The sequence below is a fragment of the Photobacterium carnosum genome, assembly GCF_021236965.1.
In the GTDB taxonomy this organism is placed as follows: domain Bacteria; phylum Pseudomonadota; class Gammaproteobacteria; order Enterobacterales; family Vibrionaceae; genus Photobacterium; species Photobacterium carnosum.
Genome location: NZ_WMDN01000023.1, coordinates 1 through 57,671 on the forward strand (window position 1 = coordinate 1; position 57,671 = coordinate 57,671).

Genomic DNA, 57,671 nt, shown 5'->3' on the forward strand with positions numbered 1-57,671 from the left:
GGTGCGTGAAATACCTATTATGTTTAATAGAGGCCAAAAAGCAAAAATTTACTTAATTTATGGGTTTAGAACGAAATGACAAAAAAATGATAGGGGATAGGCGAGTTAATGTATAATCAGCGCGGGTGCTCTTGGATATTTGTCAGGAGCATAACAACTGTGACTGGCAGATAGATGAAAGCCCCGTTAATTTTTAAATCAACGAGGCCAACAGATGTATCTAGCAATTCATATGTTAGTGCCTCTTACTGTAGGAGGCAAGCAAAATGCCAAAAAGAAATTTTCCAATAGGGTTACTGATAGTGTGTATCACATTATTAGTGGCATTAACTCTGGTTAGAAGTAACCTTTGTGAAGTGCAGTACCAGGACGGTACAAAAATCTTTAAGGCAGTGCTTGCATACGAAGTAAGATAATCTAGCCTAAATGGTGGGGCAGTCATGCCTCACCATTTCAGGTCTTGTTTGGTTACATTGCCAATGAGCACCCAATCCTCATACTTTCAAATTAGTCTCATTTAACATCACAAATTTTATGCGTACTAACAACAATTATGCTGGTTCTAAATTAAATTCATTTAATTCTTCAGCAATAGTCTTTTCTGCTTCTCTTAGCCGAGTCTTGGCGTAACTCAAGTAAATGATAAAATCTTCGTTGGTAACAGATGCCAAAGGCTCCTCAATGAAAAGTAAACATTGCTCTAGAGCTCTTTTAACTTCCTTATACCCCAAGATATTTTCAGCTTCATAATAAGCATCATTAATATAATTAAAAACATCGTCCAATTGTTGTAATTTTTGTTTTGTTGCCATGGCAGACAAATCTTTTTCGTATTGGCCATAAACTATTTGACTAAACACCTGGTCAATAAATATAATTTCCATCTTTTCTCTTTTTGATTTCCTGTAATTAACGAAAATCAAAAATAATGATAAAATCATTATAAATCAATAGGAAGTGGCTCTTTTTTTACACTATTTCTATTGGTGTATTTAGACAATAAAACTATATTGTAACTATCAATGACTTCAAGTAAGTAGTGAGGAGAACTTAATTCATAATCGTCCTCATATCTGTTTAAAATTAAAATAATTTCAACTTCACTCAACATACAGCTCGATGCTAATAGCTTTCTTTCGCGGTTATCTATCATGAAAAGGTGTATTTTTGCGTACTTCCTTGGCATAACACGATCCTATCTCTTCTTAAAGAAAGTAAGGAGCAGTGGGATAACCACAAATACAGCAATAATAATCAGCGCGTTTATCTGGTCCATACTATCTCGTGGTGTATTTAACAATCATAAAAAATATATAGCAGGCTAAGAAGAATAAAACACCTGTATTTAACAGTATGGATCTTATGCGAACCAAAAAACGAGAATGAACGATTATTCATTATTCCATGACAATACGATAACTTTAAACTCGGTAACGTCCAGATACAAAAAAGGCCGCCAATGGCGACCTCTAGATAATTAATTATCTTATTTTAATAAATAGACATTTCTCTAAGAATATCAGCTAAATCATTTGAGTTTATTTCATTTTTAACAAATGATTCAACAACATAAGCCAGATTTTTTTCGGTCTTTAATGTTACATCATGTAATTCTAAAAATGTACTCGCCGCAGTTAAAGCTGTTCTTTTGTTAGCATCAACAAAACAATGGCCTTTAGATATCGCTTCAATATATAAGGCTGCAACTTCAAACAGATCATCCATGCCGCCATAGAGAACATTAGTTTCTATTCTACCTAATGCACCACCTAACCGGTCATTTCCATAATAGCCTTGTGACCCTCGCTCTGTGGTTAGTATTTCATCATGAATATTAATCACATCATCTAAACTTAAAGTAATCATAAATCAGCGAGTAATTCTAAAGCTTCTCGATTTCCACGCATAGCTCGACGAGCTGCTGCTCTTACAGTAACCGTTCGATCAGTAGAGGTCATCATCTCAACATAAGAAAATGGGGCAATACTTGGTTTTTTATCTTTATTCTGTCGTGCTTTATTTAGTAATTCTTGAGTTCGTGGATTCATAAAACTTACCTTCAAGTTTAACCTCGTAAAAACATGCGGCAAGCTAACAAGGTTATTCAGCCTTTCGGGAGCTACCCTAGCCGCTAATTTTAATTGTACGTATAACCTTCTAAATTTACAACGTAACACCAATATACAAAAATACCGCCTCAAATTGGGCGGTATTTAACATCAAAGCTATTTATGCGCACTAAACCTGTAAAACCACCAGATATAAACTATAAAGCTAAATCATAAAAAACCGTTTAGCTATAAGAAATATAATAATGTTTGCTCATTATATTTAGTGAATATTAAAGGGTTTTAGTTGCTAACTTGTACATTAAGTTCATCGTCAGTAAAGTAACGATGACCCTGCCCAAGACCTTTAATTTTTTTAAACATTAGATCATGATGCTTATCTACTAAAATATCAGCCTCATTCGAGCATACTCCCCCAATAAAAATATAGCGTCCTTCTGTATCTAAAGAGTGGCAAGGATTTGTATTTACTGTCGAAAGTGTTGCGGTTACGTCCTCGATGACACAGGTTACTTTTCCTTTAATTACCCCAATAATACGTTTGACACGATGAGCCTTTTCACCACATTTCCATGCTTGTCTCGTCCCTAATTCGTAACCATGCTTTTCTTTTCCTCGGTGGATGTGGACTACGATATTGAGATCTCTTTGAACGAATGAAATATCATTATCTTTTATTTCTAACGATGTATTTGCTGTTGTCATTACTGTAGTTTCATCAAAATTTAAATACTTAATCGGGTTTGCAGCCCCCTTTGGGAAGTGAGCTGAAATGGTTTTATATTTAAGTTGAACTCTGATATTTTCTGGGGCTAGTTCACCATGAAATCCCCAACGCTGTTTTCCTTCAATATCGACAGGATACCAAGAATGAATCTTATACACTTCTCGAGTTAAGCCACGATAGGTAGGGATTGCGTAAATAGCTTTGTCTCGCTTCTTTCCAACAACCCAAGCAGATCTTGTCGCTTCGTACAGCTCATCCTGAGTAATCTCTCGGTGATATCTTTTGTTTATATTGATTAAAATGATTGGCAGTGACGTTGTTAGTACCTCGGCACTGTACATAGCAATAATCTCATTCGTTGACTTTATACCAAAATCATTGGCGTAATACCCACGTTGCAAGTTAGACAAATTAGTCAGGCCGACCAAATCGATAACTGCTGATTCAATTTCGAATGCGGTAGCTTCTTCTAAACCATGTCTGAGGATGTAATACTCTATGTTCTCACCACCATCTAAAATATCTCGAATAATATCGAGCTTATCTGATGAATTCTCTTTTTCTAATGCACATGCGACATGATTAAAAATTCGGTTTCCACACCCTTTCCCGACATAGAAAATATTTCCTGTACGAGGGTCACGAAGAAAATAAACATAATAATTGATCTGTTCAATCACGGACTGAGAAAACATAAAAAGTGTTCCGATTAAGTCAGAAAGCTTAACTTTCCGATAAATGAATGGTGATGGTTATTACAATGACAACGAACAATAAATATTACATTAATAAAAGAGTCTGACACAGTGTGACATTACTAACAGACACGCTGTAACGTCCAGATACAAAAAAACCGCCAAAAGACGGTGGTATTACTAATAATTTGAAATGGCTTTCCACTTCCATGTAAATCCTTTTGGTTGTGAATGCACTCGAAATGAAAAAACAACCTGAAAAGCCGTTAACGATAATATCATATTGATATAATTATCAGTAAGTAAAGAATGATAATTAGGGATCATTCTTTATTCAATAGCAATAAGATAACTTTAAATACTCTCAAAGAACCCCAAAAATCGCCCCTAGAAACGATTTTAAGACCACAAATACAGATCACTCGACACCTAGTATGACTTTTCGTTAAAAACGGCTGTATTTAACAGTATGCATCTATCCCGCACTACGTGTGTAAACCCAATATAGTAATGTCACTTTTTACCAACTTAGAGATGTGAAGTGGCATAGTTAATTTGGCCACCTAGTTAGAGGTGATATCATCACCTCATAATTTAATAGGTGACACTATGACTAAAAGAATACGTCCTAATTTTACACCCGAATTTCGATTAGAATCAGCACAACTCGTTTTAGATCAAGGCTACTCCATAAAAGAAGCCGCTGAAGCAATGAATGTCGGTAAATCAACAATGGATAAGTGGGTTCGACAACTTAAAGATGAACGTGATGGGATTACACCAAAAGCAACACCAATGACACCTGACCAGCTTAAAATTCGTGAATTAGAAAAGAAGATTAAACGGATTGAAATGGAGAAAGAAATACTAAAAAAAGCAACCGCTCTTTTGGCCTCGGACTCATTCAAAACTTCATTTTAGTTGATGAATTAAAAGCTTATTATCCTGTATCTATCCTCTGCAATGTCTTTGACATTCATCGCAGTAGCTATAAATATTGGGCTAAACGGCCCAAAACGCAGTCAAAAGAGCAAGTGCTATTATCTAGTGAAGTGAAGGCTGCACATCGTGCTAGTGGTGGCTCTGTAGGAGCCAGAACGATTGCAGGTATCGTTACAACTAAAGGCGTGCCGTTAAGTCGATATAAAGCCACTAACGTCATGAAAAAATTAGGGTTAGTTAGTTGCCAGGTTAAGAAGCATCGTTATAAAAAAGCAGAAAATGCACATCTAAATATCCCTAATACATTAGATCGCCAGTTTGCAGTTACTGAGCCTAATCAAGTTTGGTGTGGCGATGTGACATATATTTGGTCAGGACAACGTTGGTTGTACCTTGCTATTGTGATTGATTTATTTTCTCGTAAGGTCATTGGCTGGGCAACGTCAGGCTCACCCAATACAGATCTAACAGGTAAAGCCCTTTCGATGGCTTATGAAGTTCGAGGGGCGCCTAAAGGTGTCATGTTTCATTCCGATCAAGGCTGTCATTATACAAGTAAACAATTTCGCCGATTACTTTGGCGGTATCAAATTACACAAAGTATGAGTCGACGTGGAAATTGTTGGGATAACGCCCCGATGGAACGATTTTTTAGAAGTTTTAAAACAGAATGGATGCCAACGGCGGGTTATCGTTCATCGAATGAAGCTAAAGTGGCGATCACTAAATACATTATCCGATATTACAACCAAGTCAGGCCCCATCAATATAACGGTGGCTTGACGCCTAATGAATCAGAACGCCGATTTAATAATGAATACAAATCAGTGGCCAATTTTACTTGACCACTTCACATTTCTAAGTTGGAGGAATGTCACATTTTAAAGTAGGGCTGACACGTAGTAAAAAAGCCTTGACTTCACTACTCTATAATCCATTTTCACCACAATGAACTACCTTAAAAGGAGACATTTTAAACAGGGAAAGACAAACAAACATGTTATGCTAACTCAAAAAATAACTCATTTTACCCTTCAACAATAATCTTTTCCGCTTCTCTTAGCCGAGTCTTTGCATAAATTAAGTAAATAATAAAATCACATGTAATTTCCCAATAATTAACCTAACTTAAAATGTGACATGATATTTTTTTTTGACTTATATATATCTTTATCGCTTTTGCAATTGGATGATTTCATAATAGCTATAACGAGAAGAATAAAATGTAATGATATTACAGAATACAAATACATTTTTAGCATAAAAAAAACACTAAATATAATCAGATATATTGATAATAATATAATATTAATGACTTTATTATTCATATGGCTATTCCATTATGTTAAATTATGTTTAGATATTTTTATCACTGCTTTTTGCAGTATCAATGTATTGGGGTATGTTATTAAGTTACCGTTATCATGTTTAATCAAAACGTGAAAAATTCTTATGTCAATAATCTCACCACTGATATCTTCATCTTTATCTACTATTTTTACCACATCTCCAACTCGGTAAGGAAATACAAAAAATATCAATAAACTAGCAGTAATGTTACTTAATATTGACCATTGCGCGATAAATGCAACACCAAGAACCGCAAAAATAGAAGATATAAAAACAGATACATCCCCATAGCCAATACCTGTTGTGATTAAAAATAGCGATATTAAAATAAATAGCAATGAGAAACTGAAGCTGCGCTGTATGAATTTTGCCCTATGAACCTTTACACCCTTGGCGTTTGCAAGAGATGATATTGCCTTGTAAATCAACACCTTACATATTATATATACGATAAATAGTGTCATGCCAATTAAAAATTTAAACATAATAGGATGTTGAAACAATGACATACAACCCTCTTAATTCACGTATACAGACAACACAAAAACACGTCTAATATAAAACAAATTGAATATAAATATTAGTAATATCGCTAACTTATTGATAATATATTACCAATTAATAACAGCAAGTCAAAATATATTATGTTTTTTACTCCACGTTCGTTATGAAGTGGTCAAATTCATTAAGTTACAACATTAATCGTTTTGTTTATCTTGGGTCACCTAAATAGTCCAGTTTTGCGGTGTGCCAATTTTCATAATGACCGCCCTTGATCTCCTAGTAAAGGACCTGATCGAGGTATTGAAGTGAAGTTCAAAAAAAACAGTTTTGACACTGGAGATTTGTGTATAAGAGAAAGGCCTAGGCGACATCTAAAATCAGGCCAAACTCCCACAAATAAATTTATTTCAAATCCATTTTTTCAAAAAAAATGTAGCTAAAAGACCAAAACATAAAGAGAAACAAATAAATACAACTATCCAAAATGCATTAATATTATCAACTCCAGGCATCCCACCAACATTTATCCCCATTAATCCAGTAAAGAATCCTAAAGGTAAAAAAATAGCAGCAATAATAGTTAATACATAAGATCGATGATTCATTTTTTCTGACATTAAGTTGTTAATTTCATCTTGAACCATTCCCGATCGTTCTCTTAAAGCATCAATATCTTCAATATGCTTAATTTGACGATCAGCTATAGTTATTAAATTCAAACGATACATTTCGTGTAACCAAGTTAATGGTTCATTAATTAATTTATTCATAGCTTCACGCTGAGGGGTAAGATATCGACGAATACCAATACTTTGTTTTCGTATTTTTAATAATTCCGCTCTAATTGAACCTAGATCTTCATCTTCTAAAAGATATTCTTGAGCTAACAAATTATCTTCAAGATTATCAATAGTATCAGCCATCCGTTTTACAATTTGATCAAGCCATGAAATAAATAATAATGGTATATTTATTGGGCCATTTCCTTCAGTTAAACATTCTATTATATCTCCTGTTGATAATAAACGACGTTTACGGGTACTTATTAATATTCTTCCATTAGTCCATATTCGTAATGAAACCATATCTTCAGGGCTTGATTTTGGATTTAAATTAATCCCTCGGAATACCGCCAATAAATTATCATGTTGTCTAATAATATGAGGACGGCTATCATCACTCAGTAATACTTCTTGAGCTATTTCATTTAAGCCACTGTGTTCTTTGAACCATTGATGAACTTCTTGTTCAGTATAATCAAAGTGTAACCATAAATTATCTTTAGTATGGGGAATTTCATTCCAATCTAATTGGCGCATCCCTCCTTCACAATCTAAAACTATTGAATGAATCAGCCCTGTTGGTTTTTTATTAGTAGTCATGGTGGGTACTTTATCTACATTGATGTATGAATAATAATCTATTTTATGAAATTTTCATGCTTTAAATTAGCGATTACAAATAATTTAGAATAGCTTATTACAGTTTAGGCAATCAGCCTAAAGCCCTAAATATAGATAAACATTTCTCACATGCGAATATGATTGCGATATTGAAGGGAAACAGCGTTGGGGATTTCATGGTGAACTAGCCCCAGAAAATATCAGAGTTCAACTTAAATATAAAACCATTTCAGCTCACTTCCCAAAGGGGGCTGCAAACCCGATTAAGTATTTAAATTTTGATGAAACTACAGTAATGACAACAGCAAATACATCGTTAGAAATAAAAGATAATGATATTTCATTCGTTCAAAGAGATCTCAATATCGTAGTCCACATCCACCGAGGCAAAGAAAAGCATGGTTACGAACTAGGGACGAGACAAGCATGGAAATGTGGTGAAAAGGCTCATCGTGTCAAACGTATTATTGGGGTAATTAAAGGAAAAGTAACCTGTGTCATCGAGGACGTAACCGCAACACTTTCGACAGTAAATACAAATCTTTGCCACTCTTTAGATACAGAAGGACGCTATATTTTTATTGGGGGAGTATGCTCGAATGAAGCTGATATTTTAGTAGATAAGCATCATGATTTAATATTTCAAAAAATTAAAGGTCTTGGGCAGGGTCATCGTTACTTTACTTACGATGAACTTAATGTACAAGTTAGAAACTAAAACCCTTTTAATATTCACTAAATATAATGAGCAAACATTATTCTATTTCTTATAGCTAAACGGTTTATTATGATTTAGCTTTATAGTTTATATCTGGTGGTTTTGTTGCAACCATTTAGAAATGTCACTTTTTACCAACTTAGAGATGTCACATATTGGTATACTTGGTGGTGTTTTTCGCCACGTATAGATCTCTGTGCCATGTTACTTTCCATGAGTCCAAAAGAATTAAATCGAGTTGATGTTATTCGTGATATTAGTGAACGAAGACTTCGACAAAAAGATGCTGCTGAGTTACTGAAATTATCTCGACGACATATCCAACGCCTCGTTAATCAATATCGCGGACAAGGTCCAGCGGGATTGGTCTCATTACGCCGTGGTAAGCCGAGTAATCGGCGCTATACACCTGAATTTAAGCAGCGTGTGATTGATATTGTTCGTCAGTTCTATATCGATTTTGGACCGACATTTGCTAATAAAAAATTGCGTGAAAAACACCAACTAAAACTCTCAACTGAAACGCTACGTCAATGGATGATGGCGGAAGGTTTTTGGATATCTAAACGTCAAGCAAAGCCAAAGGTTTATCAACCTCGTTATCGTCGTGAATGCCTAGGTGAACTAGTACAGATCGATGGTTCTCACCATGATTGGTTTGAAGGTCGAGCAGAGAAATGTTGTCTCACCGTGTATATCGATGATGCGACAGGTCGACTCATGACCTTACGATTTAGTGATGTTGAATCAACCTTTGATTACATGAATATCACCCGCCAATACATTGAAGAGCATGGAAAACCTATCGCTTTTTACAGCGACAAACATTCAGTATTTAGACTCAATCGCGGTGAAGTAAAAACAGGTAAGCAAATGACTGAGTTTGGTCGTGCTTTGTTTGAACTTAACATCGATTTAATTTGTGCTAATAGTTCTCAAGCAAAAGGACGTGTAGAGCGTGCTAATAAAACACTACAAGACCGTCTGATTAAAGAAATGCGTCTTGCTGGCATTGATTCGATTGAAGAAGCCAACACCTGGTTACCTGAATTTATTGCTGATTTTAATCAACGTTTTGCACGAACACCCTATTCACTCCACGACGCACATCGCCCATTACGAGAATCATCAAGTGAACTTGATGATATCTTCGCTCGTCAGCGAAGCCGTGTACTCACGCGCTCTCTCACTATCCAATACGATAAAGTTGTTTACTTAATCGAGCCAAACGATGCCAATAACCGTTTAATAGGTAAACCCATCATGGTTTACGACTATCCTGATGGCACCATTAGTATTAAGCATTGTGGCCAACCATTAACTTATTCTGTTTTCGATAAACTTCGAACGGTAAACCAAGCAGCCATCGTTGATAACAAACGACTAAGTGCAGTACTCGCCTTTGCTAAGCAAAGCCAAGACCAGAGAGAAAACACTCCGGAACGAACTCGAAGTAAAAGGAACATTAGCCGAGCCGCACAACAACGAGCCATGAATATTACCTTGATGAAAGAGTCTGACACAGTGTGACATTTCTATCTGGGAGAGTTATGTGACATTACTAACTTGCACTAACAACGTGATCGCTGTTCATTCAAAACGAACAGAATAGCCGGTGTTTTAATGGGTTTTTCTAAATTAAAACAGAGATAAACTCACATTGTTATTTTGTTAATGATGTTACTAGATTCTAAATTATCACTTTGGATTTAATTTGCAGATTAATTACAAAAAATACGATTATTCATTAACTTATAAATTTGGTAGTCATTACAGATGTTATGTGAAATGGGTGGGGAAGTTCGTCGATATGATATTGATAATGGTAAAGTTAGTGAAAACGAAAAATAACAGGGAATAAGCGGGCCAGGGCTATTCCCTTTTAAATTATCAGATAAAATCACTCATTCAAATACAGCTCCGCCATACCATCGAGCTTGTTTTTCACTTCTTGCCAGTTGGGCATTACGCTAGTGAGTAAACGCCAGAAGTTTTCACTGTGGTTATATTCCGCTATGTGGCAAAGCTCATGTAAGATCACGTAATCAATACACTCTTTGGGTGCTTTGATTAGATGAGGGTTGAGCATTAACGTCCCTTTGGCTGAGCAGCTTCCCCATTGTTTGCGCATTGGCATAATACGAAATGAAGGGATGCCTTTCACCCATGTCGTTTGTGGCAGAAGTTCAGCTAAACGTTGGTGAAAAATCCGTTCTGCTTTAACGCCATACCAACCTGAAACTAAGGCTTTTACTAGCTTGGGCTTATCCTCATTAAAACGATTAAGGGTAACCAACAGCTTGCCTCGATCCATCTTCACGTTGGAAATGGCTTCTCGGTCTTCAACTACCTTCAATACATAGCGACGACCCAAATAGAATTGCATCTCACCACTAACGTAATGTTTGGTTTGAACATATTCCAAATGAGATCGAAATTCTTTCAGTGCATCCCAAATCCAACGTGCTTGGTGCATAACCGCTTCGTGAATAGCCGATTTCTCGGCATCTTCAGGGGCGGTGACGGCAATACGGCAATCAGGGTGAACGCGAATAGTGATCTTCTTTTTCTTACCTTCAGCAAAGGTTTTACGAATAACCTCGTAGGTAACCGCTTCATCACCATAGATGAAGCTGTATTCCTCAATGCTATTTTCTTTGCTGTCTTTCTTGTTACTAATGGATGCCATTAATGGTGACCTGCTAATCCCAGTCGAGTGATTTGAATAACATCCGTGATCAGTGTTTGTGCTTTATCAATCCCTAAATCATTAAACAGTAATGGTAATAGACCTAATCGAATTTGGTTTTCAATCTCAGCAGGGTTAATGGAATATTCACTCACCGCCTTGCGTACAATCGTATCAATATCCAGTGCGTATTGAATACATTGCTCTTCAGGTAAAGGCAGTGGCTCACCTAATACTTTTAGGAACAAACCATAGAATGCTTGAACATGACGTTTGATTTTTGGGTCGAGTTCAGCAAAGCGATCTTTGGGCATTCCTGCTACATCGCGATCTTTTACCTGTTGCTCGAAATCAGCGAACAAAAGGTATTGTTTTACTGGGCTATCAAACATCTCTTTGGTTTGTTGAATGGCTTTTTTTAGCAGGTTAGAGAAATACTCTTGGGCATAAGGATCATCCGCTAAGTCTTGCTCAATCATCTTGGTGACACGACCTGTGATAACGTCTTTTTTGTTATTCGCTTCATCATCGGTCATTTGCTCGGGCTTGGCATCTTTACCCATGTTACCCACTAAATACGCACCTTCAGGCTCTTTAATCTCAACGCCACCAATGTGTTTGTCTAACATTGCACGAATGCTGTCGGCATACTCATCGTAATCAACAGTTTCTTCTGCATCTTCACGAACTTGTTTGCGTAGCTGAGACATACTTTTTAAGGTTTGTTTATACAACTCACGCTTACTATCAAAGCTCTTATCATTGAAGTAATTTGCTGATTGTAAAGCTACCTTTAAGCAGTTGGCAAAGGCTGTTAGCACATCATAGAAATCATTACGTAGCTTTAGGTTGGTATCGGTTAGTTGCCCCTCAATGGTGTCAATTTTAGGGGCTAATACCTGACGAAGTGCCTGACCGTCTTGCTTGTTCTTAACGCTCGCAAAAATAGACCATAATGCATCGTATAAACCCGGTAGTTTTTTATACTCGGTGTCCATACGGTTATATAATCCTTTAAGATCATCAATATCAAAGCCACCTTGAGTACGCTCAGCCAAGTTTTGATACTTTTCAATGGTGGCATCAAGTTCACGTAAAATACCACGATAATCAATCAGGTAACCAAACTGCTTTTTCGCATGTAAGCGGTTAACACGGGCAATGGCTTGAATGAGGTTATGCTGTTTTAATGGTTTATCAATGTATAACACCGTATTTTTGGGTTCATCAAAACCCGTTAACAGCTTATCGACCACGATCATAATGTCGGGGCCTTCATCCTCTGCAAATTCTGCAATGATGTGTTTTGTATAGGCTTTCTCGTCTGACCAACCTTTATCGATGACATTGGCTTTCCACCAATTTTGCACAATATCGGTGCTTTCACTGTCAACGTTATCGTGTCCCTCACGAGTATCAGGAGGAGACATGGCAACCACAGATGTGACTTTACCTATTTTATCTAATAGCATCTTGTAGCGAATTGCAGAGGCTTTAGAATCACACGCCAATTGACCTTTTAAGCCTTGGTTTTTGAAATTCTGAAAGTGATCTGAGATATCATAAGCAATTAACTCTAAACGGCCTTCAGTTTGATAAACTTGACCTTTTTGAGCAAATTTACGTTTTAAGTCGGTGCGTTGTTTCTCTGATAAATCTTTAGTGATCCGTTCAAACCATGCATCAATGGCTTTATCGTTAGTGCTGAGATCAGGAATACGCTCTTCATAGAGTAAGGGGGTAACGGTGCCATCGTCTACCGCTTGTTGCATAGTGTAAGAGTGGATGATTTTACCGAATTTATTCTCTGTCTTATCGTCTTGCAGTAGCGGTGTACCCGTAAAACCAATATAAGCCGCTTTGGGTAGGGCTTGTAGCATACGGATATTGTTTTCACCGTTTTGGCTACGGTGACCTTCATCGACTAAAACAATAATATCTGGGCTGTCGTTATAACATTCAGATAGGTTAATCGCTGTACCAAACTTGTTGATAATCGAAAAGATAATACGCTCGTTGCCTTTACCAATTTGTTCCGCAAGACGTTTGCCTGTCGTTGCCATTGCCGCCGTTTTATCTTTATCAGATAGGGCACCACTTGACGCAAAGGTACGAGCTAGTTGATCTTCTAAGTCCACACGGTCGGTCACGACAATCACGCGACATTTGGCGAGTTCTTTTAACCAAATAAGGGCTTTGGATAAAAACACCATGGTAAATGATTTGCCAGAGCCTGTGGTATGCCAAATAACACCGCCATTACGTGCGCCTTTGTCATCAAAAGAGGTGATACGCTCCACTAAGGCTTTAATGCCAAACACTTGCTGATAACGCGCAACGATCTTGCCTGCTTTTTTATCAAACAGGGTAAATAGGCGCGTCATTTCTAACAGACGATCATGGCGAAGTAGAGAAACCAACAAGCGATCTTGATCGGTTACTACCAAATCACCGCCAGCGATTAACGATAAATATTCATCTTTTAATGCGGATGGACGATGGCTAAAAATCGCATTCAGTTGTGGTGCTGTTAAGGCGGTATTTTTTAGGCGTTCAACAGTGCTTTCTGTGATTTGCTCTTCTTTCCATTTCGCCCAAAACTTTTCAGGGGTGCCGCAGGTGCCATATAAACCTTCATGACCATTAATCGATAACAACAATTGGCTGTAAGCGAATAGATGCGGAATTTCATCGACTTTTTGGTTACGGATATTTTGTGAAATGCCTTCGGTGATCGTCGGTTTGCCATTGGATGATGAATCAGGGCGTTTAGCTTCAATTACCACCCACGGTAAGCCATTCACAAAACACACCACATCAGGAATGCGTTTACCTGTGCCACGGGCATTCTCGACTTCCATCTCTTCTGTGAAATGAAATTGATTGTTTTCAGGTGTTTCCCAATCAATGATCTCAATGGTTGGGTTGGCTTTTTTGCCATCCACAAACTCAGTCACACCAATGCCATAAGTTAGCGCGTTATAAAGCTTCTCATTGGCGGCTTTTAGCCCTTCATTCATTGCAGGGTTAGCCAACTCTTGCACGATTTTATCAATCGCAGATTCTGATAAATGGCGTTCTTTACCCATGAATGAATAGGTTTTAAAGCTCAGAACCTTGCGCAATATTGATGGCAGAATAACGGTGGTTGTGTTGCCACGCATTGCCATACATCCACTAGGTGGAATGAATTGATAACCAAGGTTGGTAAGCAAAGTTAGTGCTGGTATTTTTGCGCTTTGTTCTTCTTTGAAATTGGGTAAATGAGGGTTAGTCATTGTTAGTCTGTCCTTGTTGCGCCAATAATTGTTGACGTTCTTTTTCTAATTGGTGACGCAGTTCTTCTTCGCTCGGCAGTTCTAACATGTATTTCGAGGCAAACAGATGCTCACTGTCATTCAGCACCGAATATTTGGCAACGGTGCGGTTGTTGTCAGTACACAGAATTAAGCCAATGGTCGGGTTATCGTCACTACGGCGTTTTTTCTCTTCATACATGCGAACATACATATCCATTTGCCCCACATCTTGATGGCTGAGTTTATGCATTTTAAGATCAATAAGCAGGAAGCATTTCAAATGGAAGTTGTAGAACACCAAGTCAATAAAAAAGTCACCATCCTCAGTGACAATACGCTGTTGGCGTTCAACAAACGCAAACCCTTTACCCAGTTCAAGCAAGAATTTTTGTAAGTTATCAATTAGAGCTTGTTCAAGTTCACTTTCTTGTAATGAAACGCTCGGTAACCCTAAAAAGTCAAAGATGTAAGGATCACGCAGATAGTCTTTTACTGTTAATGCCAGCGCGGTCGTTTTGTGGTTGGCTTCATCTATAACGGGTTGCAGATCTTGTTGTTTGGCTTGCGTTGACAGTAATCGCTCATAATATAACGCACCGATTTGGCGTTCTAATGCACGAGCCGACCATGCTTGGCTAATGGCTTCGTTCATATACCATTGACGTGCGAGTGGATTATCGATTCGCAATAAACTGCGATAATGGGTCCAACTCAATTCGTGACGCACTGCGTCACAATTTGGATAAGCCAAATAAAACAAACGCATATTACGCAAGTTAGAGCTATCAAACCCTTTGCCAAATTCTTTAGAGAGTGAGGCTGATAATGCTTTCAGCGTCCCTTTACCATATTCAGCGCGAGTTTGCCCTTGTTGCTCGTCTTCAACAATCAAGCGACCAATTTGCCAATAGGTTTGCACCATTGCGCTATTTACCGCGTGAACAACCTGTTTTCGGCCTGCGGTCAGTAATGTGCGAATATTATCGAGCAATGGGGTTGAAGATGGCAAAGAGGGTGTCGTCATGTGTCACGTCCTTTGTTTCAATGGATACAGTAAACCTATCTGAACGATAGGGCTTGCACACACAAGCCCTGTGATTATTAGCACTAAGATGACAGGGAGACGCGACGTTTTCCTGTTAACAACTGTTGCATCAATGCCTTTTTCTCTTGCTTGAAATGCGCCAGCTTGGCTTCTAACAACTCGATGTCTTTATCGGCAGCGGTAAGCACTGAAGCGATTTTTTGTTGTTCATCCATCCTAGGTCTTGGGGCTGTTAATGTGGCTAGCTTAATTATTGTCAGTGCTTTTTGACTTGATCCACCTGTAATTGAGTCGATTTTATTTTGAAATATTTCACTCTTCATATAGTGAATAAGGAATGATCCTTCTAACTCATTTATCTTTCTCAACCAAAGCAAGTTTCCATCTTTAAAATAAAATGTTTCTTTTTCTTTAACTAAATATGGAACTCCCAAAGAGCCAACGGCAGTTATAAGAATATCCCCTTTTTCAGGTCGCCCATGCTTCTTTGATAATGAATTAAACTGTTCATCAGATATATAAAGTATCTCTTTGAGCTTAATATTTTTACTTTTTAGAATTATTTCTTTTGAACGATAAAAAGGTACTCCAGTAACAACATAATCTGATTTTAAAACTCGTTTACTAGATGTTACTTGAGAGCAATCACCCAACCTAACCTCTTCCCACTCCCCCTCAAACGCTTTACCCGTTTCAGGATCAACCAAACGCTTTTTACCCGTCAACAACTGCTGCATTAAGGCTTTTTTCTGTTGCTTGCTGGCATCAATCAGCTTTTCTGTGGTTGCAATACCGCGATCCCATGTCGAAAGAATTTGGGCGATTTTGCGTTGTTCTGGGAGTGGGGGGACAGGGATTTGGAACCCTTTTATTCGAGTTAATGCTAACTTTGGTTGAGCATTTGTTGTCTTCTCTGCTTCAATATGATTTTGCACCAGTGGAGAACGAAGCATTTCTAAAAGGAAACCTTGTTCAACTTTTAAGTTAGTTAGCTTATCTGCATTTTCAGTTAGGTTAGCGCCATCCAATTCACGAGGAATTATTCCTACAATTCCTAATGTCCCTGCAACAGTTATAAAAATATCTTTCGTTGAAATCTTGTAACGAGAAATTGCAGATACCGCGTCTTTCGGAACGTATTGAATTGAAGATGTACAAACTCCACCATCGTACATATCAGTAACTCTGATATATGGATGACCATTATTCTCAGGTTGAAGCAAATAACCTTTGGGTAAACGCTTGCCACCTTTTACATCGGCAATATCTTCTATCGACTTTATATCCCAACCATTAGGCACCATAACCCAACTCCTTCAGGTAGCCCGCCATCTCAAACTCAAGATCCGCTAGCTCAGTTTGCAACGCCAAACGCTCACTACGCACAGCCATCAAATCAATTTCTACTTCTTCTTCAAAGGTATCGACGTAACGAGGAATGTTGAGGTTGTAATCGTTTTCCGCAATCTCTTCTAATGTTGCAAGGTATGAGTATTTATCAGTTGTTTCACGAGCCTGATAGGTATCAACAATCTTCTGAATGTTATCGCTCGTTAATACGTTCTGGTTTTTGCCCGATTTAAACTCACGCGAGGCATCAATAAACAGCACCTTGTTGTCTGTTTTATGCTTTTTGAACAACAGAATTGCGGCTGGAATGCCTGTACCAAAGAACAGTTTTTCAGGTAAGCCAATCACGGTATCTAATAGGTTTTCATCAATCAGTTGTTTACGGATTTTACCCTCACTCGATGCACGGAATAACACACCATGAGGTACAACCACACCCATACGACCAGTTTCAGGTTTTAAAGTCTCGATCATGTGCGAGATGAAAGCGTAGTCACCTTTGGTTTTTGGTGGCACACCACGGCGGAAACGACCAAAGTGATCGCTTTCTGCATCTTCATGTCCCCATTTATCTAATGAGAACGGCGGGTTTGCGGTTACCACATCAAAGTGCAGTAAGCCACCGTTGGCATCTTGCAGCTTAGGGTTACGAATGGTGTCGCCCCATTCAATGCGGTGGTTGTCTTCGCCATGCAGGAACATGTTCATTTTAGCCAGTGACCATGTAGAGCCAATCGCTTCTTGACCAAACAAAGCGTATTGCTTAGAGCCGCCAAAGTTCTTTTGAATTTGCTTACCACACTTCATCAATAGCGAGCCTGAACCACAAGCTGGATCACAGATCTCATCGCCTTGTTGTGGCTCAAGAATGATAGACAGTAGATCCGATACTTCTGGCGGGGTATAGAATTCACCTGCCGATTTACCACTGCTCGCCGCAAAGTGTTTGATTAAAAACTCATACGCATTACCGATAACATCCAATGAACCGACACGGCTAGGGCGTAGGTTAAGGGTTGGCTTACCAAAGTCTTCTAGTAGGTGACGCAGAATGTCGTTCTTTTGCTTTTCATCACCCAGTTTATCGGTGTTAAAGCTAATGTCTTGGAACACACCTTTTAGTTTGGTGCCGTTTTCTTCTTCAATCGCATGTAAGGCTTGGTCGATACGAGAGCCGTTACCTGCTTCAAAACGGTGCTCATACAGATCCCAAAATGTTGATCCTGTTGGAATTTTGAATGATTGACTCGCCAGCATCGCTTCAATCATGGCTTGATTGTCACCAAACTGCGCTGTTAGCTCTTCGACTTTGTCTTGGCGCACATCCGAGATGTACTTTAAGAACAGCATAGTTAGCACGAAGTCTTTGTAGATCGATGGATCGACCGTACCACGGAAGGTGTCACAGGCACTCCATACCGTTTTATTGATGTCGGCTTGGTTGATTTTAGAGTTTGGCATTTTCTATCTCTTATTTTTTATTTGTCGTTTAATACATGATTGGCGATGGCTTGCATCTCCATCTGTCGTAACTCAATTAGTTCTTGATATATTTGTTCTTCTCGATGCGCTCGTTGGCTTAAAGCTACCACCTTACGTTGTATTTCTATTGGTGGAATGGTGATTGGCGTTTCCTCTAAGACCGAACGTCGGATGCTCACTTGCATGGTTCCCTCGGCCGATTGTTGAAAATAACGTTGTGCTACCGATTGATTGAGTTGCCATGCAAGAAACTCTGATAATAGCGCTGTAGCTGAGTCCAAACGAATTTGAAAATAGTGCGGCGAGCAGATCACTGGCAATGCTAAGCCACTCAAATCGTTCTCTGATATCCAAGACGCTAGGTTTCTTATTCCACGCGCAGCAAATATTACATCGCCCGCTTGAAGCCACTCAGGCTCTTTCCGCCCAGCAACATCAGTACGAATAAGATTTGACCAATCCATTCGTCCGTCTGCACTTTGATCTCTGGTCTGAATTACAAAACCATTCCCATCTAAGGTTTCTTTTATCGAACCTCGAAAAGAGTGACCAGAACGAACCTCTGCGATTTCTTTTAGTCTTACAAGCAAAAAATAAACCTGCATCATGTCATGTGATGCACAAATAATGCTTGACTATGAACAAAATGTCAACGTAATCTAGGGAAAATAAAGCATCATATCGAATGATGCACTAAAAATGGAGAGATAATATGCCAATAACCGTTAATGCCTCATTTACTCAATTTATGGCCAATACCGTTAATCTCGATAGTACAAAGACAACCACAGCCCGTGCGAGCCGTGATTTTTTGAAAGGAAAAATTGCTGGCTTAAGTGATTTTTTCCCTCTTTTCAGCGACAAAGATATCAGTTTTGGTTCTTTTGCTCGTCGAACGAAAATTCGTCCATTGGACGACATTGATATGATTTTCACTCTTTCAGCTCATGGCTGCACTTGGGAAGAAAGTTTCGACGGCACGGTTTATCTTAATACACCGACGGACTCACCTGAGTACAAAAATTACCGTCACGATAATTCGTACCGCCTTAACTCGCGCAAGATCATCAACCGCTTTGTCAGCGAACTATCATCAATAAGCCACTATGAAAGTGCAGATTTACACCGAAATCAGAATGCCGCGACACTCAAGCTAACAAGCTATGACTGGAATTTCGACATTGTGCCAGCATTTTTTACTACTGAAGATGCCGATGGAAAGACCTATTACCTAATTCCTGATGGAAACGGTAATTGGATGAAGACAGATCCAAGACTAGATCGCCAGCGCGTCACTGACATCAATCAGCAATGTGGTGGTCATGTGCTTAATGCGATCCGAGCAATTAAATACTGGCAACGTAGAACGACGATGCCTTCAATGCCATCTTATCTCTTAGAGAATTTGGTTCTTAATTACTTTGCGGAAAAAGGCGAGGCAAGCCTGCTCGTCGACATCAACATCATCAATGTTCTTCAATACATAAAGGACAACATTTGGTGGAATGTCAATGATCCAAAAGGAATTCAAGGAAATTTGAACACTTTATCTTGGGACGAAAAGACTAAAATTTCACGAAAGGCGGAAACAGATTTTAATACAGCCCTAGCAGCTCGCGAGTTTGAGAAAGAAGAAGACCACAAAAAAGCAATTGGAGAGTGGCGCAAGGTGTTTGGTAATGACTTCCCACAATATGGATAATCCTATGAGTTGTGTTGTAACAAATCAAAAAACGAGCCCTGCTGTTGAGGCAGGATTGGCATTCCGATACGCCTACGATCGTGCAAAGTTCTGGAAGGCTTGTATTTGGGCTTTAGCACTGCTTCTAGCAGTTGTTCAGACTAGCGTTTCTATCTATGTTTTTTCTGGCCACAAAACACCATTTGACCCCTCATATTTAACGGTTGTGCCTCTACTGGCATTCGTTCTCATAAGCACCTTTGGCAAGTACATTGTCTCAAAATGGCAATCTCTTGGATGCACTATCCAACGTTTGCATGATCATCTAACCATGGAGGTAGGTACAAAGCCATCACACTTAGAGCTTCCGAAAAGTCGAGTTGCTGAATTGAGTGCGAATCGAGAGAGACAAGCCCCTCAGGATCGAGGGCAACTGGAGACCTGGTGGTCATCAAACTTGAGCAGTGTGCCATATCCGGTGGCTAAGTTAGTAGCGACCTACTCAACCTTTGCTTGGGAAAGTGAGCTACGGAAGCGTTATCAACATTTGCTAACGTTTCTTTTGGTTGCCTGTATCGTCATTCCGATTTGCATATCATTACTTTTCGATCAAACATTATTGGGATTTATTGTGTTTGTTTTGGGCCCATTCACTCCCATTGTGGCGGTTGTTATCGATGAATGGTTAACGAATAAAGAGAACGCGAAAATAGCTGAGCAGTTAACATATGACTGCCATGTCACATGGAGAAACCTTCTCACAGACAAGCTAGATTTGAAAGAGGTGGAGCTATTCACCGAGCAGCACATGATGTACTGGCAAAATTTCAGACAATCAGCAACGCCAATCTTTGAATGGCTTTATAAGGCATCCAGAGAGCGCATGGAAGGAAACATGCTGGTCGATACGGATGCGCTTATAGCCGAATTCAAAAAGCAGTAGTCTATACCAACCTGCTGGGCCCACAAGGCTTGGTAGGTCTGGGTAGCGAATTCTCTAACCATTCCCTGTCATTTGCATAAAGCCAGAAAAACGCTGCATTACAGTCAGTCTTAATATCACGACGTAGAGCATCAGGACATCTTTGCCTGTATCGCTGAACCTGAACTCGATAACAACGCCTTTTCGACTCCCAGTGACATTGTTTGCGCCACTCCACTAACCCAGAAACACTAGCGATCGCTTGTTCAATCGAACCAATCCCGATGCAGCAAACTTGCGAGATTCTAAGTCGGTGCACACCTAATCGAGCGAGCCTGATGATTCTATGTTTGAGGGCCTCATTTAACTGTTTTGGTTTCAGGTTTAATTTGATTCCATGCATTATTGCCAAGCGCTTTAAGTAGCACCCAGTTAGATGACCTTTCTTGCTCTACACTATGACCTCTTTATGCCTTGTTGTTCTGTGATTACTGCGGTCGTTTAGGTATACCCCAACAAAACCAGTTCACATTGCCTCTCAACCCGCATTACTGCATTTAAGAAACCACCTATAACAGACCATTCAAAGAAACCAACTCATACGAAACCACTCTGATAAACAATCCTCTACGATGGATAAAATCAAAATGGTATAATATGCGCTCTATTAAGTTTGGTTAGAAAGGCTATCTCTTTGTCTAAAGCTCAATACTATCAACAACTATCGTCAGTCATTGATAACGCACTACTTCATTTATATTGCCAGATAGCAACCACAGAACGATTTGTACCGATTGCACAACGAAACACTATTCTCAATCGCTTTTTAAAACCTAAAATTAAAGACTTACGCTATAAAACAATCAAAGGTGATATAAAAAGAATGGCCTTGATAGGTCAACGACCAGGAGGCAATATTGAGGCTAAATTAAATGAACTTAGAAAAATGGCGATGGAGTACAAAGATAAAATGAATGGGGCACAACACCTTTATGATTTATTGAATCATTTATTTGATGATCATGGCTTTGATTCACGATTATTTGATAATGATAAACCAACCGAAAAAGAGGTCATCTATATCATCAAAGATCATATAGAGAATTGTTTTGAACTTGACGGCCAACAAATTGCGCCAATCTCGCTGTGTATTCAATTTGAGAAAAACACGCCTGACATGTTATTAGCGTTGATTAATAACACATCGTTATTCATTGCAGAAATAAAAGAATACAACGCTGATAATCAACAAGCACATATTTTATTACACCCAATAGACAAAAATAACACGCATAGGCTGTAACTACGTATTACAGCCTTAAAATGATGTTACTCATAATCTCTAGTGTTTTTTAGACAGTAAATCTACATACTTTTCATTTAATAAATGATAGTTCTCGTTAACCTGAACTAGATCTGTCTGAGCTTTATTTCTTTGCTCTTTATGATCAAGAAGTTCTACCTCAAGTTTTGATACATTCAACGATGCTGACTGTACACTTTGTTGAGCCGCATGAAGTTTAATTTCAAGCTCTCTATTTTCAATAGTAAGAACATCCAATGTTGATTTCAGAGACGCTTTATTTTCAAGTTCAGCACGTAGCTGACCAATCGTTTCAGATTGAGAGGAAGATTGCGCTGTCATGGTACTTAAGTTATTGGATAATTTGTCAATATCAGCACGTAATTGTTCTTGAATGTCAGAATGTGACTGTTTTAATTCTTCAATACTATGATGATGATCCTGATTTAACTCAGTCATGCGTTGAGTCTGTTCCGTTTTTAACTCAGTTATCGCTTGTTTATAGTGGTTGGTTTGTTCTATCAACTTCATCTCAAGCTCAGTATAGATACGCTCAGCCGCTTTCTTTTCTTCTTCTTTTTCAGAGATAACCTGTGACAATGTCACGTTTAGATCAATCACCTCTTGTGTTTTTATCGAAAACGCTTGTTCTAACTGACTATATTTAGCTGTTATATCTTTTAATTTCTGCTCCAGTACGTCATGGCCTTGAAGAAGTTCTTCCGCAATCTGCTGGGTATCTTCAAGCTCTATACGGTTAACGGCCATTTCATCATCACGAAGTGTATTCAGAGAAAGCATTCGAGTAGTGATTTCTTCATGTAACGCTTTAACCAAAACCTCACTCATTGATGTTTGTTTTAATGCTTCAGATTCCTTTCTATATTGTTCTTCTCGCCATTCATTAACATAAGGCATAACTGCTGTATGTGAGAAATCTGTCTCTTTAGCCACAAGTCGGCCCGTAATTTTTTTTAACTCCATATCATCACGCAAGTGTAACGTTTCGCATACCTGTACGACTTGCGTTTTTATATCTGAAGGTGTTTTCATCATTAATCCCAGTTATTTTACACTTTACACCATTGTAAAATGAATTACGCAAACTGTAAAGCTGCATGTGTAATAAAACGGAATAACCAACATTATAAACACCTCAAAAATCAATTTTAATCCACCTAAAACAGCCGTAGCGGGCATGAAATAAAAAAACCATACTTAAGTAAGACAAATCAAAAAAATCCAACAGAGAGCAATACAGAAAATAAAATGAAAAATATTGTTAAACGCGGAGCGGAAAGGTGACGTGATATTGAGGGGGGTATTTGGCGATTGTGGTCAATGTGTTGATAACACGCTTTTTCGTTATCAATGCTTGTCCACATGAAGCCGGAACAAATGACTTATTCAACAAAAGAGAGGGAATAAATTACCTATGAAGTTACAGATCATGAATATCACCTAGTTAATGGCATTAATTAAGTGATAACGGTAATACCAGACAATAGAAAAATCGTCAAAGGATCAGTTTTTCAAGTGATTATCAGTCATGCTTATGTGACAACGTAACTATTAAAATTTTAGATATAATGCTACTCATTCTTTATTGCTTCTGTACGCTCTTATATTGAGCGTAGCGAAATATATTAAGCCTACTACCACAAAACCTAAAATAACCGTTGTACGTTCGTTTTATCGACGTATTTGAGGGGAAAATAAAAACTTACCTTCCTGCTAGGCATGCTCTTTGCGAAAGGTAGATATAAATACCGGCTTTTCCTGTCGAATGACAAAAGGAAGATATCACAGGTTCTATTATTTTCAGATTAAGTAAGGGTAATGGGGTTAATGTTTTTTTATGTGCCTCGATGGGGCCCGTTCAATGTCCTGTGATGTTGGGTGATAGAAAGAGGTGGGTCATTGAATGGGAGGTATTTTTGGACGAAGTCCTTTTCTAAACAATAGATATATTTATATATCTACTAACCTATCTCTATGAAATAGAGACTAAAGAACCTCTAGCATTTCATAATGTTTTTTCATACTTTCGTTTTTTTATTATATAAACATACTTATCCACAACAACGATCTTAATGATCAGATTTGACCTTAAAATGAATCATCGAGTCCTAATATTGATACTAAAAATATAGTTATTGGCTGTTTTTTAAACGCCAATTTATTATAGGTACGACAAAATCCGCAGTTAAGCGGCATGTTATATTAAAGAGGGGATTAGTGTTCGGTGGTGTAGTTACCACCAAAGATAGACGGTTTAATCACTCGGCCTTGTGGATAACGGTCACATGGTTGCTGTGTTGTCTTATCTGTACGCGTGACAGTTGGACACTGGCGCTTTTTCCATACATACGCATCACTAAATGCTTCATAACGTACCCACAAGGTTTTTAAGCCCTTTTTCATACGGTTAGCAATAGAGCGTAACTTAGATTTTTTTACATCTTCGTCATTATCAAGGCCAAAAATATTAATGAATTTTTGTGTCACGGTTTTATAAGCAGGTTTTGAATACACCCGTGGTAGGTCTTCATCTTTTAGATCTAAATTTGCTAAAAGATCACGATCTTGTAGATACACGGCATCAATAACCAAGAAATCAGCCATTTTAAACAGCTTAATAGCATGGTAATAACGCTTTTCACAAATAGTTTCGCCCCAACACTTTTCATAATTTTTAATGATTGTGTTGTGGGTGATTGTATCCATGTACTCTAGTTTAGGTTTACCTATTTGATAAGTTTCAACTTCGAGATCACAACACATGGCCACCATTACCTTAACACACGTTTCACGCTGGCGTGTTTGTAATCCGTAAACAGTGGATTGGCAATAGTACAAATCATGAAGCTGACCGCTGTAACAATGGGGGTTATCAATAAAGCGAGCGAACGCAAGTAATAACCGCTTTGTGCAATACGGAAATTTTGCTTTACCTGATTCGTTCTTTTTTTGAGAGCCAAGCTGTGTAATACGTTGTTCGACAACTAACTGACGAGCAGATACATCACGCTTAGATTTAGATTTATTTTTAGGATGCTTATGCTTAGATGTTGACATGAGACACGCCCTCATCATAAACATATTGATCAATTAATGATCTATCGTCATGTGAATGGGTACTATGTCTGAGTAGCTGCTCCGTGCAGCAGAGGATTTTGGTATTCATAATTATTCCAGAGTATAAGTTTTATTAGGGTTCCACGCCTAACGTTAGAATTAATATACATCTAAATGATTTTAAAAACAACATGTCTGTAAGACAGATACAAAAAAGCCTGAATCCTCTGGAAATTCAGGCTCTGCTGCGAATGCTATTTAGTCAAGTTGGAAGCTCAACACACTCTAATTCGAAAAATACACTACATAAAAAACTATGTAGTAGCGTGCTATGTAATGCACTTCGCTATCGAATATTCTAAAATTATAACTGATAAGATAAAAAAGTAAAGCTTCAAAAACATACTAATTTAGATCTTTTTGATCTTTTTCTATTTCACTTTTCAATATGGATACAATCCAATCAGTCTGTGTTAATTTTGCACTCTTATTATGATTTAACTCATTAATTTTCTTATCTATTTCTATCTTTAGCTCTTTGGGGCATCTGAATGTAATAGATATGCTTTTTGATGTTGTTGATGGATTATATTTTTTCACTGCCACCCTTCTCTGTCTTACAGTTATGCTATATAATCTGTCTTACAGTGCTACTGTAAGTGTATCATTCATTGTCGTGGTTAATAGAAAATCCCCTTTCTATCAACCACTAATCATATGAGAGGGTAATCTCGATGACTGAATATCATAATAACATGCACCAAAAAATTTTTCCTGATTTAACAACGAAACAATTTATCGTTTTAGTACATTACTCATTAGGTAAAAGTGCAAAAATTATTGAAGATGAATTAAATTGTTCAAGAACAACAATAGAAAAACATTTATCAGAAATTCGTATCAAATTTAATTGTAGTAAATCAAGTGAAATTAGAGCCATATACTTCATGAGGATAATAACAAATCTTATAGATTAATATATTCATCAAGAGGCTAGGATTTTCCTAGCTTCTTTTTTTAATATCTTAAAGGCATAATTATATAGAACAAATAAGAAAGGAATTTTTAAATGACTAAAATAGAGGATTCATTCCCTAATGAAAATAATATTACTGTAACCATTACTCTTAAAGGTAAACATGCTGAAAATTTATTGAATGCTTGTTTCCGTTCTAAAAGAAGTAGAAGAAGTGAGGTTACGACAAGAATTGAAGATCATCTAATTAACAATAAAAATTTCATAGCCTCATAAAAAATATTAAAGAAACTATTCACCTGAGCGCCCGTAGAGCGCGGGCAGGGTAGCCCAAGAAAAACTACACTACCGCCATCACGGGCGGTGACCATTGCTGCTAGGCGTGGGAATACGTGATCTCAAATCAATTTCGACATGTTGATAACATCTCAAAGTTGATTGAATGGAGAACAATCCTTATGTTAAAAATAATGTACGCGTTAATTTCATATGAGGATTTTGCGCAGTGCCGCGGATTAAAACAATTATGCGACAAATCGTTTAATGATTGTAAAATCCTAAAGATACATTTTATTGCGGAAGTTAAAGACGGAATTATTTTTTCTGCGTTACTTTCTGACGAGAACCAAAATATTGAACCGCTAAAAGTAAGCTTATTAAATCCAAAAATAAAATACACTATAAAAAAGAAATACCCTGTAAATCCAGACCCACGTTCAATTAAATCGTTAAACCGTTTTCTACGAAAAGTAAATAATATGACTATGACCAATAGAAATTGGAAACAATTCATAGACTCGAAAAAAAGTATAATTTCTCTGTATCAAGTTTGAACTAGCCAACTGAATAGCATCACTTGATGCCGCACTATTTATTTAGTGCGTTTTTTATTTCTTGTTTTGTCTTAACAAAACAATTTACAAATTACTCTTACAAAATGAGTAGTCAAAAAAGGTAATAATCTCACTGCCTTTAAAAGTGGGGCATGTAACGCAACGTTCTCGCATGTAGCTATTATTAGCAGAGATTAGTTCAGCGTGGAAAGCTGTTAATGATTCAATTACCCATACTCACTACTGTCGCTACACGACATTGTGGCTGTCGCTAACTGTCACTTTTTTATTAGTAACAATAGGATATTAAAATATGCAATACGCACTCCTTGATTATAGCAATGAACACGCAGAGCCTTATCAATTTCTTGTTGATGCTAATGAATTACACGCACTGTATGGTGGTCCTGATAAACTCCAAGAAAGTGAGCCACCGCAAGAAGATGAAAGTATTCCTTTTAAACTCGTTTACGGGGTCTATAAACCACAACCATTTTTAAAATTCCCTAAGAATGAAATTAAACGCCATATATTAGAATCCCTTAATAAATGGCTTATTCATCTTGATGGTAATAAAACCATTTATTTAGGCATTGAAGATATTGAATGTTTAGATATAACCGTCATGACTTCATGCGGTCATTGTCCTAAACCGCACGTGAGTAGTGATGTAGCGTTTGCGGCTTTAATTCGCGTTCCTGATTCAATCACATTAGGTAACGGAAAGACACAAGCAAAGACCGCCTATTTAAAATGGTTTAATCAAGATCCATTAACCAACTTAATTAATCGTAAAGGGCTATTTTCTTTTGTGGCCGCAGAAAAGCGTATCAAAAAAGAATTAACACTCGATAATTGGACGTCTTTTATTGATTACAAACGCGCTGTTCGTTACGCACAAAAATTCAGATAATGAAAAGGGAAGTATCATGTTATTTTTTGCGGCCACATTAAATATTGCTATAACTAAAACAATAAAACCACAATTTAAGGCCATTCAATTCGGTTGGTTTCATGTAATGTGGATGCCAAACGAAAAAGCAAAAATAATGCTACGCCATGAACTGAATAAAGACAAACCTAAAGTTATTAATAAGATAGTGTCACATCATATCTCTAATTAGTATTTCACCATTAGTAAGCTCGATTTTTAATGTCATTGCTGAGCGTAGCGAACCCATGATATTAAAAATGAGCAATCACATCAGTTTACAGAACTGCATCAAAATAATACTTAGTCGAAGTTATACTCAAACTATTTTAATTAAGCGTTATTATTAGGTGCAGTTCTGCATTCCTCTTTCTATTTACTAACAGGCGCACATATGAATAAAGAAGTCGAACGTATTCAATCAAAAATAGATTTAAAAAGAAGAGTTATAAAGCGATTAAAAGTTGATGTGTTTTTTTGCTATTGCCGAATATTCGTAATTATTGCACTCGCGACAATTTCCCCATTATTGTTCCAGCACCTCATTATCATTGAAAATTTTGTTTTAGTCTTATTCAGTATTGTTATTCCGCTAGGTTGTGGCGCATTTGCTATGGGTTATACAATAAATACATGGCGAAAAATTCAAGGCTACATGGCAAAAATAGAATCAATCGAAAATGAAACTTTTGAACTTGTCATTACGTATTTTAATAGTAATGTTGATCTAAATACGCTTGCTTTTAACGTTATTCGTATTCGTAGCCTTATTGCTGAGGCGTTACTTTTTGATATAGAAAAGACACAACAACACGTTGACATTATTAAAGTGGCTTGTCGCACTAATGATGTTATTGAACATATAGCACAAGACGCAATTAATGAGGAAGTAACAGCGATAACACTTATTCAATCATTAGAAACTGCTCTTTATCTTTTAAATGAATATCAACAGCCTCTAAATAACTCTAGATTAAATATTCCTACAGTCGATGAAATACAAACATTAATAGAAACGATTAAACAAAAAAAATAGGATGTTTTGAATTGGTTAATTTTCACAATGAAATTATTATTTCAATTGGTATCATTACAATAAACCTCGGGCTTATTTTATTTCTAAAAAACATTATGAATTTCGATGAACTCATTACACCCATCGTAATGTTTGAACTTTTAATATTTATACTCATTTATTTTATTTAACGAACACACATTAATCTCATACTTATCGCAATAAAAACGATAACATCATTTTTCGTTTTTATTTCGATGTGCATGGTGCATATCACTTCACTTTTATTTCTCATTAAATAAAGAACTTCGTTATGAACAATACATTTAAAAACAATACCCCTACTACTTTTATTGCACCTAAAAACATGAACCTGTTTTTATTTATCATTATCGCTACTTGCATGATGTTATTCCCTGACATGGCTCATGCTGCTGGCGGCCTTGATAAGGTTAATAGTTTTATGGAAAATCTTAAAAGTATTTTAAGTGGTGCCGCTATTGTTACCGTGACAGTCGCCGTTATGGTCGTAGGCTATAAGGTTATTTTCACACAATGGGATGCACGTGAATGTGGAAAAATCCTAATGGGTGGATTATTTATCGGTGGCGGTGCTGAAATCGCAGGTTATTTAGTAGGGTAATTTGTCTAATGGTATTCAAACAGCAAGGCTGTTTGAATACCAGCCTATTAGGAACATGTTATGTCTGAGCCTATTTATAAAGCGTGTACTCGCCCTGCTATGATTTTTTCTGTCCCTATGATCCCATTAATGGCTGTCAGTATCGTCATTATCTTCATATCAATGTGGATTAATTATTTTGGCGGTGGTTTGTGGGGTTTGTTTTTATTATTACCTAATTACATTGCAATGCGTATTATTACTAAATTCGACGATGGTATGTTTAATTTATTATGGTTGAAGTTTAAATGTCGTCGCAATAATCGTAATCGTCAATTCTATGGTGTCACTGTATACAATCCAATAGATTATAAAAAAAGAGGTAAATAATGGTTGCTCAACCTAAATATTTTGATGCTATTAATAAAGAATGCCCTCTTGCTCAATTTATCCCGTACTCAAGTCACTTAAATGAAAATACATTAATCACTAAAGATGGTGCATTAGTGCGTATTTTTAAACTTGACGGTACATCGTTTGAAACGAAAGATAATGATGATTTAACGTTAGCGCATAATCGTTTAAACAGTTTGTATAAAGGATTAAGCGAAAACAACATCAGTTTATGGTCACACATTATTCGTCGAAAAATAAATGCGTCAATGAACAGTCAATTTAACGATGCGTTCAGCCAACACTTTGATCATTGTTATAATGCCTCGTTTGGTGAATCCATCATGGTAAATGAATTATACCTTACGGTAGTACAGCGTGATGAAACCCATGCCATAAAGAAAAAAGTACAAACCAATATTGATGCGATTAAGAAAAAAATACGCTTACGATTAAGTGATTTTGACCAATATTGTCACCGTCTTGAAGCTAACCTTGAAGATTATAAAATTTCGGCCCTCTCTATAAAGGGTCACATTTCAGAACCGCTGACCTTTATCAATTACTTGTTAACAGGACTGTGGCAACCCATTAGAAAACCCTGTGGTGAAATCAGTACCGCTATTGGTAATGCCCGTGTTGCCATTGATACTGATACCATTGAATTACACTGTAACGGTCAACGTAAATATCTACAGGGTGTAGATATAAAGGAGTATTGCAATGACAGCGTAACGGGTATGTTCGATCAATTACTCTATGTGGATTATGAATTTATCCTCACGCAAAGTTTCAGTTTTTTTACAAAAAAAATTGCTACTAATTATCTTGAAACACGTAAACGTCGATTATCCAGCTCTGGTGATGGGGCCTATACACAAATTGCAGCGTTAACACTCGCTAAAAATGATTTAACTGATGGGCAATTTGCAATGGGTGAGTATCACTTCTCACTCATGGTGATGGGTGATGATCGTGATGCAGTTAAACGTCACCGCAGCAATGCACAAAAGATATTAAGTGATATTGATATGTTAAGTGCGCCTATCTCTATTGCTACCGATGCCGCGTTCTTTGCACAATTACCCGCTAATTGGCAATATCGACCACGCGTTGCTGGATTGACTAGCCGTAACTTTGCCAGTTTTGCCCCGTTTCATAATTTCTTGATAGGTAAAAAAGACGGCAACCCGTGGGGGCAAGCCGTCACACGCCTTAAAACCTTATCAGGCCACCCGTTCTTTTTTAATTTTCACTTCACTTTACCAGGGGAAGATAACTACGGGGATGAAGTCGCAGCTAACACCCGCATGATTGGCATGACGGGTTCAGGTAAGACCGTTACGCTTGGTTTACTGTACTGTCAGGCGCAAAAGTACGCACAAAACACCCCCTTTAGTACCGTCTTCTTTGATAAAGACCGTGGCGCAGAAGTGATGATACGCGCCCTTGGGGGGCATTATCTGCGTATTAAAGATGGTCAACCTACGGGATTTAACCCGTTTCAAATGCAATCAACAAAAAGTAACGTTGCGTTCTTAAAGAAATTTGTTCGACTGCTAATAGAAAGTCCGCAATATCCCATCACACCGATGGATGAAGATGTGATAAGCAAAGCTGTTGATACCGTGATGAATAATGATAATGCTTCGCTAAAACGCTTATCAGGTGTTTATCAAAATATGACATCAGGGACAAGTAAGGATGAAATACAAAGTAGCATCAAACTACGTCTTAAAAAATGGTGTCAAGGCGGTGAGTTCGGATGGGTTTTTGATAACCCTATCGACGAACTTGATTTTAATATCACTACAAATATCGGTATTGATGGTACTGATTTTCTTGACAATAATGATGTGCGCACACCAATTTCTCTCTACTTACTGCACCGCATGGATGAAATCATTGATGGTCGTCGCTTTATGTACGTCATGGATGAAGCGTGGAAATGGGTAAATGATGCGGCATTTTCTGAATTTGTGGGTAATAAACAACTCACCATTCGTAAACAGAATGGCCTAGGCGTTTTTGCTACGCAATTACCCTCGTCACTGCTCGATTCTCCTCAAGGGGCGGCATTGGTGCAATCATGCTCAACGGAAATCTATTTACCGAATCCTAAAGCGGTACGAAGTGAATACATCAATGGTTTCGGACTGTCAGAAAAAGAGTTTGATGTGGTTAAGTCACTCGGTGAAAAAAGCCGATTATGTTTAATCAAACAAGGTAAGAACTCTGCCATTTGTTCTCTTGCTATGCCTAACATGAAAGACGAACTGACGCTGCTCTCTGCTGGCACAAAAGAACTCCCTCTCTTTGACGAAGCGATTGAAGAAGTGGGTAACAATCCGAGCGATTGGATACCCGTATTTCTTGCCAAAGTAAAAGCCCACAAAGCTAAATCAAAAGCCGTTATCACGGAGTAACAATGAAAGTCATTATTTTATTCTTCGCACTGTTATTAACAGCGTGTGCGACCTCGCACACCCCCAATAAACCGCCCTATCAACACGCCACATTAGAGAAGATTAATCATGCCTCTTAATGAGAAAGACCAAGCCGCTATTTTTGACAATGCGCTAGATTTTGAAGCCTCTAAGTCACTCATGGCAGCAAAATCAGAACACCGCGCATGGACGATAACCAAAGTGGCCTGTGGTTTAACTGGGTTATCATGGATAGCCTTAGTTTTATTAATGCCGTTAAAAACCGTTGAACCCTATATTGCAATGGTCGATAAAAACACAGGCCAATCACAACTCTTAACCGTTATTGATAGCAATACGCTATCAGAACAAACGGCATTGAATGAGTATTGGATAGCTAACTATCTACGTTGGCGTGAAGTCTACGACTGGTACACCTTGCAAAATGACTACGATATGACACTGCTCTTTTCTATGCCTAATGTCGCTCAAGAATACGCAAAAATATTTGATGGTGATGATGCGCTCAATGATAAATGGGGCAAACGCATTAAGGCCAATATCAAAATTATCAGTATTGTTAATAATGATGAAGCTCAAATCGCTACGGTACGTTTTGAAAAAACCATCAAAAATGTTGACGATAAAAATCACGGTAAAACAACGGTATGGGTGGCAACACTGGGTTATCAATATCAACCGCAAGACGAACTAACAGAAGCTGAACGATTAAAAAACCCATTGGGGTTTAAAGTCACTAGCTACCGCGTCGATCCTGAGTTAATTCAATGAAAAAATCATTTATAAGTCTTTGCTTAATCGCCATGACTGCGCCCGTTATGGCGTTAGATATACCCCGTCACTCCCCCCTCGATACCAACATTCAATACACCCATTATCAAAACAATAATGTAGTCGCGATTACCGCGTTTATCGGTATGGCCACACACATTGTTTTTGATGCTGGCGAAACCATTGAACAAGTGAGAACGGGATTCAGTGATGGTTGGGAAACCGATCCAATTGGTAATCATCTTTTTTTAAAACCTAAATCAGCAACAGGTAAAGAAACCTATTTTGATGTTGAGGGTAAAGAAGTCATTCAAGAAACAGTGATAACACCGACCCCATGGCAATGGAAAACTAACTTATTGGTTGTCACCAATAAGCGAAATTACACGTTTTTATTGTCACTAGGTTCAGGCAAGAAAGGCCAGCGACAAAATACGTATCGCTTAACGTTTGATTACCCTGAAGAAGTCGCTAAACAAAAAGCGTTACAAGCAGAAAAAACCAAACTTGCACAAAAATTGATACCCGAAGTATTACCTAAAAATTGGGATTACATGATGCAAGTGGGTAAACAGTCTCGCAATATCGCGCCAACTTCTGCTTTTGATGATGGTCGATTTACCTATTTGAGCTTTGCTCAAAATAGTGAAATCCCTGCCATTTTCATTGTTACTGAAAATGGTCAAGAAACCTTAATCAACAGCCATATCAACCCTGACAACCCTAATACCTTGGTTATTCAACGTATCGCTAAACAATTAGTGTTACGTCTGGATAAATCCGTGGTGGGAGTGACTAACCAAGCCTTTGATACATTAGCCGTTGATAACCAATCAGGCGCAACCGTTAATGGGGTTAAACGTACTGTTAAAGGAACGCATGAATGACGGACGCAACTGACGAACATAATGATGATCAATCACCACAATCATCGCCAGATAAAAAGAAAGTGGCCTTGTTCATTCTTTTCTGTGTGGCGTTTTTAGGGGCTGGCGGTTGGTTTTACTGGTCAAAAGGGACGGATGAAGTCAAAACCACCAGTAATAGCAATACCCATACTTCAACATCGCAACAAACAACGAGTAACAAGAGCAGTAACCATTCTGCCAATCGTACGTTTGAATTTGATGATGAACAAACCGATAACGATAAAGGGAGTGATAAACCCACACCGCCAAAAGGAGGCGATAAACCACCATCAGATACACCACCGCCACCGCCACCGCCACCATCAGGCAAGAAAACGACGGACACCCCACCGCCTATTGTGAAGAAGCAAATGCTTGATAAAAGCAGTTCTGCTATGTCAACAGCAAAAAGTAGCCCACCACAAAACACGGCAAATACAGGATTAGGTATTGTTCCTCAAACAACAAATACCTTTGATTTGTACGCTCAAAATAGTGGAACGTCACAATCAGGTATCGGCAGTTTATTAAACACAACCAATACCCCGACTGCGGTAGCTGGCGTTCTCTATAACCGCGATTATCTACTGGCAAAAGGGGCATACATTGATTGTGTATTAAACACCAGTATGAACTCAACCGTTGCTGGTATGACGAAATGCACCTTAACACGCAACATTTACAGCGATAACGGTAATACCTTATTGCTTGAGCGTGGTTCAGAAGTCACGGGAGAATACCGCGCCAACTTATCGCAAGGGCAAAGTCGATTATTCGTTTTATGGGACAGGGTTAAAACCCCCTATGGCGTAGTGGTTAACCTCGCCTCTCCAGCAACAGATAGTTTAGGTGCTGGCGGTGTCAGTGGTTATATAGAAACGCACTTCTGGCAACGATTCGGTGGCGCAATGATGCTATCTCTTGTTGATGATTTTGCGGCTTACGTGGCGACGAATGGCGGTCAAAACGCGAATAACTTTGAAAGCTCGTCAGACACCGCGCAAAACATGGCGGCTGAGGCGTTAAAAAGCACCATCAATATCCCACCTACTTTTTACAAGAATCAAGGTGAGCGTGTGGGTATCTTCATTGCCCGTGATATTGATTTTTCAATGGTTTACCAATTAAAAGCGAGTCTCTAATGCTAGAACATGATGCGTTTGTTATTGAATTATTTAAACCCTTACAACAATGGTTAAGCGATCCTGATATTACTGAAATAACGATTAATCGGCCTAATGAACTGTGGATAGAAAAAAACAGTGTATGGCAACAATTTGAACACCCTGATTTAACGTTCGATACCCTTAAATCAATGGCAACAGCAGTAGCGGCTTTTACTGAGAATACCATCTCAATATTAACCCCTGTTTTATCCGCTGTACTGCCTGACGGTGAGCGTATTCAGTTTGTTATTCCTCCTGCGTGTAGTGCGGGAACAGTCAGTGTCACTATTCGTAAACCCTCAAAGGTCAGTCGTTATTTAAGCGATTATCAACGTGACGGCTTTTTTAATAATATTCACCCGATAAATGATGATTTATCACAAACCGATATTACGTTACTCGGATTAAAAGAAAGTGGGGATATTCAAGGCTTTCTTGAACTGGCGGTGACGCTTGAAAAAAATATTGTTATTGCTGGCGGTACGGGGTCAGGAAAGACTACGTTCATGAAAGCATTAATGGAAGTGATACCAACACAACAACGCTTGATAACGATAGAGGACGTGGAAGAATTATTTTTACCGCATCACCCTAACAGTGTGCATTTGTTTTATCCCAGTGAGGCATTAGCTACTGATCCTGTTACCCCTGCAAAGCTACTAAAAAGCTGTCTCCGAATGAAACCTGATCGCATTTTATTAGCTGAGTTACGCGGTGGTGAAACGTTTGATTACATCAACGTTAACGCATCAGGCCACGGGGGAAGTATTACCAGTTGTCACGCTAAATCAGCCACTCTGACGTTTGAGCGACTCGCAATGATGGCAATGGAAAACCCACGAGGTCAAGCCCTGCCTTACGATGTAATAAAAAAGCTGCTCTATCAAACTATCGACATTGTTATTCATGTGACGAACGATGTGCATTCCAGTGAATGCTTAGGTCGTCATATAACAGAAATCTGGTTTGATCCTGCTAAGAAAAAATAATCACTGAATGATGTACCGTTACAGACGGAACGACTGTGCCGGTACATCATGATATTGGGTATATTCTCATGAACACCAAACAGACGATTGGCATTATCATTGCCATTCCGCTATTAGCCCTTATTGGATTGTACCTATCAGGGTGTCTCTATTTTTTAATGAATGACGGTAATATCGCTGAGGTTCAGTTATTGACGTTTATTGAACAATGGCGTTATTACCATTCAGATATGACGTATCAAAAACCGTTAAATATTGCTGCAATGGGCGGTTTTGGTATGGCCCTTATTGTGCCGCTTATGATTGCTCTGTTTGCCACACAAACCAAAGAGGAACTTTACGGCTCTGCGCGTTGGGCGAATAACAACGAAATAATGCACAAGTACACACTGACAAAACAAAATAATAAAGATGATGGAACAGGAATTTTAATTGGTCGTCTTGGTAACCGATTTTTATATTACATGGGGGCAGCTTTTGTGTTTTTAGCCGCAGCATCACGAACAGGTAAAGGTATTGGGGTCATCATTCCTAATCTACTGCGCTGGCGTGGAAGTTGCGTTGTAACGGATTTTAAAAAAGAAAACTTTTCAATCACGTCAAAATTTCGTCAAGTGGTACTCAAGCAAGAAGTCTATTTATTTAACCCCTTTGACGAAACAGGCGAAACCCACTGTTATAACCCGTTAAGTGTTGTGCGTGAGGGGCATTTAACCATTCCCGATTTATTAACGGTGGCTGAAATGCTATTTCCAACGGATGCAGGGGATGCAACCTCGAAATACTTTGCGTCAAGTGCGCAAAACCTCTTTTTAGGATTGGCCTTATATGTCAAACAAACACCGACATTGCCCTTTACCATCGGTGAAATATTTCGACAATCAAAAGGAAAAGGCAAGCCTCTTAAAGAGCACTTAGAAACAATATTGGCTAATCGTACTGATCTGACTGAACACTGCCGAGAATCATTGAGTGACTTCTTGGCTCTGGATGAAGAAAAAGGCCAATCTGGTGTCATGAACACCATGAAAGCCGCACTTATCGACTGGAATAACCCGATATTTGACGCAGCAACCAGTACCAGTGATTTTAGTTTTCTCGATCTACGTAAAAAGCGCATGACTATCTATTTAGGTATCACACCTGATTACATTCCTGTTGCTGGACGTATTATTAATTTATTCTTTAGCCAATTGATTAACGTCAACATGAAACAACTGCCAGAGCAAAATAAGACGTTAAAATATAAAGTGTTATTGCTAATGGATGAATTTACGGCAATGGGTCGTTCAGGGATCATTGCAAAATCAAACAACTACTTTGCGGGTTATGGTTTTCAGCTATTAACGATTGTTCAGAACCCTGCTCAAATTGAAGCCAGAGAGCCAGACGGATACGGCAAAGATACGGCAAAAACTTTTATTGGCAACCATGAAGCACAATTACTCTATACCCCTGAAAAAGACGACGCTGACGGCATCTCTAAATTTTTAGGCGATAAAACAATAAAGGTTAAAAGCGAGCAACGCAGCAAAGGCGGTAGAAGCATAACAACCAGTGAAACTAAACGAGCCTTAATGCTTCCGCAAGAATTACGTGAAATGCCATTTGAAAAGATGATCATCATGATGCGCGGTAAAAAGCCGATTTATTGTGACAAAATTCATTACTTCAAAGAGCACCCTTTTATTGATCACTTAAAATCAATATCGCCCACGTTAGGAAAAATTAAAGGCATACCGACAAAATCACAATTAGAGAGCGTCATTGCAGATAAAGAACTGCAAATATACATACCGATTTTAGATTTTGATAATCCACAAGCCATAATGATAGTGGAATCACCATTAGATAATATCCCAGAACCAGAGCCTGAGATTATCGCTGACGTATCAGCCCTTGAAACAACGTATGAAAAAGGTGACGCTGATATATTTGATGATTTTGACTAAACACTTTACTCAATAAGAAAAGCCAATGAATAACAAAATGAAATATTTAACTGCATATCAATTAATCGTTGGTATGAAAATTCGTTGCCCTTTTAATGGTGACGAAATCACTATCTCTGATTTAATTGCTCACTCTGAAACATCATTTAGCCTGTTCTGTAAAAAAGGTGGTGCCAGTTTTAATGTTAATGACACCTTTGAATTGATTGAGCCATTTGATTTAACAAAAAGTAATCTTAATTGGATAAATGAAGAAATGGCAGAAATCAAAGCTCAACATGATTTATACCGTATATTAGATTTAATGTGGGGAACAGAGGATCACTTTGATAAAGCTGAAATTGAGATAATACCTTATGTATTAAATGGGATTAGTTACGAGCTTATAGAAAATACAGAAACGATAATTTTAACTAAGGATTCTTTTCAGTCATTTTTTAAATCATTAAAAAATAATCGTGATGCTGTAGATATGATAGTAATAACGGGTGATTTGCAAAGTCATTCACAACGGTTAGATGGTACACCCATACTTTCATCGTTAATTACTCTGCAAGATTTTTCAAAAACAATACAACCATTATTAAATTCTAATCAAACAAAAATCATTGATCATTGGCGAGACTGTGGTAGTCAATTTATCAATATTGACTTTCTACAAAAATTTTTTAAAAAATAGGCTTAATTTTAAATATGAATACAAATAGAAAAATGAGCACATTAGAAATTAAAGCTCTTTTGAAGTCAAAAAGATTAACTTTAAAAGAAGTCGCTATAATGTGGTCTAGAAGTGAGGGGTGGATGAGTAAGCTTATTAATAACCCTAATAGACCCGCATATTGGGATTGTGCTTTTCTTGGTTTAAAAAATAAAAAAGAAATTAATGATTTAAAAATGGTAAGTTTTCTTGATTTAGGTCGAGGCTTAGAAAAACAACTTGATGAATATAGACAGTTATTAGAAGCCATTGAAAAAGAAACAGGATATTTCAGTTCAGAACAAGGCTTATTTTCTATTGGTCACGCTAATGAGTTAGATAATTATTTATCTTATCTTTATGAAATACGTTTTGAAAAAAAACCAAATCCAGACAATGCAATAACCAATTTACGCCAAAAACCAATTTTTATACATAAGAGTCATTAATCATGACATTAAAACCAAGAAAGCAACATAAACATTATCCGTATTTATTCCTATTAAATAAAAAACTTTTTTGCGATATTTACGATCACCACCTTTAGAATATGCCTATCACTACCCACTATTACGCCTACGGTTATATGGATACCGTAGGCGTGAATTAGAGCAGTCAATGATTAATCTAGCTCAAGAAATTAAGACCGCCAGTAAAATACTCAAAAGCTAAGTAGGATAAATGATAAAATGAAATATCTATACATATTAACAGTTATCGTAGCTATTCTAAGTACAAATTCTCATGCAACCATTCCAATGACCACACCCCCTTACGTTATTTTAGAAAACTTTATAAATACACAAAAGCAAGCCTATAGCCAATGTATTAATAAAGCTCATAATGAAAAAAACAAGAACGAATGTCACACTATAATTGAAGATATCAAAGCAATAGAAAAGAGAAACCAACAGCACAAACAATAGCGAAAGAATGCAAAAGTATAGGCAATAGCAAACCATTCGAAATAGCCCTAGCCACACTAACAATTATTGCAAACAAAAACAGAAGAATATACGTCCACACATATTCATACTGTGTGTGAAGAGTAATAAATAACAAGCTTGGTATAATACAAGCCACTACCATCCTCACTTTCTCATTGGTTAGAAGTGAAATTTTCAATATTGCTCCCATCATGATCCCCCTAAAGAAAACCTCTTCAAAGATAGGAATCATGATGAGATACGTACATATGAGCAAAGCTTTATCTTTCAACGTACCCGTATTAAAGCTATTCGCCACGTTCAAAGTAAACGTTTCAAATTCAAAGAAAACAAAAGAAATAAAGTAAAGACTGAATACCGAAAAAAATAAGGAAAATATTAATTTTCTTTTAGGCATGTTCCCAATGAAATTATCTTGATAAAAAAAACGATAAACCACATAAGCAACAAAAGCGAATACAATAAACCGTGCGTAAGTTGCAAACATAATTAACGACTCATTAATAGAGCTTTCCCCAATAACTTTTACTATCCATAAATAATACCCCACCCCAGGATTCCATATACCACTGAGAAATACACTGTAAATAATAGCCACTAAAACAACAGACAATCCATTTTGGACGCCTTTATTTAATTCAATACCCATTAACTCTAACTCAATACAAAAAGGAACTATATTATGCGCTTATTTATTGCTGAAAAACCATCATTAGGTAATGCTCTTGCTGAAACCATTGGCATTAAAAAGAAACACAAAGGTTATATCGAATGTGCAAACGGTGACACCGTAACGTGGTGTATCGGTCATTTACTCGAACAAGCCGACCCTGAACACTACGACAAACAATACAAAGCATGGACGCTTGATAATTTACCCATCATTCCTGAAAAGTGGATTTCATTACCAAAAGACGATACGAAAGATCAACTTGATATAGTGGTGGGCTTAATTAAGAAAGCCGATATTCTGGTCAACATGGGTGACCCTGATCGGGAGGGCGTTTATCTCGTCAATGAAGTGATTGAATACGCTCAAGTACCACAAAGTAAATGGGATTCAGCCCTACGAATATTAGTGAATGATTTAAACCCGAAAGCTATCCAAAAAGCCTTAGATAACCTTGAGCCTAATAGTCAACATGTTACTCGCGGTCATGCTGCCTTGTGTCGCTCACGCGCTGATTGGTTACTTGGTATGAACATGACTCGCGCTTGTTCTGTGCTTGCTAAACGTCAAGGCCACCCTCACCTCTTTTCTGTTGGTCGAGTACAAACCCCAACATTACAAATGGTGGTTAAACGTGATCTTGAAATTGCTAATTTCAAGCCCGTTGCTTTTTATGACGTTGAGGGTTTCTTTTCTCATGACGGCATGGAGTTTAAAGCAAAATGGCAAGTTCCCACCGCAATCAGTGAAGATAAACGATGTCTTGATAAAAGCATGGCTGAAAAGGTAATGAATGCTATCAATGGTGATCATGCTTCTGTGACAACATGCGAAACAAAACGAGGAAAATCACAACCACCCTTACCGTTTTCGTTACGTACTTTGCAAGAATACATGTCAAGTAAGTATGGGTATGGTGCAAAAGAAACGCTAGATTATTGTCAGGCTCTTTATGAGCAACATAAAATCGTTTCTTATCCACGAACAGATCAACCGTACTTACCGACTGATAAGCGTGATGAAATTGAAACAATCATGAGCAATCTTGAGGGATTAAATGATTCACCATTAGCTGAGTGGGCTACAAATGCCGATACAAGTCTTTCAAGTCCCTGCTGGAACGATAAAAAACTAGAGGGTGCAGCCCATACCGCGATTATCCCCACCACTCGCGCCCCTGACTTAGACGCTTTAAGTTCTGGTGAGCTAACGGTCTATAACACAATTGCAAGTCGTTATATTGCTCAATTCTACCCTGTTGCAGAAGACGACAATACTGTGATTGAAATTGAGTCAGGCGAACATCAATTTAAAACCACCGGCAAAATGGAAATTGTTAAAGGTTGGCGTACCGTTCTTGGTAAAGAAAAGGCCAATGATGATAACGAACAATCATTACCGTCATTATCTCAAGGCCAACAAATTCAATGTAGTCAATCAGCCTTAGTTGATAAGAAGACCACGCCCCCTAAACCGTTTACTGAGGGCACTCTTTTAACGGGTATGAGTAATATTGCTAAAGAAGTAACTGACCCAAACCTAAAGGCCAAACTCAAAGAAACCGCAGGAATAGGAACAGGAGCTACACAGGCTGGCATTATTGAAACGTTAAAAGAACGTGGGTATTTAGAGCCAAAAGGCAAAGCGATTGTTAGTACAAATCTTGGGCGAATGCTGATTTTAGCCTTACCCGCTAAAGTACGTGATCCTGCATTAACGGCTATCTGGGAACAGCAACTTGATGTGGTTGAAAATGGGGGTTGTAGCGTTGAAAAGTTTATGGCCGTCATGGAGAAAACGATCACTAGCCACATGAACGATTTTAAAGCAGGTAAAGAAACATTCACTCTCCCTGAATCAAAAGAAGCTAGATGTCCTAAGTCTGGTTGTGATGGGTTTGCGTTACCTTACGAGGGCAAGAAAGGTCGAGCTTATAAATGTTCGGTTTGTGAAACGCGATTTAAAGACGATAAAGGCAAGCTAGGTAAAGAGATTAAAAAAATCGCAAAGATTGAAACAACAAAATAAACAACGCCCTTCCTTCTATAATTAAAGAGACTTCTTAATGAATTACCGCAAACTTAGCTTTGTTGGGCTATCTGCTATCTTATTAACAGCTTGCTCTGCTCCACAACCGCCAGCGATTAATGGTCCATTAGTCAGTGTTAATCAAACAAAACCATTAACTGACATCGAACAACAAACACAATTGCTCTTTATGATGAATCAGCAATTAGAATCCTTAATTACATTAACGGCAAAACCACCATTAAAAGAGCCAACATCAACACGATTTAATGTGTACTACCCCTATAACGTCTTCTCGTTCAAAACTACGCCTGAACTACGTTATATTATCGATAATGCAAAAAAGGCTAAACGCATTAATATATTAGGTCGTACTGATGGTAATAAACCAACAGCAAGAGATAAATACGTTGCTATGTCTCGCGCGACTAACGTCAGAAACTACTTAGTGAATAATGGCATTAACCCTACGCTTATTTTCGTTAACTATGCCGCTGCTACTAATTATGTTGATAGTAATTGGACAACTAAAGGGCGTGCGAACAATCGTCGTGTAGAGATTGAAATTATCGGGGAATAACGATGCGTATAGTACCCTCACTCATTTTAAGCTCACTTCTACTTTCATCTTTACCCGTAAAAGCAAGTGATGCTGATTGTTCTATCTGGCTATGCTTACCGATGGGCTTTCCGTCTGGTTGCAGTGAAGCAAAATCCGCCTTTAAACACCGTATAAAGAAATTAAAGCCCCCTTTACCTAATTTCTTATCCTGCCTTGCAACTGATGTTCAAGTCCCTGCTGGAACGCCTGTAAGCACAATGGAAGCTAAATATGGGGTTGCTGCGATCATGAGTTATTCAAAACAATGTACTAAGTATGAATACGATAACCAGGGACAACAACATTGTGTTGAATACGGTTTATTACCTGACAGAATCATTAAAAACACGCCATGTATTATTCGTCGTGTGCATGGGGAAATAGTGCAATGGACACCTAAACACTGCATAAGTACAACTAACTGGGTTGATACTTATATGGACGGTAATAAGTACGGTGAAACTTTTTACTATAGTAAATAACTGAGAACGGATAGTTTACTATCCGTTATATTTTTATGGCTCAAGAATTAAAGAACAAACGGATTATATTCCGAGTAACAGAAAATGAGAGGCAAGATTTTGACCTCAAAGTAAATAAAGCTAATACGACCGCATCAAATTTGCTTCGTGAACGAGTATTAAACGATAATCTTATTATTGTCGCAAAACCAGCTAAACAATCCAAAGATAAAAAACAGCTTATCTACCTTTACAACAAAACATCCAATAACTTAAACCAGCTTGCCTACTTAGCAAACAGTCATAATAAAGCAGGAACACTGACAGAAAAACAACATCAATCTATATTAGCTAATTTGATTACTATCAGAAATTTATTAAAGTCAGGAATAGATAATGTTGATTAGAGTTGACGGTGGTAATGCTGGCATAAAAGAGTATTTAGAAGAGGGTATTAAAAATGGTCGAGATTATACCCGTGATGAACTAGACCACCGCGTAATCCTTGATGGTGAATTAGATTTAACGAATAAAATTATCTTAGGGATGGAATCAAAGGGGCAACGTTATCTTCATATCACCTTAGCTTTTAAAGAAGATCATATTGATAATGATACTTTGAAAGCAATAACCCAAGATTTTAAAGCGTTCGCTTTTAAGGCTTATGACGATGATGAATATAATTTTTATGCAGAAGCGCACCTCCCAAAGATAAAGTCATATATTGATAAATCAACAGGTGAGAGCATTGAACGTAAACCTCATATTCATGTAGTTATTCCTCAAGTTAATTTAAAAACGAATAATAGATTAAAACCATTTGATTACGATAAACAAAATGAAAGATTTATAGACTCATTTCAAGAAATAATTAATGAAAAATATGGACTTGCCAGCCCTAAAATTCACGTTAGAGATTCATTCACTGACGAAAGCACATTAATCAGTCGCTATAAAGGTGACTTGTTCAAATCAACACATCGTGAAATAAAAACAAAATTATTAAATAACTTGATTGATAAAAACATTACAACAAAAGAACAATTTATTACTCACTTAGAACAGTCAGGTTACAGTGTTTCATTAAGAAACAAAGATAAAGTTAATGAATATATCAACATTAAAAAAGGTAGCGACAAAGGCATTAACTTAAAAGAAGCCGTGTTTAAGCCCACCTTTATAATGCAAAGTAAACAAGATAAATCTATCGCATTAAAAAAGACCATTAATACGTATATAGATAAAGGGAGTGGTTACAAAGCAAATACAGGTCATTCTGAAAACCTCATGTACTGGAATGAGACTAAAGCCTATGAACTACGTTATGTTAACCGTAGAAATAGGAAAGAATACAAATCACTACCAAAAGATAAACAACAACAATTTTTAAAAGAGAAGATGAATAATGGAAACGAACGAATTTCAGAACCAAGTATTGCTGATATTAAAAGAACAATCAGATCAAATAGCGAAAATATCAGAACAGCAGGAAGGTATTTGTCTAATGCTGAACGAAATAGCTCAAGCATTGAATCAGGAATCAGAAATATCACTCATCGACGAGTTATCCGAGCTGTTACAGCCAATATCAATAAACACAATGGAAATAAAAGCACTTTTAGAGAATCAGAGCCAACCCGACCCATCAGTAATTATTTAGATTATAGTAAATCGTTACACCCTACTCTATTGCCAGATATAAATTCAATAAAAAAACAGACCACCGCTGTTTCATTATTAACAGCCCTATCTATCAGTCACGGTTTAAATCCTAAAAAATATATAATAACAACATCACCTGACGGTACGGATAAGATTCAATGCGGTAAACGTCAATTAAACACGGCTGATTTCCTCACAAAAGAAATGACCTTTTCATGGAAAGAAGCAAAGCATTATTTAGAAGATAATTATCTAAAGCAACGTGGCATTAATTTAGCGATAGAAGTTACCACTCAACACAACATTGAGCCTAACGTTATTCAAGCGGCTTGGCGCAATCAATTACAATCAGAAAAAGCCACAAGAAAAGAACACTTAAAAAATTATCAGATAGAAAAGAAAGCGATTTATTCAGATAAAACATTAAGCAAAGAAGAACGACAAGTCGTTTTATCTATTACAAGAATGAATAAAGTTATCTTTGATATGAATTTCAAAGAAGAAACAAAAAACACGCGATCACATTTAAACACCTTATCATCAATTAAACAGGATATAGATATGAGCACATCAGGAACAGTGATTAATCATGGGGCTGATAATTATTTACACGATAAAGATAAGTCAATGAGTTATTTTATGACCGTTGAAAAAGATGGCATTCAAAAAACAACATGGGGGAAAGGTTTAGAATTAGCGATAAAAGAAAATAACATTAAAACCGGTGATTATGTTTCATTGGAAAAATCAGGCCAAAAAGATGTTTCAGTAAAAGATGAAGTAATCGACGAAAAAGGAAATAAAAAAACAGAAACAATTGAGGCCGTTCGCAATGAATGGGTAATTTCCAAAACTGCCAAACCCACCCAAGCATTGACTAATAACGAACTTGCTCAATCGTCTGTCAATGAACTTAGTGCTATCAAAATATTACGCGCTAACCCTGAATACAATCAAAATAATGAACTTAAAAACAACGCTCAAGGTTCTTATAATAAAATCATAAACAACATTACTGAATTAGTAAAAAGAAATGAGAACAACCCATTTAATGAAAGTCAAAAAACATTACACAATAAATTTAATGAATTAAAAAGCGTAAGCCTTGATAAAGAAAAAACGGAGGATATAAAAACCACTAATAAATATAACATGGCTAGTCATGTGGTTAATAACACAAACAAAGAAAAACCAATCACACTAAAACTGTTAGACAAAGAACTAGAAGCAAGTAGATTACTCATTCATTATCCAAAGCTAAAAGAATTAGGTGTTAATGCGAAATCAATAACAAAAACAGATAATGGTGATAAAATAGAATATGGTAATAAAAAACTATCTGTTACTAAATTGATAAAGGAAACTCACAACTTAGATACAAAAGAAGTTATTGCCAAATTATCACCTATCTATAAAAGACAACTAAAAGATAAAGAACGGGTTGATAATTACAAAAAGACAAACGTAAAAAACAAAGCTCCAATAGTCAATAGTCATAACACTCAAGAAAATATCATTACATCATCAAATAACAATATCGAACTAATAAAGTTCAACGAACCAATAAAGGTCAACGAACCAATAAAGGTCAACGAACCAATAAAGGCTAACGAACCATTAAAGGCCAACGAACCAATAAAGGCCAACGAACCAATAAAGGCCAACGAACCAATAAAGGCTAACGAACCATTAAAGGCCAACGAACCAATAAAGGCTAACGAACCTTATAACTTCGGTAAAGATATAACCCATAAAACAAATGAAAAAGGTCATGTGTCTTATTTCATGAATAATGAAAAAATGATTACAGATCGTGGAAAAGATGTGCTTATTAATAATGACACATCAAAAGCAGTTGAAATGGGTCTTCGCTTATCTATTGAAAAATTCGGTAATCATATAGATGTTAAAGGCACACCTGAATATAAAGAACAAATTATAGATATTGCCGCAAAGAATAATATTAAAATTCAATTTGTTGATAAACAAATGAATGAGCAACTATTAACTAGAAAAGAACAATATCAGAAAGGTGAAAATATTATATCTAGTGCCGAAATAGCCTATAAATCAAATAACCAACAACCCGAAAAACCACAAGTACAAGCGCAAGCTATAGACCAGAATAAAGGTAAAGGATGGTCTAGATAACCAAAGAATTTGCAACGCAAACCCTTTAGGGCGGGGCTGATATTTTACCGTTCACGGTAAAATATCAGGGCAAGTTCAGCGGAGGGAATGGCTAAGGGTTTCAAAGGGGTTTCCCCTTTGGCGCGGGATGTTGACTAGCTACGTAGTAGCGTTTGTCATACGTCCGTATCGTGCCTATCTTTTGAATCAGTAACCACAGAGTAACCATAAAGAAACCAAGAAAGAATCACAAAGAGTTCAGAAGTAACCATATAAAGGCCATGTAGTATTCATTAGTAACCACAAAAAAGTCAGATAGAGTCCTTAAAGAAACCAAAAAAGCAAGAAAAGGAGCATATTTTGCTACATGACATTAAAGAACTTGAAAATGAACTAGCATCGTTCATTAAAAGTAACGGTAAAACTTCAAAAATAAAAACGATAGAAGCGTTACTTCCTCTAATTGAACAAGCGATAAAAGATAGTATAACAATTGATATGCTTGTGGATTTCTTTCATCAAAAAGAACTAAACATTACAAAGAATTACTTAAAAACAGCAATACAAAGAGTTAGGAAAAAGAATAAAAAATTATCACTAAACATTGCGCATAAAAATACAAACGCTATAAGGCAAGAACCTTTAATCAAAAACACTCCCAATAAAAATGAACTCAAAATATCAACAACACAAAAAGAATCAACTACAGATAACCCATACGACCAAATGATGGAGAAATATAAATTAGGTAAAAGCAACATTGAAAGATATATCGCACTAGGCGGTAAACTTGGAGATATTGAAGAACAATCAATATCAACACAAAGACAAATGGTCTTTGATTTAAAATATGATTTAAAAGCAAAATATAAAGGAATTTATTAATGAAAATCTGTGTAATTAACTTTTCAGGAAATGTAGGTAAATCTTTAATTTCTCAACATCTATTAAAAACTCGTTTAAAAGATAGTGAAATAATAGCAGTAGAATCTATAAACTCCGATGGTAATAATGACGAAAAGATCAAAGGTAAAGAATTTACCGATATTATGGATAAAGTCATGGCGACAGATAATGTTATCGTTGATGTTGGTGCATCTAATGTGGAAGATTTTATGCAGCAAATGAATAAAGCAACAGGAAGCCAAGAGGATTTTGATTATTTTGTTGTACCAACGATTGATAAAGAAAAACAAATAATTGATACTGTATCAACGATTCAAGCATTAGGTGATATGGGTATTGAACAAGAACGTATCCGCGTTATTTTCAATGCTATTGACTATGATACAAATATAAATAGAAAATTCAGTAACATTCTTGAACTAGACCATATAGCAACTATTAATACTAAAACAACAATACATGAAAATGAATTATTTAATCGTCTAAAAGAGGTAAGAGATTTAAAAACCATTCATGATATAGCAAATGATGATACTGATTATAAATCTCTTATTGCAGCCACTGACGACAAATTAGAAAGACTAACTTATTCAAGACGATTAGGTTTAAAACGTTTGGCTGTAGGTGTCGAACGAATGCTTGATAATACATTCGAAGAACTTTTTAAATAGTAGGTAAAAATGTCAGATAAAAATATCCCTGTTGATTTAAAAGAAGCTTATCTACAAGAAATGCAATGTGAAGTAATTCTTTTTAGAGAAGAACTTAAAGAAATTCATACAGAATCAGTAGTCAGGATTGGTATTACTCAAGAAATAATTGAAACACAATTAAACAATGCAAACGAAGCATTAAATAAATATACACAAGCTGCAAATGTACACTTTTCAACCACAAAAAAAGAATTAAAAGATATTGCTGAAAATGAGTTAAAAGAAACAATCACCAAGTCTTTTTTAGAAGCTAACAAACAACTGCTTGTACTTCATAAACCAAAACGAAATATCAGTGATATTGTCATTTCAGCTTTTGTTTTTTCTGCGATTGGTTTAACTATAGGACTCTTATTAGCCAATAATATTAGCTTCAAATAAACATTAACACTTCACAATAGATAATCGTTATTTCGCCTTTTGGCGAAATACTTGATTATCTATTGCTCACCGTCTTAATTTAAAAGAAATATTATGAAGAAAAAATTAATAACACTATTCATTAGTGCGGTTTTTTATTGTCAAAATTCTGTAGCTGGTATTCCTGTTACTGTAGTAGCTGACGTTCCCACACAATTAAACCAGATTCAAAACTATGCACAAATGCTAAAAGAATATGCAATGCTTGCAGATCAATTAACCCAAATGAAAGCACAATTCATTCAAATGGAAAAAGAATATAGCTCACTAACAGGCTCTAGAAATCTTGGTGATATTTTAAATAGCCCGGAGTTTAAACAATATCTACCTGACGACTGGCAAGATATTTACTCAAACATTCGAAATAATGGTTACGATGGATTATCTAATGCAGCAAAATCATTACGTGATGCAAGTAAAGTCTTTGATACTTGTTCATATATAAATAATCCAACTGAAAAAAGAATCTGTGAGGCTCAATCTATTCAAGCCGCACAAGATCAAACTTTTGCAAATGATGCCTATAAAAAATCCACGGGGCGAGTTCAACAAATAGAAAGTCTTATGACTGAAATAAACAGGACAAGTGATCCAAAAGCTATTGCAGAATTAAGTGCTCGTATTCAAGCAGAGCAAGCTCTTATTCAAAATGAACAGACAAAATTAGCTATGTATCAAGAATCATCAAAAGCAGAAAAACAATTATTAGAACAACAAAAACGTGAAGCTGCTATTAAAAGTTTTACGTCTAGTAATTACATTCAAGTACCACCAATGGAGTTTAATTAATGGATATTGCAGTTTTCCAATTTATTAGTGGAACAATAGAAAACGCAACAAATAAATTTTTGGTGAGTGGCTTAACGGGGATAATATCGGCTATTACTCCATTACTTATAACAGGAATTAGTCTTTATATTACAATGCAAGCCTATTTATCTATTATGGGGAAAAGCGATGATTTAGCATTTGACGTATTTAAACATTGTCTTGTCGTAATTTGTATTACAGGTCTTGCGTTAAATATTGAAAATTACACTACTTATGTAATTGGTAGTGTAGAAGCCATTGCATCTGGATTAGCTAGTGCCGTATCAGGACAATCTCAAAATGGTGATATTTTTCAAAGACTAGACACTTTATTGCAACAAGGTATAGAACAAGCAGGATATAGCTTTAGCCAAGTAGGTATATCACCTACAACTTGGACATGGTTTTTACTTGGTATCATTATATTAGCCGCAATTTCTTCATTAACATTAATATCAGCAACAATTATTATTGGCACAAAGTTTCTATTAACATTCCTTTTGATTCTTGGCCCTCTATTTATGATATTTGCTTGTTTCCCCATAACAAGACGCTATTTAGATAGTTGGATAGCCAAAATCTTTGAAAATATATTAGTGCAGGTCTTGGGGATTATGGTTATAGCGTTAGCCATAAAAATGATACAAGCATTTATTTTTTCTAATAATATCAATAATGCAACAGAAACGGATGCTAATACTATTGGTATAGCTATTCAAATAGTTATTGTCGTGGGTATTTTACTCTATGTTATTCGTCAAATACCAAATCTTGCAGGATCACTTGCTGGCGGTTTTGCATCAGGTTCTATGAGTATTAAAGATCTAAAAGGTGGTGTCGCCGCTGGTATTGCAGGATTAACTGGCGCAGGAAAAATGATGAGTAACTTAAAAGGAAAAGAACCATCAGAGCGAAGCGGGCGTGATACGTGGGAGCAACAACAAACTAATAAGATTACATCTAGTAATAGCAATCAAAGCAAAGATCCAGTGTCTCAAGTTGTAAGAGATCAAATAGAAAAACATAACAGAAATAATAAATAAAAATAACGCCTAGTAAATAAATTATTTACTAGGCGCTTAAATAATTTATTAATAACTAAGACTGTATCCTTTGGCATCGCATACATCAGATACTTCACTAAAACGATCAAATGCTTTCATATCTAATAAATCAACTTTTTTATGTTTACCTGCTGATTTAGCAAATTCATTAAAGTTTTCACATGAAGATTTCAATTCTATTGAGTTATCCGCATTTTTCATTACTTCTGCATGTAATTCTTTATGTTTAATTGTCGCTTCTGCTTTTGTCATATCTTGTACGTCTTTTGCAAATGAATTAAAAGAAAGGCACAATAGCGATAATAATAATACTTTTTTCATTTTAATAATTTCCATATTTATAATGCTTATATTTTAAACTATCTAATAGGTAGTAACAATTAAATACTAATAGCATCTAACGATAATATTCACTAAAGGAATCCATATGCCTAACACAATCAAACTACTTTTAAATTTACGTTCTTTACGTGTTTTAAGCCGTGAAATGACACTTGAACAACTACAAGAATCACTTGATAAATTAACACAAGTAGTCAATGAACGAACTCAAGAAGAAGAACAACAACTTGCAGAAAATAAAGAACGTAATGACAAACTAGAAGCATACCGTGAAATGCTTATCGCTGACGGAATTGATCCAGAAGAACTACTTCAAGCAATGTCTGCAAAACCTAAAAAATCAAATCGCGCACCTCGTCCAGCTAAATACAAATATGTTGATGAAAATGGTCAAGAGAAAACATGGACAGGCCAAGGCCGCACACCTAAATTTTTAGTTGATAAAAACCTAGAAGACTTTTTGATTTAATTGATCACTAATTTTTAACTAATAACAAAGCTAGTTTAAGGTACGAAAACTAGCTTTGAATAATCAAAATAACTTAGTCGTAATACTTAGCCCACGGTTTATCACCATCAGGCATAGTTAAGCGATTAGTTTGAACAACTCGACCATCAAGAACAAGTAACATCCGCCAAGCTGTGTAAGGAATTTTAGCCCCATTCATCCAATTCTTAATAGTTTTATTTGGGTCATTTTTTCTATAAATACCTAGCATTTTTGACACAACCCCTAATGAATGTACCTGAGCTAAATGCTCTACAACTTCATTAAATTCATTTTGTGTTGGATGTTGATATTTAGGGTCATCAATAGAACGGTATGAATCTGGTAATATTGCTTTTTGAGGACAAAAATTAACTACTGCACAATGAGCAATAGATAAATTTTTTTCAAAGTTAAATTTTTGATTGATTTTTGCTTGAGCGTCAAAATCTAACTCTAATAAATTAAGATTCATATCATGTGTATTCATTATAACACCTCATTAAAAGTAGCCCCTTACGGGGCTACTGGTTGTTACCAAAAATAACGAACTTTCAACTTTAATTTATCAGAATTAAGGTATTCAGCCGTTATTGGGATATTTTTAAAATCCGCATGAAGTAACATATTCATAAAAAAACTAACATTATTGCGCTTATCTAAAGATATACATGCAATAGCATTATCCATCTTTTTTTGAGATATCGTGGCATTTTCATTAATCCAAAAAACCACTTCACAAACAGAAATATCTGATTTCTCAAAATCAGAAGCCTCTATGAACAAATAACCTTTCATACAAAATACCCTTAAACAGGGGAAAGCCACTCTCTCCCCGACCACATAAGTATACCACAAAAAGAACTGATAAAAAGTAAAAATCCTACTTTTTATCTGGTTTTAACCTATATTGAGTTTACTCAATATACAAAGCCAACTACCACCCAATTATAAATAGCCTTTACAATTAAGTTTTTCGCACAGGCTTAAATTAGCAGTAACACATCACCACCCTGCTAGGCTCGCTTTTTGCTGAGGTTGGAAATAAACACCGGCTTTTCCTGTCGAATGACAAAAGAATGAATCAAAGTGCGTCTACTTATTTGATTTTAGGAGCTTGCCGAGTAAAATCGAAAGCGGAAAAATCGAGGTAATTAAATCACCTCGAATTATTCTTATTTTTTCAGTAAAAATTGATGTGCTTTACTAGCAAGGCTTGCCGCTTTAAATATGTATTTTTTATCGTTATTAAGTGCTTTAAGCCATGACGCTATATAACTCTCATGTTGAATATTACCGAACACGTTTAAATCAGCACAACAAAACGCAGCCCCTAACTCTGCTACCAGCTCCTCAAAGGCGTAATCTTTAGTGCCAAAGCTACCCGTTAGCTTACGATCTAAACGGCTCTTATGAGCTGTCCAGTGAGTTAATTCATGTAGCAAAGTAGCGTAATAATCACTTGATGAAGTAAAGCGATCTTGTGTTGGCATTGTGATTGTATCTTGACTTGGTGCGTAGAACGCTCGAATACCTAAATGATTAATCACTGCACCTGTATTTAAAATTGCATTATCAACATAAGGAAGAATTTCAAACTCGTCATTTTTGATGCGTTCTTCACTGACTGTTACTACGGGTTTTTCGATATTTTCAATTTGATCTAGGTTAAAAACGACAAAAGATCTTAACATTGGAATTTTTTCTTCTTCGTCTTGCTCGTTCTTCTTTTCCCACATTTTATAGAAAATAATCTCCGTTCCTTTTTGCCCTTTAATCACATTACCGCCAAGCTCTGTCGCTTGTTTATAAGTTAACCAATACGGGCTAGAGTAACCTTTTATGACGGTTTCAGACCAAAGTAACAATATATTTACGCCAGAATATTGCGCCTTACTTTTAAAATTCATCGGTAACATGTCACATTGCTGTGTTCTATCCCACGGACACGCCCAAGGCTTTACCCCACTTTCTAAGGCTTTAATAATACGATCAGTGACTATTTGATACATATCTCTAGACACTTTAGCGACACGTTTTTTACCCTTGCTTTGGTTCTTAGAAGATTCATTTTTGTTGGAGTCCTTCGACTCCAAGGGCGAAACCTTGGTCGCTTTTAGCTGATTAGTGATTGTTGAGTGGTTAGCTGTTGAGTTTGTCATGGTCGTGAGTCCTTTGGGTTTAAGTTTTCATCTTCGTCATCGCCTGACTGTTCGCACACATATCATCGTTCTCACCGTCAAGGGCGCGAAGCGGCGTAGCCTCCCTTGCCGGTGATAATGTGATAGGTGAAGATTAAAGGAAGAAAGCGATTGAAGATGGAAACGTCCAAAAGGATGAACAATGACTAACGAGGCAGATAAACGCGATTACAAGCACTTATCAGGTAGAAGTGAAAGCTCTAGCTTTGTGAGTTCGACGGCAGGAGAACAAATGCTGTTAATGAAAATAGACCAAGAATAATTTGTCCTCGCTTGCGAGGAAAAACAAATTAATCCTGGTCCATTTGAATGCTGTTGCTGTTTAGCCCTGACCTTACCTTTGGTGAAGACAGCTTGCTGGCTGAGTTTCACTAGCAATACGAGCATGGAACATGTGATGGGGTGCGTGTGAAATAGGGCAAGCGTAGCGTGGTTGCCCCGTAGGGGTGCTGCAAAGGCCTTAATCTGTAAAAACAGTATCAATAGCAGCTAAAAATCGAGTGGCACTTTCATCTTTCAAATGAATAGACTCAAATACAACGCCTTTTACATAGCATTTTCTTGAGCTATCGTAGCGCATATTCGTTGGCCTCCCCTCTCTATAGACAGTGAAAATACGGCTTGATTTAATACGTCCAATACTAAACTTTCGCATAATCACATGCGTATTAATCTCACCAAAAACCAACAAATACGCATCAATATATTTAAGTAAAACCTTATCTAACATGCAGTTACAATCAAAATCATTCAGAATAACACATGTATACAATTGATACAGTGTGTGTTTTATATACACATATCTATTATATACGATGTCTCTTTTAGACACATATCAACCAAACTCAAACTTACGTTCTTTGTTAGGTACATAACCATACTTAACAGCTATGAAAATAGCTGTATTACGCTTACTATGATTCTTAAAGGTTTTATCCACTTTAAACGTAAATAACTTAATATAATCCTCATAAGACGTACCACTATTTTCACTCGCCCAATCTGCAATATCTTCTATTCTTGTGATTAAGTAATGATTCATGTGTCACACTCCCCTATTATGCAAACGCATAACCTTTGCGGTAATTTTTCAGAAAGCCTGTTTCATGCAAATCAGTAAGCACATTGGCAATAAGACCACGGCTAACACCTCTAAATTGCTGTGTCACACCACGGAAAGATGGCTTCACATCTTTAGCTAATATTGCATCACGAATATCAAAATATAACTGTGAATCACACTTCGCTTTTAATGGTTCATTACTGCACTCAAAAACACACTGGTCACACTCATTGTCAAAGCAACCATCATTGACTGCGTTCAACTGTGTATCGAGTGTGAACGACTGTGTTTGTATTTGACTGTGTTCGGTTGTTAAATCAGTCGGTTGCACACTCATATTTTGCTGACTGTGTACGACTGTACCTGACTGTGAACGACTGTGTTTCACTTTATTTAGTGCAAATGACACACATACAAACAGCCACGATAGCAACTCAAGGGCTAAGGCCGTCACGTAAGAAATCATCATGCCATATTTAGAGACAACGGATTCACTACCCGTAAAGTTAGCTTGTTGGTTAGATAGCTCGTCAATACGAGAAAGTAGGGTAGGTATTTGAGATAAGGTATTTTGAGATTTAGTGATCTGTTTAGCGGCTTGTTGGCGTTTAGCCAACTGGCGCAACTCAATCACTTGGTCGCGATAATCAGTAATTTGAGATTCGATACGCTGATAGCTTACTGAGTTCTGAGCATTAGCCACGACACCAGACTCTAAGGCCGCGACTGACGCTGAAAATGAAACTGCACTTAATGTCATGCTAAGAACGAGAGCAAATATTGAGGTAAGGCGCATTTTTTGCGACCAAAGGAACAGTACAAAAAGGGGAGTAGCGCATTTAGCAAGGTCGAGTAAAAGTCCCAAAGCCGCCATTAAAAGCGGAGAACCCATATCAGTACCAATACTAAACATGAATTTAGTTGTTAATGTAGCCGATAGGCAAGCGGTAGCGACTGATAGCACTATGCAAATCAGCTTAATAATATTATTATTCATTTGTGAATTATTCCTATAAACAGTGGTTCACACTAAGCCTCAAGATGCGGTCGAAAGTAGCTTGAGGCTTTTCTATATTTAATCGTTTACATCAAATCGAATACATTTTAATGTATACACATTTTAGTAATCATAAAATTAAGCACACTTATATGATTACGCTTTTATGTTTTCATATTCTTTATTAATCAAATTAGCCATAAATCCTTTTAATTCAATGTCTTTTGAATCCAAAATAAATTTAAGCTTGGCATAATCAGATGGTGATAATCGTGTAGACATCAAGATAGTTGTCCGTGATTTATCAGAGTCCAATAATTCAAGTAGTGATTCATCACTATAGCTAGAATCAATTAACCCCTTATAATCTTGCGGTGTCTTTGCCGATAAGACTTTTTGGGCTAACTCATCTTTAGTCTTATACTTACTAATTTTACTATCCAATTCTTGCTGAGATAATAAACCTTGATCCAACTCTAGATTTGTTTTGGCATTATTAGTTGGTAGACCCATTAACTACAACCTCATTAAGAAAACGTGATATTTCATTGATAACTTTCGAGTCAGGTTCTTTAGCGTAAGCCTTACGATTTACGAAAACAGATTTAGCCACATTAACGGTAGTTGATAAACGTTGTTTAAAATCTTTAACGTCTTTATCATTTTCTCGATAACAACGATTAGCAACAAAAATAGCGTTATCAAGAAGACCAAACTCTTTTAGACGATCTCTCATTTTTAATGCTTCTTTGTAATCATCATCCGTCGGCATAAATGGGATAATGAATAAAGCATCCTCATTTTTCATACCTTGCATAATATCGATATTCGTTTGAGTGTGCGCTCCTTGAGTATCAACAATAGTAAAATCAACCTCACCATTAGATGAAAAAATAGCATTGTTTACTTCTACAAATTGAGCATAGTGTTGTTGAGGATCATAATCCTGTCCATTAACTTTATAGCCTGTACGATAAAGCTCTCTCGCAATTTGTTTACATAAAACTGATTTACCAGATCCTCCTTTAGAGGCCATCAGAATAAGATACTTTGCCATAACGCTCCCTTGAATACGCAAAAATATAAACACTTATATGTATACACTTAATTATATACAAAAACACGTAATCACTCAACAGTATACATAAAATAGCTATTAGAAAAATGTATACGCTAAGATAAACTGTTAACTTAATAGCAACACTCTATCAA

The 57,671-nt window shown here is 36.8% G+C and carries 58 protein-coding genes; 33 read left to right on the plus strand and 25 right to left on the minus strand.

What is annotated here, in order from left to right; translation table 11 throughout:
- Positions 1-266: 266 nt before the first annotated feature.
- A complete protein-coding gene (locus GLP24_RS16435) occupies positions 267-416 on the plus strand; it encodes a Hok/Gef family protein (RefSeq protein ID WP_065208846.1) in 150 nt (49 codons plus the stop codon).
- A gap of 135 nt (positions 417-551) precedes the next feature.
- On the opposite strand, the gene GLP24_RS16440 is transcribed toward GLP24_RS16435, so the two are convergent.
- From GLP24_RS16440 to GLP24_RS16455, 4 genes are all read right to left on the minus strand, one after another.
- Entirely contained in the window at positions 552-884 is a 333-nt protein-coding gene (locus GLP24_RS16440) for a hypothetical protein (protein ID WP_101769950.1), read from the minus strand.
- A gap of 607 nt (positions 885-1,491) precedes the next feature.
- A complete protein-coding gene (locus GLP24_RS16445; protein ID WP_101769949.1) occupies positions 1,492-1,866 on the minus strand; it encodes a type II toxin-antitoxin system death-on-curing family toxin in 375 nt (124 codons plus the stop codon).
- Positions 1,863-2,048, minus strand: coding sequence for a hypothetical protein (locus GLP24_RS16450; protein WP_065207721.1), 186 nt, complete (start codon positions 2,046-2,048; stop codon positions 1,863-1,865). The genes GLP24_RS16445 and GLP24_RS16450 overlap by 4 nt, the downstream gene beginning before the upstream one ends.
- 303 nt (positions 2,049-2,351) lie before the next feature.
- On the minus strand, positions 2,352-3,491 hold the full coding sequence (locus GLP24_RS16455; protein ID WP_101769948.1) for an LEM-3-like GIY-YIG domain-containing protein: 1,140 nt from the start codon (positions 3,489-3,491) through the stop codon (positions 2,352-2,354).
- A gap of 609 nt (positions 3,492-4,100) precedes the next feature.
- Here GLP24_RS16455 and GLP24_RS16460 point away from each other — a divergent pair.
- Positions 4,101-5,278 (plus strand): IS3 family transposase gene (locus GLP24_RS16460; protein WP_373322882.1). Its coding sequence is split into 2 segments (ribosomal slippage): positions 4,101-4,359 and positions 4,359-5,278, totalling 1,179 coding nucleotides; the frame shifts between segments, so codons are not numbered across the junction.
- Positions 5,279-5,773: 495 nt separating this feature from the next.
- Here the strand turns inward: GLP24_RS16460 and GLP24_RS16465 are convergent.
- Both GLP24_RS16465 and GLP24_RS16470 read right to left on the minus strand, forming a co-directional pair.
- Positions 5,774-6,292: a mechanosensitive ion channel domain-containing protein gene (locus tag GLP24_RS16465; protein WP_065208969.1), complete on the minus strand. Its 519-nt coding sequence runs from the start codon at positions 6,290-6,292 to the stop codon at positions 5,774-5,776.
- Positions 6,293-6,694: 402 nt separating this feature from the next.
- Positions 6,695-7,669: a zinc transporter ZntB gene (locus GLP24_RS16470; protein WP_065208968.1), complete on the minus strand. Its 975-nt coding sequence runs from the start codon at positions 7,667-7,669 to the stop codon at positions 6,695-6,697.
- Between the two features lie 316 nt (positions 7,670-7,985).
- Here GLP24_RS16470 and GLP24_RS16475 point away from each other — a divergent pair, with 316 nt between their 5' ends.
- On the plus strand, positions 7,986-8,408 hold the full coding sequence (locus GLP24_RS16475; RefSeq protein ID WP_227990512.1) for an acyl-CoA synthetase: 423 nt from the start codon (positions 7,986-7,988) through the stop codon (positions 8,406-8,408).
- Positions 8,409-8,621: 213 nt separating this feature from the next.
- The gene (locus GLP24_RS16480) at positions 8,622-9,938 is read left to right on the plus strand and encodes an ISNCY family transposase (RefSeq protein WP_227990506.1); all 1,317 of its coding nucleotides are present in this window, start codon (positions 8,622-8,624) and stop codon (positions 9,936-9,938) included.
- 370 nt (positions 9,939-10,308) lie between these two features.
- On the opposite strand, the gene GLP24_RS16485 is transcribed toward GLP24_RS16480, so the two are convergent.
- The 6 genes from GLP24_RS16485 to GLP24_RS16510 all read right to left on the minus strand — a co-directional run bounded on the left by GLP24_RS16485 (position 10,309) and on the right by GLP24_RS16510 (position 18,863).
- Positions 10,309-11,097, minus strand: coding sequence for a M48 family metallopeptidase (locus GLP24_RS16485; protein WP_232616277.1), 789 nt, complete (start codon positions 11,095-11,097; stop codon positions 10,309-10,311).
- Positions 11,097-14,375, minus strand: coding sequence for a type I restriction endonuclease subunit R (locus GLP24_RS16490; RefSeq protein ID WP_232616278.1), 3,279 nt, complete (start codon positions 14,373-14,375; stop codon positions 11,097-11,099). The genes GLP24_RS16485 and GLP24_RS16490 overlap by 1 nt, the downstream gene beginning before the upstream one ends.
- Entirely contained in the window at positions 14,368-15,420 is a 1,053-nt protein-coding gene (locus GLP24_RS16495) for a PDDEXK nuclease domain-containing protein (RefSeq protein ID WP_232616279.1), read from the minus strand. The genes GLP24_RS16490 and GLP24_RS16495 overlap by 8 nt, the downstream gene beginning before the upstream one ends.
- Before the next feature lie 83 nt (positions 15,421-15,503).
- On the minus strand, positions 15,504-16,745 hold the full coding sequence (locus GLP24_RS16500; protein ID WP_232616280.1) for a restriction endonuclease subunit S: 1,242 nt from the start codon (positions 16,743-16,745) through the stop codon (positions 15,504-15,506).
- A complete protein-coding gene (locus GLP24_RS16505) occupies positions 16,735-18,252 on the minus strand; it encodes a type I restriction-modification system subunit M (protein ID WP_232616281.1) in 1,518 nt (505 codons plus the stop codon). The genes GLP24_RS16500 and GLP24_RS16505 overlap by 11 nt, the downstream gene beginning before the upstream one ends.
- Before the next feature lie 17 nt (positions 18,253-18,269).
- Positions 18,270-18,863: a restriction endonuclease subunit S gene (locus GLP24_RS16510; RefSeq protein ID WP_232616282.1), complete on the minus strand. Its 594-nt coding sequence runs from the start codon at positions 18,861-18,863 to the stop codon at positions 18,270-18,272.
- Positions 18,864-18,985: 122 nt separating this feature from the next.
- Between GLP24_RS16510 and GLP24_RS16515 the strand changes: the two genes are divergently transcribed.
- Positions 18,986-19,975 (plus strand): nucleotidyltransferase, encoded by a 990-nt coding sequence (locus GLP24_RS16515; protein WP_232616283.1) that lies wholly within the window; start codon positions 18,986-18,988, stop codon positions 19,973-19,975.
- Positions 19,953-20,897 carry an S-4TM family putative pore-forming effector gene (locus GLP24_RS16520; protein ID WP_232616284.1) on the plus strand — a complete coding sequence of 315 codons (945 nt, stop codon included), beginning with the start codon at positions 19,953-19,955 and terminating at the stop codon, positions 20,895-20,897. The genes GLP24_RS16515 and GLP24_RS16520 overlap by 23 nt, the downstream gene beginning before the upstream one ends.
- A 1-nt stretch (position 20,898) precedes the next feature.
- Here the strand turns inward: GLP24_RS16520 and GLP24_RS16525 are convergent, their stop codons facing one another.
- Positions 20,899-21,279 (minus strand): TnsD family Tn7-like transposition protein, encoded by a 381-nt coding sequence (locus GLP24_RS16525; protein WP_232616285.1) that lies wholly within the window; start codon positions 21,277-21,279, stop codon positions 20,899-20,901.
- Positions 21,280-21,570: 291 nt separating this feature from the next.
- Here GLP24_RS16525 and GLP24_RS16530 point away from each other — a divergent pair, with 291 nt between their 5' ends.
- On the plus strand, positions 21,571-22,179 hold the full coding sequence (locus GLP24_RS16530; protein ID WP_082960843.1) for a DUF2913 family protein: 609 nt from the start codon (positions 21,571-21,573) through the stop codon (positions 22,177-22,179).
- 39 nt (positions 22,180-22,218) lie between these two features.
- On the opposite strand, the gene GLP24_RS16535 is transcribed toward GLP24_RS16530, so the two are convergent.
- On the minus strand, positions 22,219-23,133 hold the full coding sequence (locus GLP24_RS16535; protein ID WP_156731423.1) for a hypothetical protein: 915 nt from the start codon (positions 23,131-23,133) through the stop codon (positions 22,219-22,221).
- 1,281 nt (positions 23,134-24,414) lie between these two features.
- Entirely contained in the window at positions 24,415-25,257 is an 843-nt protein-coding gene (locus GLP24_RS16540) for a hypothetical protein (protein WP_065208964.1), read from the minus strand.
- A gap of 734 nt (positions 25,258-25,991) precedes the next feature.
- Here GLP24_RS16540 and GLP24_RS16545 point away from each other — a divergent pair.
- The 15 genes from GLP24_RS16545 (at position 25,992) to GLP24_RS16615 (ending at position 39,406) form a co-directional block, all read left to right on the plus strand.
- A complete protein-coding gene (locus GLP24_RS16545) occupies positions 25,992-26,234 on the plus strand; it encodes a helix-turn-helix transcriptional regulator (RefSeq protein WP_107213152.1) in 243 nt (80 codons plus the stop codon).
- A gap of 92 nt (positions 26,235-26,326) precedes the next feature.
- Positions 26,327-26,509 (plus strand): TraY domain-containing protein, encoded by a 183-nt coding sequence (locus GLP24_RS16550; RefSeq protein ID WP_065208826.1) that lies wholly within the window; start codon positions 26,327-26,329, stop codon positions 26,507-26,509.
- A gap of 870 nt (positions 26,510-27,379) precedes the next feature.
- Positions 27,380-27,979: a hypothetical protein gene (locus GLP24_RS16555; protein WP_065208824.1), complete on the plus strand. Its 600-nt coding sequence runs from the start codon at positions 27,380-27,382 to the stop codon at positions 27,977-27,979.
- Positions 27,980-27,995: 16 nt separating this feature from the next.
- On the plus strand, positions 27,996-28,190 hold the full coding sequence (locus GLP24_RS16560) for a hypothetical protein (RefSeq protein WP_065208823.1): 195 nt from the start codon (positions 27,996-27,998) through the stop codon (positions 28,188-28,190).
- 201 nt (positions 28,191-28,391) lie between these two features.
- Positions 28,392-29,033 carry a hypothetical protein gene (locus tag GLP24_RS16565; RefSeq protein WP_082960826.1) on the plus strand — a complete coding sequence of 214 codons (642 nt, stop codon included), beginning with the start codon at positions 28,392-28,394 and terminating at the stop codon, positions 29,031-29,033.
- Positions 29,034-29,325: 292 nt separating this feature from the next.
- Positions 29,326-29,655: a TrbC/VirB2 family protein gene (locus tag GLP24_RS16570; protein WP_082960825.1), complete on the plus strand. Its 330-nt coding sequence runs from the start codon at positions 29,326-29,328 to the stop codon at positions 29,653-29,655.
- A gap of 60 nt (positions 29,656-29,715) precedes the next feature.
- Complete coding sequence (locus GLP24_RS16575) at positions 29,716-30,024, plus strand: type IV secretion system protein VirB3 (protein ID WP_065208822.1); 309 nt, start codon at positions 29,716-29,718, stop codon at positions 30,022-30,024.
- Complete coding sequence (locus GLP24_RS16580) at positions 30,024-32,453, plus strand: VirB4 family type IV secretion/conjugal transfer ATPase (protein ID WP_232573357.1); 2,430 nt, start codon at positions 30,024-30,026, stop codon at positions 32,451-32,453. Before GLP24_RS16575 ends, GLP24_RS16580 begins: the two co-directional genes overlap by 1 nt.
- A gap of 108 nt (positions 32,454-32,561) precedes the next feature.
- The gene (locus tag GLP24_RS16585; protein WP_065208821.1) at positions 32,562-33,245 is read left to right on the plus strand and encodes a virB8 family protein; all 684 of its coding nucleotides are present in this window, start codon (positions 32,562-32,564) and stop codon (positions 33,243-33,245) included.
- Complete coding sequence (virB9, locus tag GLP24_RS16590) at positions 33,242-34,132, plus strand: P-type conjugative transfer protein VirB9 (protein ID WP_065208820.1); 891 nt, start codon at positions 33,242-33,244, stop codon at positions 34,130-34,132. Before GLP24_RS16585 ends, virB9 begins: the two co-directional genes overlap by 4 nt.
- Entirely contained in the window at positions 34,129-35,295 is a 1,167-nt protein-coding gene (gene virB10 / locus GLP24_RS16595) for a type IV secretion system protein VirB10 (protein WP_065208819.1), read from the plus strand. Before virB9 ends, virB10 begins: the two co-directional genes overlap by 4 nt.
- A complete protein-coding gene (virB11, locus tag GLP24_RS16600; RefSeq protein ID WP_232573358.1) occupies positions 35,295-36,308 on the plus strand; it encodes a P-type DNA transfer ATPase VirB11 in 1,014 nt (337 codons plus the stop codon). The genes virB10 and virB11 overlap by 1 nt, the downstream gene beginning before the upstream one ends.
- A gap of 68 nt (positions 36,309-36,376) precedes the next feature.
- Positions 36,377-38,260 (plus strand): type IV secretory system conjugative DNA transfer family protein, encoded by a 1,884-nt coding sequence (locus GLP24_RS16605; RefSeq protein ID WP_065208668.1) that lies wholly within the window; start codon positions 36,377-36,379, stop codon positions 38,258-38,260.
- Positions 38,261-38,285: 25 nt separating this feature from the next.
- Positions 38,286-38,939, plus strand: coding sequence for a hypothetical protein (locus tag GLP24_RS16610; protein WP_065208666.1), 654 nt, complete (start codon positions 38,286-38,288; stop codon positions 38,937-38,939).
- A 14-nt stretch (positions 38,940-38,953) separates the two neighbouring features.
- The gene (locus tag GLP24_RS16615) at positions 38,954-39,406 is read left to right on the plus strand and encodes a hypothetical protein (RefSeq protein WP_156731401.1); all 453 of its coding nucleotides are present in this window, start codon (positions 38,954-38,956) and stop codon (positions 39,404-39,406) included.
- Between the two features lie 436 nt (positions 39,407-39,842).
- Here GLP24_RS16615 and GLP24_RS16620 read toward each other — a convergent pair whose 3' ends face one another.
- Entirely contained in the window at positions 39,843-40,553 is a 711-nt protein-coding gene (locus tag GLP24_RS16620; protein ID WP_065208664.1) for a type II CAAX endopeptidase family protein, read from the minus strand.
- 33 nt (positions 40,554-40,586) lie between these two features.
- Here GLP24_RS16620 and GLP24_RS16625 point away from each other — a divergent pair, with 33 nt between their 5' ends.
- From GLP24_RS16625 to GLP24_RS16670, 10 genes are all read left to right on the plus strand, one after another.
- Positions 40,587-42,602 carry a DNA topoisomerase III gene (locus GLP24_RS16625; protein ID WP_065208663.1) on the plus strand — a complete coding sequence of 672 codons (2,016 nt, stop codon included), beginning with the start codon at positions 40,587-40,589 and terminating at the stop codon, positions 42,600-42,602.
- A 37-nt stretch (positions 42,603-42,639) separates the two neighbouring features.
- The gene (locus GLP24_RS16630) at positions 42,640-43,182 is read left to right on the plus strand and encodes an OmpA family protein (RefSeq protein WP_065208662.1); all 543 of its coding nucleotides are present in this window, start codon (positions 42,640-42,642) and stop codon (positions 43,180-43,182) included.
- 2 nt (positions 43,183-43,184) lie between these two features.
- Positions 43,185-43,685 (plus strand): hypothetical protein, encoded by a 501-nt coding sequence (locus GLP24_RS16635; protein WP_082960809.1) that lies wholly within the window; start codon positions 43,185-43,187, stop codon positions 43,683-43,685.
- A gap of 35 nt (positions 43,686-43,720) precedes the next feature.
- On the plus strand, positions 43,721-44,071 hold the full coding sequence (locus GLP24_RS16640; protein ID WP_232573360.1) for a plasmid mobilization protein: 351 nt from the start codon (positions 43,721-43,723) through the stop codon (positions 44,069-44,071).
- On the plus strand, positions 44,061-47,477 hold the full coding sequence (locus GLP24_RS16645; RefSeq protein WP_232616286.1) for an LPD7 domain-containing protein: 3,417 nt from the start codon (positions 44,061-44,063) through the stop codon (positions 47,475-47,477). Before GLP24_RS16640 ends, GLP24_RS16645 begins: the two co-directional genes overlap by 11 nt.
- Before the next feature lie 339 nt (positions 47,478-47,816).
- On the plus strand, positions 47,817-48,341 hold the full coding sequence (locus GLP24_RS16650) for a hypothetical protein (protein WP_065208658.1): 525 nt from the start codon (positions 47,817-47,819) through the stop codon (positions 48,339-48,341).
- Positions 48,341-49,033, plus strand: a complete 693-nt coding sequence (gene stbB, locus GLP24_RS16655; protein WP_065208657.1) for a StbB family protein — start codon at positions 48,341-48,343, stop codon at positions 49,031-49,033. Before GLP24_RS16650 ends, stbB begins: the two co-directional genes overlap by 1 nt.
- 9 nt (positions 49,034-49,042) lie before the next feature.
- Positions 49,043-49,456 (plus strand): hypothetical protein, encoded by a 414-nt coding sequence (locus GLP24_RS16660; RefSeq protein ID WP_082960808.1) that lies wholly within the window; start codon positions 49,043-49,045, stop codon positions 49,454-49,456.
- A 93-nt stretch (positions 49,457-49,549) separates the two neighbouring features.
- Positions 49,550-50,284 carry a P-type DNA transfer protein VirB5 gene (gene virB5 / locus GLP24_RS16665; RefSeq protein WP_065208656.1) on the plus strand — a complete coding sequence of 245 codons (735 nt, stop codon included), beginning with the start codon at positions 49,550-49,552 and terminating at the stop codon, positions 50,282-50,284.
- Complete coding sequence (locus tag GLP24_RS16670) at positions 50,284-51,348, plus strand: type IV secretion system protein (protein WP_232573362.1); 1,065 nt, start codon at positions 50,284-50,286, stop codon at positions 51,346-51,348. Before virB5 ends, GLP24_RS16670 begins: the two co-directional genes overlap by 1 nt.
- Before the next feature lie 48 nt (positions 51,349-51,396).
- On the opposite strand, the gene GLP24_RS16675 is transcribed toward GLP24_RS16670, so the two are convergent.
- Positions 51,397-51,690, minus strand: a complete 294-nt coding sequence (locus tag GLP24_RS16675; RefSeq protein ID WP_065208653.1) for a hypothetical protein — start codon at positions 51,688-51,690, stop codon at positions 51,397-51,399.
- Positions 51,691-51,796: 106 nt separating this feature from the next.
- Here GLP24_RS16675 and GLP24_RS16680 point away from each other — a divergent pair, with 106 nt between their 5' ends.
- Positions 51,797-52,180, plus strand: coding sequence for an H-NS family histone-like protein (locus GLP24_RS16680; protein WP_065208652.1), 384 nt, complete (start codon positions 51,797-51,799; stop codon positions 52,178-52,180).
- A 73-nt stretch (positions 52,181-52,253) separates the two neighbouring features.
- On the opposite strand, the gene GLP24_RS16685 is transcribed toward GLP24_RS16680, so the two are convergent.
- From GLP24_RS16685 to GLP24_RS16720, 8 genes are all read right to left on the minus strand, one after another.
- Complete coding sequence (locus GLP24_RS16685) at positions 52,254-52,688, minus strand: hypothetical protein (RefSeq protein ID WP_065208651.1); 435 nt, start codon at positions 52,686-52,688, stop codon at positions 52,254-52,256.
- Between the two features lie 44 nt (positions 52,689-52,732).
- Positions 52,733-52,996: a hypothetical protein gene (locus GLP24_RS16690; RefSeq protein WP_232573363.1), complete on the minus strand. Its 264-nt coding sequence runs from the start codon at positions 52,994-52,996 to the stop codon at positions 52,733-52,735.
- A 377-nt stretch (positions 52,997-53,373) separates the two neighbouring features.
- Positions 53,374-54,360, minus strand: coding sequence for an ArdC family protein (locus tag GLP24_RS16695; RefSeq protein ID WP_232574504.1), 987 nt, complete (start codon positions 54,358-54,360; stop codon positions 53,374-53,376).
- Positions 54,361-54,859: 499 nt separating this feature from the next.
- On the minus strand, positions 54,860-55,129 hold the full coding sequence (locus GLP24_RS16700; protein WP_065208850.1) for a hypothetical protein: 270 nt from the start codon (positions 55,127-55,129) through the stop codon (positions 54,860-54,862).
- 105 nt (positions 55,130-55,234) lie between these two features.
- Positions 55,235-55,441, minus strand: coding sequence for a hypothetical protein (locus GLP24_RS16705; RefSeq protein WP_065208849.1), 207 nt, complete (start codon positions 55,439-55,441; stop codon positions 55,235-55,237).
- 16 nt (positions 55,442-55,457) lie between these two features.
- Positions 55,458-56,459 (minus strand): hypothetical protein, encoded by a 1,002-nt coding sequence (locus GLP24_RS16710; protein WP_232573398.1) that lies wholly within the window; start codon positions 56,457-56,459, stop codon positions 55,458-55,460.
- 156 nt (positions 56,460-56,615) lie between these two features.
- Positions 56,616-56,972 carry a hypothetical protein gene (locus tag GLP24_RS16715; RefSeq protein ID WP_065208848.1) on the minus strand — a complete coding sequence of 119 codons (357 nt, stop codon included), beginning with the start codon at positions 56,970-56,972 and terminating at the stop codon, positions 56,616-56,618.
- Positions 56,956-57,516 carry a ParA family protein gene (locus tag GLP24_RS16720; protein ID WP_065208847.1) on the minus strand — a complete coding sequence of 187 codons (561 nt, stop codon included), beginning with the start codon at positions 57,514-57,516 and terminating at the stop codon, positions 56,956-56,958. Before GLP24_RS16720 ends, GLP24_RS16715 begins: the two co-directional genes overlap by 17 nt.
- Between the last annotated feature and the right edge of the window lie 155 nt (positions 57,517-57,671).

Bases quoted from the DNA above. Each gene is read 5' to 3' on its own strand.
- GLP24_RS16435 (WP_065208846.1), top strand. From the start codon at position 267: ATGCCAAAAAGAAATTTTCCAATAGGGTTACTGATAGTGTGTATCACA.
- GLP24_RS16440 (WP_101769950.1), bottom strand. From the start codon at position 884: ATGGAAATTATATTTATTGACCAGGTGTTTAGTCAAATAGTTTATGGC.
- GLP24_RS16445 (WP_101769949.1), bottom strand. From the start codon at position 1,866: ATGATTACTTTAAGTTTAGATGATGTGATTAATATTCATGATGAAATA.
- GLP24_RS16450 (WP_065207721.1), bottom strand. From the start codon at position 2,048: ATGAATCCACGAACTCAAGAATTACTAAATAAAGCACGACAGAATAAA.
- GLP24_RS16455 (WP_101769948.1), bottom strand. From the start codon at position 3,491: ATGTTTTCTCAGTCCGTGATTGAACAGATCAATTATTATGTTTATTTT.
- GLP24_RS16465 (WP_065208969.1), bottom strand. From the start codon at position 6,292: ATGTCATTGTTTCAACATCCTATTATGTTTAAATTTTTAATTGGCATG.
- GLP24_RS16470 (WP_065208968.1), bottom strand. From the start codon at position 7,669: ATGACTACTAATAAAAAACCAACAGGGCTGATTCATTCAATAGTTTTA.
- GLP24_RS16475 (WP_227990512.1), top strand. From the start codon at position 7,986: ATGACAACAGCAAATACATCGTTAGAAATAAAAGATAATGATATTTCA.
- GLP24_RS16480 (WP_227990506.1), top strand. From the start codon at position 8,622: ATGAGTCCAAAAGAATTAAATCGAGTTGATGTTATTCGTGATATTAGT.
- GLP24_RS16485 (WP_232616277.1), bottom strand. From the start codon at position 11,097: ATGGCATCCATTAGTAACAAGAAAGACAGCAAAGAAAATAGCATTGAG.
- GLP24_RS16490 (WP_232616278.1), bottom strand. From the start codon at position 14,375: ATGACTAACCCTCATTTACCCAATTTCAAAGAAGAACAAAGCGCAAAA.
- GLP24_RS16495 (WP_232616279.1), bottom strand. From the start codon at position 15,420: ATGACGACACCCTCTTTGCCATCTTCAACCCCATTGCTCGATAATATT.
- GLP24_RS16500 (WP_232616280.1), bottom strand. From the start codon at position 16,745: ATGGTGCCTAATGGTTGGGATATAAAGTCGATAGAAGATATTGCCGAT.
- GLP24_RS16505 (WP_232616281.1), bottom strand. From the start codon at position 18,252: ATGCCAAACTCTAAAATCAACCAAGCCGACATCAATAAAACGGTATGG.
- GLP24_RS16515 (WP_232616283.1), top strand. From the start codon at position 18,986: ATGCCAATAACCGTTAATGCCTCATTTACTCAATTTATGGCCAATACC.
- GLP24_RS16520 (WP_232616284.1), top strand. From the start codon at position 19,953: ATGACTTCCCACAATATGGATAATCCTATGAGTTGTGTTGTAACAAAT.
- GLP24_RS16525 (WP_232616285.1), bottom strand. From the start codon at position 21,279: ATGCATGGAATCAAATTAAACCTGAAACCAAAACAGTTAAATGAGGCC.
- GLP24_RS16540 (WP_065208964.1), bottom strand. From the start codon at position 25,257: ATGTCAACATCTAAGCATAAGCATCCTAAAAATAAATCTAAATCTAAG.
- GLP24_RS16545 (WP_107213152.1), top strand. From the start codon at position 25,992: ATGACTGAATATCATAATAACATGCACCAAAAAATTTTTCCTGATTTA.
- GLP24_RS16550 (WP_065208826.1), top strand. From the start codon at position 26,327: ATGACTAAAATAGAGGATTCATTCCCTAATGAAAATAATATTACTGTA.
- GLP24_RS16555 (WP_065208824.1), top strand. From the start codon at position 27,380: ATGCAATACGCACTCCTTGATTATAGCAATGAACACGCAGAGCCTTAT.
- GLP24_RS16560 (WP_065208823.1), top strand. From the start codon at position 27,996: ATGTTATTTTTTGCGGCCACATTAAATATTGCTATAACTAAAACAATA.
- GLP24_RS16565 (WP_082960826.1), top strand. From the start codon at position 28,392: ATGAATAAAGAAGTCGAACGTATTCAATCAAAAATAGATTTAAAAAGA.
- GLP24_RS16570 (WP_082960825.1), top strand. From the start codon at position 29,326: ATGAACAATACATTTAAAAACAATACCCCTACTACTTTTATTGCACCT.
- GLP24_RS16575 (WP_065208822.1), top strand. From the start codon at position 29,716: ATGTCTGAGCCTATTTATAAAGCGTGTACTCGCCCTGCTATGATTTTT.
- GLP24_RS16580 (WP_232573357.1), top strand. From the start codon at position 30,024: ATGGTTGCTCAACCTAAATATTTTGATGCTATTAATAAAGAATGCCCT.
- GLP24_RS16585 (WP_065208821.1), top strand. From the start codon at position 32,562: ATGCCTCTTAATGAGAAAGACCAAGCCGCTATTTTTGACAATGCGCTA.
- virB9 (WP_065208820.1), top strand. From the start codon at position 33,242: ATGAAAAAATCATTTATAAGTCTTTGCTTAATCGCCATGACTGCGCCC.
- virB10 (WP_065208819.1), top strand. From the start codon at position 34,129: ATGACGGACGCAACTGACGAACATAATGATGATCAATCACCACAATCA.
- virB11 (WP_232573358.1), top strand. From the start codon at position 35,295: ATGCTAGAACATGATGCGTTTGTTATTGAATTATTTAAACCCTTACAA.
- GLP24_RS16605 (WP_065208668.1), top strand. From the start codon at position 36,377: ATGAACACCAAACAGACGATTGGCATTATCATTGCCATTCCGCTATTA.
- GLP24_RS16610 (WP_065208666.1), top strand. From the start codon at position 38,286: ATGAATAACAAAATGAAATATTTAACTGCATATCAATTAATCGTTGGT.
- GLP24_RS16615 (WP_156731401.1), top strand. From the start codon at position 38,954: ATGAATACAAATAGAAAAATGAGCACATTAGAAATTAAAGCTCTTTTG.
- GLP24_RS16620 (WP_065208664.1), bottom strand. From the start codon at position 40,553: ATGGGTATTGAATTAAATAAAGGCGTCCAAAATGGATTGTCTGTTGTT.
- GLP24_RS16625 (WP_065208663.1), top strand. From the start codon at position 40,587: ATGCGCTTATTTATTGCTGAAAAACCATCATTAGGTAATGCTCTTGCT.
- GLP24_RS16630 (WP_065208662.1), top strand. From the start codon at position 42,640: ATGAATTACCGCAAACTTAGCTTTGTTGGGCTATCTGCTATCTTATTA.
- GLP24_RS16635 (WP_082960809.1), top strand. From the start codon at position 43,185: ATGCGTATAGTACCCTCACTCATTTTAAGCTCACTTCTACTTTCATCT.
- GLP24_RS16640 (WP_232573360.1), top strand. From the start codon at position 43,721: ATGGCTCAAGAATTAAAGAACAAACGGATTATATTCCGAGTAACAGAA.
- GLP24_RS16645 (WP_232616286.1), top strand. From the start codon at position 44,061: ATGTTGATTAGAGTTGACGGTGGTAATGCTGGCATAAAAGAGTATTTA.
- stbB (WP_065208657.1), top strand. From the start codon at position 48,341: ATGAAAATCTGTGTAATTAACTTTTCAGGAAATGTAGGTAAATCTTTA.
- GLP24_RS16660 (WP_082960808.1), top strand. From the start codon at position 49,043: ATGTCAGATAAAAATATCCCTGTTGATTTAAAAGAAGCTTATCTACAA.
- virB5 (WP_065208656.1), top strand. From the start codon at position 49,550: ATGAAGAAAAAATTAATAACACTATTCATTAGTGCGGTTTTTTATTGT.
- GLP24_RS16670 (WP_232573362.1), top strand. From the start codon at position 50,284: ATGGATATTGCAGTTTTCCAATTTATTAGTGGAACAATAGAAAACGCA.
- GLP24_RS16675 (WP_065208653.1), bottom strand. From the start codon at position 51,690: ATGAAAAAAGTATTATTATTATCGCTATTGTGCCTTTCTTTTAATTCA.
- GLP24_RS16680 (WP_065208652.1), top strand. From the start codon at position 51,797: ATGCCTAACACAATCAAACTACTTTTAAATTTACGTTCTTTACGTGTT.
- GLP24_RS16685 (WP_065208651.1), bottom strand. From the start codon at position 52,688: ATGAATACACATGATATGAATCTTAATTTATTAGAGTTAGATTTTGAC.
- GLP24_RS16690 (WP_232573363.1), bottom strand. From the start codon at position 52,996: ATGAAAGGTTATTTGTTCATAGAGGCTTCTGATTTTGAGAAATCAGAT.
- GLP24_RS16695 (WP_232574504.1), bottom strand. From the start codon at position 54,360: ATGACAAACTCAACAGCTAACCACTCAACAATCACTAATCAGCTAAAA.
- GLP24_RS16700 (WP_065208850.1), bottom strand. From the start codon at position 55,129: ATGTTAGATAAGGTTTTACTTAAATATATTGATGCGTATTTGTTGGTT.
- GLP24_RS16705 (WP_065208849.1), bottom strand. From the start codon at position 55,441: ATGAATCATTACTTAATCACAAGAATAGAAGATATTGCAGATTGGGCG.
- GLP24_RS16710 (WP_232573398.1), bottom strand. From the start codon at position 56,459: ATGAATAATAATATTATTAAGCTGATTTGCATAGTGCTATCAGTCGCT.
- GLP24_RS16715 (WP_065208848.1), bottom strand. From the start codon at position 56,972: ATGGGTCTACCAACTAATAATGCCAAAACAAATCTAGAGTTGGATCAA.
- GLP24_RS16720 (WP_065208847.1), bottom strand. From the start codon at position 57,516: ATGGCAAAGTATCTTATTCTGATGGCCTCTAAAGGAGGATCTGGTAAA.